The 57,532-nt window shown below is 41.3% G+C and carries 54 protein-coding genes, 3 tRNA genes and 1 pseudogene (1 of these 58 running past the window's edge); 29 read left to right on the forward strand and 29 right to left on the reverse strand.

Going from position 1 to position 57,532, the window contains the following annotated elements; genetic code table 11:
* The first annotated feature begins 172 nt into the window (after window positions 1-172).
* The gene (locus tag AABK37_RS00230) at window positions 173-604 is read left to right on the forward strand and encodes a VOC family protein (protein ID WP_432549615.1); all 432 of its coding nucleotides are present in this window, start codon (window positions 173-175) and stop codon (window positions 602-604) included.
* Here AABK37_RS00230 and AABK37_RS00235 read toward each other — a convergent pair.
* The gene (locus AABK37_RS00235; RefSeq protein WP_432549616.1) at window positions 534-1,202 is read right to left on the reverse strand and encodes an esterase/lipase family protein; all 669 of its coding nucleotides are present in this window, start codon (window positions 1,200-1,202) and stop codon (window positions 534-536) included. The two genes, AABK37_RS00230 and AABK37_RS00235, sit on opposite strands and share 71 nt — an antisense overlap.
* A 433-nt stretch (window positions 1,203-1,635) precedes the next feature.
* Here AABK37_RS00235 and AABK37_RS00240 point away from each other — a divergent pair, with 433 nt between their 5' ends.
* Window positions 1,636-2,268 carry a hypothetical protein gene (locus tag AABK37_RS00240; protein ID WP_432549617.1) on the forward strand — a complete coding sequence of 211 codons (633 nt, stop codon included), beginning with the start codon at window positions 1,636-1,638 and terminating at the stop codon, window positions 2,266-2,268.
* An 18-nt stretch (window positions 2,269-2,286) separates the two neighbouring features.
* Complete coding sequence (locus AABK37_RS00245) at window positions 2,287-2,472, forward strand: hypothetical protein (RefSeq protein ID WP_432549618.1); 186 nt, start codon at window positions 2,287-2,289, stop codon at window positions 2,470-2,472.
* On the opposite strand, the gene AABK37_RS00250 is transcribed toward AABK37_RS00245, so the two are convergent.
* On the reverse strand, window positions 2,446-3,519 hold the full coding sequence (locus tag AABK37_RS00250) for a tetratricopeptide repeat protein (RefSeq protein ID WP_432549619.1): 1,074 nt from the start codon (window positions 3,517-3,519) through the stop codon (window positions 2,446-2,448). The genes AABK37_RS00245 and AABK37_RS00250 overlap by 27 nt on opposite strands.
* Window positions 3,520-4,602: 1,083 nt before the next feature.
* Window positions 4,603-5,313 (reverse strand): 16S rRNA (uracil(1498)-N(3))-methyltransferase, encoded by a 711-nt coding sequence (locus AABK37_RS00255; protein WP_432549620.1) that lies wholly within the window; start codon window positions 5,311-5,313, stop codon window positions 4,603-4,605.
* Between the two features lie 621 nt (window positions 5,314-5,934).
* Here AABK37_RS00255 and AABK37_RS00260 point away from each other — a divergent pair.
* The 6 genes from AABK37_RS00260 to AABK37_RS00285 all read left to right on the forward strand — a co-directional run bounded on the left by AABK37_RS00260 (window position 5,935) and on the right by AABK37_RS00285 (window position 15,857).
* On the forward strand, window positions 5,935-7,788 hold the full coding sequence (locus tag AABK37_RS00260) for a methyl-accepting chemotaxis protein (protein ID WP_432549621.1): 1,854 nt from the start codon (window positions 5,935-5,937) through the stop codon (window positions 7,786-7,788).
* A 108-nt stretch (window positions 7,789-7,896) separates the two neighbouring features.
* Window positions 7,897-11,145 carry an Hpt domain-containing protein gene (locus tag AABK37_RS00265; protein WP_432549622.1) on the forward strand — a complete coding sequence of 1,083 codons (3,249 nt, stop codon included), beginning with the start codon at window positions 7,897-7,899 and terminating at the stop codon, window positions 11,143-11,145.
* A gap of 261 nt (window positions 11,146-11,406) precedes the next feature.
* Window positions 11,407-12,465: a chemotaxis-specific protein-glutamate methyltransferase CheB gene (cheB, locus tag AABK37_RS00270; RefSeq protein WP_432549623.1), complete on the forward strand. Its 1,059-nt coding sequence runs from the start codon at window positions 11,407-11,409 to the stop codon at window positions 12,463-12,465.
* Window positions 12,466-12,479: 14 nt separating this feature from the next.
* A complete protein-coding gene (locus AABK37_RS00275; protein WP_432549624.1) occupies window positions 12,480-13,331 on the forward strand; it encodes a CheR family methyltransferase in 852 nt (283 codons plus the stop codon).
* Between the two features lie 8 nt (window positions 13,332-13,339).
* The gene (locus AABK37_RS00280) at window positions 13,340-14,431 is read left to right on the forward strand and encodes a chemotaxis protein CheW (RefSeq protein WP_432549625.1); all 1,092 of its coding nucleotides are present in this window, start codon (window positions 13,340-13,342) and stop codon (window positions 14,429-14,431) included.
* A gap of 286 nt (window positions 14,432-14,717) precedes the next feature.
* Window positions 14,718-15,857: a response regulator gene (locus AABK37_RS00285; protein ID WP_432549626.1), complete on the forward strand. Its 1,140-nt coding sequence runs from the start codon at window positions 14,718-14,720 to the stop codon at window positions 15,855-15,857.
* A gap of 301 nt (window positions 15,858-16,158) precedes the next feature.
* On the opposite strand, the gene AABK37_RS00290 is transcribed toward AABK37_RS00285, so the two are convergent.
* Window positions 16,159-17,562 (reverse strand): hypothetical protein, encoded by a 1,404-nt coding sequence (locus AABK37_RS00290; protein WP_432549627.1) that lies wholly within the window; start codon window positions 17,560-17,562, stop codon window positions 16,159-16,161.
* Between the two features lie 308 nt (window positions 17,563-17,870).
* Here AABK37_RS00290 and AABK37_RS00295 point away from each other — a divergent pair.
* The 3 genes and pseudogenes from AABK37_RS00295 to AABK37_RS00305 all read left to right on the forward strand — a co-directional run.
* Window positions 17,871-18,066 (forward strand): annotated as a pseudogene (locus AABK37_RS00295) (integrase); the annotation flags it as partial.
* Between the two features lie 519 nt (window positions 18,067-18,585).
* Window positions 18,586-20,172, forward strand: a complete 1,587-nt coding sequence (locus AABK37_RS00300) for an AAA-like domain-containing protein (RefSeq protein ID WP_432549628.1) — start codon at window positions 18,586-18,588, stop codon at window positions 20,170-20,172.
* Window positions 20,173-20,189: 17 nt separating this feature from the next.
* Window positions 20,190-22,892, forward strand: a complete 2,703-nt coding sequence (locus AABK37_RS00305; RefSeq protein WP_432549629.1) for an ABC transporter substrate-binding protein — start codon at window positions 20,190-20,192, stop codon at window positions 22,890-22,892.
* 201 nt (window positions 22,893-23,093) lie between these two features.
* On the opposite strand, the gene sir is transcribed toward AABK37_RS00305, so the two are convergent.
* Together sir and AABK37_RS00315 are read right to left on the reverse strand one after the other, a co-directional pair.
* A complete protein-coding gene (gene sir / locus AABK37_RS00310) occupies window positions 23,094-25,124 on the reverse strand; it encodes a sulfite reductase, ferredoxin dependent (RefSeq protein ID WP_432549630.1) in 2,031 nt (676 codons plus the stop codon).
* A 290-nt stretch (window positions 25,125-25,414) separates the two neighbouring features.
* Entirely contained in the window at window positions 25,415-25,951 is a 537-nt protein-coding gene (locus tag AABK37_RS00315; RefSeq protein WP_432549631.1) for a hypothetical protein, read from the reverse strand.
* A 435-nt stretch (window positions 25,952-26,386) separates the two neighbouring features.
* On the opposite strand from AABK37_RS00315, the gene AABK37_RS00320 reads away from it, so the two are divergent.
* Window positions 26,387-27,352, forward strand: coding sequence for an ADP-ribosylglycohydrolase family protein (locus tag AABK37_RS00320; RefSeq protein ID WP_432549632.1), 966 nt, complete (start codon window positions 26,387-26,389; stop codon window positions 27,350-27,352).
* Between the two features lie 46 nt (window positions 27,353-27,398).
* Here AABK37_RS00320 and cutA read toward each other — a convergent pair whose 3' ends face one another.
* From cutA to AABK37_RS00340, 4 genes are all read right to left on the reverse strand, one after another.
* The gene (gene cutA / locus AABK37_RS00325) at window positions 27,399-27,731 is read right to left on the reverse strand and encodes a divalent-cation tolerance protein CutA (protein WP_432549633.1); all 333 of its coding nucleotides are present in this window, start codon (window positions 27,729-27,731) and stop codon (window positions 27,399-27,401) included.
* A 234-nt stretch (window positions 27,732-27,965) separates the two neighbouring features.
* The gene (locus tag AABK37_RS00330; RefSeq protein ID WP_432549692.1) at window positions 27,966-29,015 is read right to left on the reverse strand and encodes a transposase; all 1,050 of its coding nucleotides are present in this window, start codon (window positions 29,013-29,015) and stop codon (window positions 27,966-27,968) included.
* Window positions 29,016-29,034: 19 nt separating this feature from the next.
* The gene (locus AABK37_RS00335; RefSeq protein WP_432549634.1) at window positions 29,035-29,919 is read right to left on the reverse strand and encodes a hypothetical protein; all 885 of its coding nucleotides are present in this window, start codon (window positions 29,917-29,919) and stop codon (window positions 29,035-29,037) included.
* Between the two features lie 142 nt (window positions 29,920-30,061).
* On the reverse strand, window positions 30,062-30,721 hold the full coding sequence (locus tag AABK37_RS00340; protein ID WP_432549635.1) for an Npun_F0813 family protein: 660 nt from the start codon (window positions 30,719-30,721) through the stop codon (window positions 30,062-30,064).
* Window positions 30,722-31,031: 310 nt separating this feature from the next.
* On the opposite strand from AABK37_RS00340, the gene AABK37_RS00345 reads away from it, so the two are divergent.
* Both AABK37_RS00345 and AABK37_RS00350 read left to right on the forward strand, forming a co-directional pair.
* Window positions 31,032-31,104: transfer RNA gene (locus AABK37_RS00345), tRNA-Arg, on the forward strand.
* A 66-nt stretch (window positions 31,105-31,170) separates the two neighbouring features.
* Window positions 31,171-31,827 carry a group I intron-associated PD-(D/E)XK endonuclease gene (locus AABK37_RS00350; protein WP_432549636.1) on the forward strand — a complete coding sequence of 219 codons (657 nt, stop codon included), beginning with the start codon at window positions 31,171-31,173 and terminating at the stop codon, window positions 31,825-31,827.
* Window positions 31,828-32,115: 288 nt separating this feature from the next.
* Here the strand turns inward: AABK37_RS00350 and AABK37_RS00355 are convergent.
* Window positions 32,116-32,187: transfer RNA gene (locus AABK37_RS00355), tRNA-Thr, on the reverse strand.
* Between the two features lie 90 nt (window positions 32,188-32,277).
* Window positions 32,278-32,358, reverse strand: a tRNA-Tyr gene (locus tag AABK37_RS00360).
* 301 nt (window positions 32,359-32,659) lie between these two features.
* Between AABK37_RS00360 and AABK37_RS00365 the strand changes: the two genes are divergently transcribed.
* A complete protein-coding gene (locus AABK37_RS00365; protein ID WP_432549693.1) occupies window positions 32,660-33,202 on the forward strand; it encodes a Uma2 family endonuclease in 543 nt (180 codons plus the stop codon).
* 98 nt (window positions 33,203-33,300) lie between these two features.
* On the opposite strand, the gene AABK37_RS00370 is transcribed toward AABK37_RS00365, so the two are convergent.
* Entirely contained in the window at window positions 33,301-35,109 is a 1,809-nt protein-coding gene (locus AABK37_RS00370; RefSeq protein WP_432549637.1) for an ABC transporter ATP-binding protein, read from the reverse strand.
* A gap of 201 nt (window positions 35,110-35,310) precedes the next feature.
* On the reverse strand, window positions 35,311-36,189 hold the full coding sequence (locus tag AABK37_RS00375; RefSeq protein ID WP_432549638.1) for a DUF6816 family protein: 879 nt from the start codon (window positions 36,187-36,189) through the stop codon (window positions 35,311-35,313).
* A gap of 562 nt (window positions 36,190-36,751) precedes the next feature.
* On the opposite strand from AABK37_RS00375, the gene AABK37_RS00380 reads away from it, so the two are divergent.
* From AABK37_RS00380 to AABK37_RS00395, 4 genes are all read left to right on the forward strand, one after another.
* Entirely contained in the window at window positions 36,752-37,624 is an 873-nt protein-coding gene (locus AABK37_RS00380; RefSeq protein WP_432549639.1) for a DUF4388 domain-containing protein, read from the forward strand.
* On the forward strand, window positions 37,624-38,169 hold the full coding sequence (locus AABK37_RS00385; RefSeq protein WP_432549640.1) for a GTP-binding protein: 546 nt from the start codon (window positions 37,624-37,626) through the stop codon (window positions 38,167-38,169). The genes AABK37_RS00380 and AABK37_RS00385 overlap by 1 nt, the downstream gene beginning before the upstream one ends.
* A 155-nt stretch (window positions 38,170-38,324) precedes the next feature.
* Complete coding sequence (locus AABK37_RS00390) at window positions 38,325-38,885, forward strand: roadblock/LC7 domain-containing protein (RefSeq protein ID WP_432549641.1); 561 nt, start codon at window positions 38,325-38,327, stop codon at window positions 38,883-38,885.
* A 202-nt stretch (window positions 38,886-39,087) separates the two neighbouring features.
* Window positions 39,088-39,549, forward strand: a complete 462-nt coding sequence (locus tag AABK37_RS00395) for a hydrocarbon-binding protein (protein ID WP_432549642.1) — start codon at window positions 39,088-39,090, stop codon at window positions 39,547-39,549.
* A 93-nt stretch (window positions 39,550-39,642) separates the two neighbouring features.
* Here the strand turns inward: AABK37_RS00395 and AABK37_RS00400 are convergent, their stop codons facing one another.
* The 3 genes from AABK37_RS00400 to AABK37_RS00410 all read right to left on the reverse strand — a co-directional run bounded on the left by AABK37_RS00400 (window position 39,643) and on the right by AABK37_RS00410 (window position 41,483).
* Window positions 39,643-39,765, reverse strand: a complete 123-nt coding sequence (locus AABK37_RS00400) for a hypothetical protein (protein WP_432549643.1) — start codon at window positions 39,763-39,765, stop codon at window positions 39,643-39,645.
* A 135-nt stretch (window positions 39,766-39,900) separates the two neighbouring features.
* Window positions 39,901-40,353 (reverse strand): ChuX/HutX family heme-like substrate-binding protein, encoded by a 453-nt coding sequence (locus AABK37_RS00405; RefSeq protein WP_432549694.1) that lies wholly within the window; start codon window positions 40,351-40,353, stop codon window positions 39,901-39,903.
* A 176-nt stretch (window positions 40,354-40,529) separates the two neighbouring features.
* Entirely contained in the window at window positions 40,530-41,483 is a 954-nt protein-coding gene (locus AABK37_RS00410; RefSeq protein ID WP_432549644.1) for a PhoH family protein, read from the reverse strand.
* A gap of 477 nt (window positions 41,484-41,960) precedes the next feature.
* Between AABK37_RS00410 and AABK37_RS00415 the strand changes: the two genes are divergently transcribed.
* The gene (locus tag AABK37_RS00415) at window positions 41,961-42,086 is read left to right on the forward strand and encodes a hypothetical protein (protein WP_432549645.1); all 126 of its coding nucleotides are present in this window, start codon (window positions 41,961-41,963) and stop codon (window positions 42,084-42,086) included.
* Between the two features lie 92 nt (window positions 42,087-42,178).
* Here AABK37_RS00415 and AABK37_RS00420 read toward each other — a convergent pair whose 3' ends face one another.
* Window positions 42,179-42,622, reverse strand: a complete 444-nt coding sequence (locus AABK37_RS00420; protein WP_432549646.1) for a KH domain-containing protein — start codon at window positions 42,620-42,622, stop codon at window positions 42,179-42,181.
* Window positions 42,585-42,845, reverse strand: coding sequence for a 30S ribosomal protein S16 (gene rpsP, locus AABK37_RS00425; RefSeq protein ID WP_432549647.1), 261 nt, complete (start codon window positions 42,843-42,845; stop codon window positions 42,585-42,587). Before rpsP ends, AABK37_RS00420 begins: the two co-directional genes overlap by 38 nt.
* Window positions 42,846-42,960: 115 nt before the next feature.
* Between rpsP and AABK37_RS00430 the strand changes: the two genes are divergently transcribed.
* Window positions 42,961-43,095, forward strand: a complete 135-nt coding sequence (locus AABK37_RS00430) for a histidine kinase (RefSeq protein ID WP_432549648.1) — start codon at window positions 42,961-42,963, stop codon at window positions 43,093-43,095.
* On the opposite strand, the gene ffh is transcribed toward AABK37_RS00430, so the two are convergent.
* Window positions 43,092-44,549: a signal recognition particle protein gene (gene ffh, locus AABK37_RS00435; RefSeq protein ID WP_432549649.1), complete on the reverse strand. Its 1,458-nt coding sequence runs from the start codon at window positions 44,547-44,549 to the stop codon at window positions 43,092-43,094. The two genes, AABK37_RS00430 and ffh, sit on opposite strands and share 4 nt — an antisense overlap.
* A gap of 204 nt (window positions 44,550-44,753) precedes the next feature.
* On the opposite strand from ffh, the gene AABK37_RS00440 reads away from it, so the two are divergent.
* The 3 genes from AABK37_RS00440 (at window position 44,754) to AABK37_RS00450 (ending at window position 46,815) form a co-directional block, all read left to right on the forward strand.
* The gene (locus AABK37_RS00440) at window positions 44,754-44,876 is read left to right on the forward strand and encodes a hypothetical protein (protein ID WP_432549650.1); all 123 of its coding nucleotides are present in this window, start codon (window positions 44,754-44,756) and stop codon (window positions 44,874-44,876) included.
* Window positions 44,877-45,414: 538 nt separating this feature from the next.
* Window positions 45,415-46,566 (forward strand): pentapeptide repeat-containing protein, encoded by a 1,152-nt coding sequence (locus AABK37_RS00445; RefSeq protein WP_432549651.1) that lies wholly within the window; start codon window positions 45,415-45,417, stop codon window positions 46,564-46,566.
* A gap of 48 nt (window positions 46,567-46,614) precedes the next feature.
* Complete coding sequence (locus AABK37_RS00450) at window positions 46,615-46,815, forward strand: hypothetical protein (RefSeq protein ID WP_432549652.1); 201 nt, start codon at window positions 46,615-46,617, stop codon at window positions 46,813-46,815.
* Between the two features lie 32 nt (window positions 46,816-46,847).
* Here the strand turns inward: AABK37_RS00450 and AABK37_RS00455 are convergent, their stop codons facing one another.
* From AABK37_RS00455 to AABK37_RS00465, 3 genes are all read right to left on the reverse strand, one after another.
* A complete protein-coding gene (locus tag AABK37_RS00455) occupies window positions 46,848-47,027 on the reverse strand; it encodes a hypothetical protein (RefSeq protein ID WP_432549653.1) in 180 nt (59 codons plus the stop codon).
* Window positions 47,028-47,040: 13 nt separating this feature from the next.
* A complete protein-coding gene (locus tag AABK37_RS00460; RefSeq protein WP_432549695.1) occupies window positions 47,041-48,423 on the reverse strand; it encodes an aminopeptidase P family protein in 1,383 nt (460 codons plus the stop codon).
* A 302-nt stretch (window positions 48,424-48,725) separates the two neighbouring features.
* A complete protein-coding gene (locus AABK37_RS00465) occupies window positions 48,726-48,995 on the reverse strand; it encodes a hypothetical protein (protein ID WP_432549654.1) in 270 nt (89 codons plus the stop codon).
* 246 nt (window positions 48,996-49,241) lie between these two features.
* Here AABK37_RS00465 and AABK37_RS00470 point away from each other — a divergent pair, with 246 nt between their 5' ends.
* A complete protein-coding gene (locus tag AABK37_RS00470; RefSeq protein WP_432549655.1) occupies window positions 49,242-49,697 on the forward strand; it encodes a DUF4332 domain-containing protein in 456 nt (151 codons plus the stop codon).
* A gap of 107 nt (window positions 49,698-49,804) precedes the next feature.
* Here AABK37_RS00470 and AABK37_RS00475 read toward each other — a convergent pair whose 3' ends face one another.
* Genes AABK37_RS00475 through AABK37_RS00485 form a run of 3 tightly spaced genes read right to left on the reverse strand, consistent with a single transcriptional unit; the run spans window position 49,805 to window position 50,810 of the window.
* Window positions 49,805-50,419: a TetR/AcrR family transcriptional regulator gene (locus AABK37_RS00475; RefSeq protein ID WP_432549656.1), complete on the reverse strand. Its 615-nt coding sequence runs from the start codon at window positions 50,417-50,419 to the stop codon at window positions 49,805-49,807.
* A gap of 5 nt (window positions 50,420-50,424) precedes the next feature.
* Complete coding sequence (locus tag AABK37_RS00480) at window positions 50,425-50,670, reverse strand: hypothetical protein (RefSeq protein ID WP_432549657.1); 246 nt, start codon at window positions 50,668-50,670, stop codon at window positions 50,425-50,427.
* Window positions 50,646-50,810 carry a hypothetical protein gene (locus AABK37_RS00485; RefSeq protein ID WP_432549658.1) on the reverse strand — a complete coding sequence of 55 codons (165 nt, stop codon included), beginning with the start codon at window positions 50,808-50,810 and terminating at the stop codon, window positions 50,646-50,648. The genes AABK37_RS00480 and AABK37_RS00485 overlap by 25 nt, the downstream gene beginning before the upstream one ends.
* 67 nt (window positions 50,811-50,877) lie before the next feature.
* Between AABK37_RS00485 and AABK37_RS00490 the strand changes: the two genes are divergently transcribed.
* The 3 genes from AABK37_RS00490 to AABK37_RS00500 all read left to right on the forward strand — a co-directional run bounded on the left by AABK37_RS00490 (window position 50,878) and on the right by AABK37_RS00500 (window position 55,439).
* A complete protein-coding gene (locus AABK37_RS00490) occupies window positions 50,878-52,479 on the forward strand; it encodes a M16 family metallopeptidase (protein ID WP_432549659.1) in 1,602 nt (533 codons plus the stop codon).
* 102 nt (window positions 52,480-52,581) lie between these two features.
* Complete coding sequence (locus tag AABK37_RS00495) at window positions 52,582-54,024, forward strand: M16 family metallopeptidase (RefSeq protein ID WP_432549696.1); 1,443 nt, start codon at window positions 52,582-52,584, stop codon at window positions 54,022-54,024.
* A 470-nt stretch (window positions 54,025-54,494) separates the two neighbouring features.
* A complete protein-coding gene (locus AABK37_RS00500; RefSeq protein ID WP_432549660.1) occupies window positions 54,495-55,439 on the forward strand; it encodes a hypothetical protein in 945 nt (314 codons plus the stop codon).
* A 375-nt stretch (window positions 55,440-55,814) separates the two neighbouring features.
* Here the strand turns inward: AABK37_RS00500 and AABK37_RS00505 are convergent, their stop codons facing one another.
* The 3 genes from AABK37_RS00505 to AABK37_RS00515 form a co-directional block, all read right to left on the reverse strand.
* Entirely contained in the window at window positions 55,815-56,102 is a 288-nt protein-coding gene (locus AABK37_RS00505; RefSeq protein WP_432549661.1) for a hypothetical protein, read from the reverse strand.
* Between the two features lie 157 nt (window positions 56,103-56,259).
* Window positions 56,260-56,499 carry a hypothetical protein gene (locus tag AABK37_RS00510; RefSeq protein WP_432549662.1) on the reverse strand — a complete coding sequence of 80 codons (240 nt, stop codon included), beginning with the start codon at window positions 56,497-56,499 and terminating at the stop codon, window positions 56,260-56,262.
* A gap of 401 nt (window positions 56,500-56,900) precedes the next feature.
* Window positions 56,901-57,532, reverse strand: partial view of a peptidylprolyl isomerase gene (locus tag AABK37_RS00515; protein WP_432549663.1) — the 3' portion only. 151 nt of this gene lie beyond the right edge of the window; the window shows 632 of its 783 coding nt (coding positions 152-783); its start codon lies beyond the right edge, outside the window; the stop codon is at window positions 56,901-56,903.

The following is a 57,532-nucleotide window of genomic DNA, read 5'->3' on the forward strand; positions in this document are numbered from 1 at the left end:
GTATTGGGTTAGAAAACTACGCCCGAAGCCGCATATTTAAAAATATTTACAAATAGGACAAGCTTGAGAAACACTGGGGCTTTTAGCAAAGGGCGATCGCATCTACACTCAACAAAACTTTGTTCGATAAATTGTAAATAGTATTAACACCCACTTTTCACACGCGTCATCTATGAGCCAAACTTTATTTCATCTCGCTTTCCCGGTTACTGACATTGCCCAAACCAAGGCATATTATGTCGATGGGCTTGGCTGCGTTGCTGGTCGCGAAAATAAGCACGCGCTGATTCTCAATCTTTACAATCATCAATTGGTAGCGCACATGACCAAAGAACTTCTAACACCCCAACGCGGTATCTATCCCAGGCACTTTGGGCTAATTTTTACCGTTGAGGGTGACTGGGAGGATTTATTAAGGCGATCGCAACAACGACAGCTGCTTTTTTTTGAAGAAGCCAAAGACCGCTTTGTCGGTTCTCCTCTAGAACACCGCACTTTCTTTTTAGAAGATCCTTTTCATAACTTAATGGAGTTTAAATATTATCGTTACCCAGAAGCGATTTTTGGAAGTCCTGAGTATGCCCAAATTGGCGACCGGAATTAATTGGTGCTGTTAATGCCTCTGCTACTGCTGCCAAACAGCGTGAATCGGTTAACATCCAGGGGTGCAGCCTTGATGGTACTATCACCTCTGTTCCTATTGGAAGACGCGAACTATTTGCCGGCACAATCATTAAATCATATGGTGTCCACATTGAGGTAAAATTCAACTGCTTTAACATCGCCACGTCACTATTCAAATCTTGGAGAAAAGCGCTGTTAGGACGCATTTGCACGCAGCCAGGACGTAGGGAAGCATAAGCGATCGCCGTTCCATTATGGGGCGAAGATATGGTAATAAACCGCTGTACGCGATTAATTCCCCCCAGTCGCTGCACGTAGTAACGGCTGATAATTCCCCCCATGCTAAAACCAACTAAATTTAGTGGTTGTTCTGCGGCAAAGCTGTCGGCAATATAATCAGCGACTTGCTGTGCTAATTTCTCCAGACCGAAATCACCGTTATTCGGAATTAAATCTAAAGTATACACAGACCATCCCCGCCTTCTCAGGTAGGTCGCCATTGTCTGGAAAACTTGCCCGGTATCGTTAATACCATGTACCAATACTACGGAATTGCGCTGCTGTGTCTCAGTATTCATATCCCAAATATGTCTAATCTCAATCTAGTTATGTAGAAAATTTAATTGAGGCGATCGCGATCGCGCTCACACACTATGACACTCCCCCTACTGGTTTAAAGGCAACCAATTTCTCCAGTCAGATACTTAAGTTTTACTGCATAACATTAATTTTTGTTAAGTAAACTTTCAGAAACTTGCCCTAAGTTACAGTAAAATTTAATAATTAATTCTCGGCACACACTGTTGCTCCTATTTAGCGAAAAAGAGTTGAAAACGTTTGTCCTATACTGTTATTAGAATGTAGATCGGCACAGACCAATGAGGAGTGTCACACACACAGGTGATGCCAAAAAATCGGTCAGTAAACAAAATTTTGATAAAATGTAACATTTTAACGTAATTCTTCACAATTGCGTTAGGTTTCCAAATATAAACAGCAGGAGTAATTGTAATGTTCGGGTTTATCAAAAACTTCATCGCGGGAATTCTGGGTTTTGTTACTGGACTATTACCAGGTAAGAAAAAAGGCGATAATGAGCTTTCGCCAGCGAAGAAAAAAAGCAACGGCTACTTTTTAGAGTTAGACGAGGCAAAGAGTATCAAGCCCTTAGAGACTGTTAAAGAGGCAGCAAAAGAAGTAGCATCAAACACTCAAAAAGCAGTCGAAACAGTTGCAGCTGAGGCTAAAAAAGCAGTCGAAACAGTTACTACTGAAACTAAAAAAGCAGCAGAAACAGTTACTACTGAAACTAAAAAAGTAGCAGACAAAGTTGTATCTGATTCTAAAAAAGAAGTGGAAACAGTTCCATCAAACGCCGCAGCGTCATCCAATGGAACAAAAGCTGCTGCTTCTAAAGCCGACTCCAAGTCAACCAAAGCTTCTAAAAATGGCAAGGCTCCCAAGGCTGAACCTAAACCAGAGGTAACACCCGCAGCCAGCAAAGTTGCAAAGATACCAGCGGAAACTACTTTCGCTCCCAAATATCTTGCTCCTTCGGCTACAAGCTCTAACGGTCGTCGTCGTCCTGGTGCGAACATGACTTCTTTCTTGGACATGGCACGGAGTGTGAAAACTCCTGGTTAAGGTTTTGGGAATTGGGCATTGGGCAATGGGCAATGGGCAATGGGCATTGGGCATTATTTTTATTCTCTATTCCCCATTCCCCCCTTCGGCGTTCGCCAGAATCGGCACTCCTGGAAACCCTCCCGCAGTGCTGGACTCACCATTCCCCATTCCCCATTCCCCACTCCCCATTCCCCATTACCCATTCCCCTTAACAAATATTAGTCCGCTGTATAAATGAAATGCTGGGTCCCAATTAGTCTTTTCCCTACGAAATAGGTGAATGTGAGACTGAATTTGACCCAGCATTTCTGTTTGATCTAATACTGTCTCTCCAAAAGGCGTAAAATCTGACCAAAGCTTTACTGTAGGTAGTTGCTGCTCGATCCAGTTTACTAAGCTATTCCAATTAATTCGGATGGTACTTTGGCTAATTTGGGGAGTGATTTCTACACCTTGGTCGAATTCATAGCCGTTGTCATAAAGTCGTAAAATACAACTTCTACCAGGTAAATGTAAATCACAAAATTGAGCATAGTCTTGAGTTTGGGTTTTGCGTTCGAGTTTGCGACGTGCATTTAAATCTACAACTTCTTCAAAAATGGGCAAAAGTCCGACTACTGTGGCTTTGACTTCTGACCAATCAAAGGTTAGGGAACCGAGTGTATTAAGTTGATTGCGACAAACAACCGTGGCTTTTGTGGTAGATTCTTGAAAATGCTTGACTTGAAAAACTTGAATTTTTTGAATGTCAGCTATTCTTGCCCAAAAGCAAGGAATTTCAGCTTTGCGTAGTTGCTCACCATAAAATTTTAATTCTCCTATGGCTCCAGTTCGATAAAGCCGCCAGCCACGACTTGGTAGCACCAGTCTCGCGGTGTAAGGGTCTAGCTGCATGATTTTGGCAAATTTTTGAGCGGCTGCGGTTTTCAGTTCGTTGTTTAGGGGTTCTAAAATTAAGATGCCGATATCGGTGTTGTTGGGGTCAGCTGTTGCTTGAAAAATCGCTCTTTGTCTTTCTTCTTGCTCAATTTCTTGTAGTCGCTGCAAACCCTGACGTGCTAGGGTAATTATTTTGGCATTAGTTGTAGTTCGCAGCAGTTGCCGATAAACTTTTTCGGCATCTTGACGCTTTTTGGACACTTCATGCAGTCGTCCTACATAAAATTGCACCCAAGGATTATCGGGAGATTCTTTTAATAGCTGTTTGAGTAATTTGGCAGCGGTGTGATAGTCTTTAGAGTCAAAGGCGATCGCAACTTCATCAATCATGATTTTAGGCGTTAATTTTAAAATCTATCCATTAAATAATTATTGTCCACTTTAAAGAATTGTCATCCTTGCAAGAGATACTACTAATCGCTGAAATCCTTGGATATCAATAATTTTAGCTATTCCGCAGTTAAATTATCTAGAGTATTTTTTATAGCGATTCCCACTCAGGTGAGGTACAAAATTATATGGCGGGTTGTAGGGGCACGGCAGTGCCGTGCCCCTACGGGTGTACCTCATTAAACCGAGAAACGCTATACTCATGCTCTCAATAATGCTGTTTGACGTTCATACAGCTTATGCCCTGAGAACTTTTTTTACAAATGAAGGAAGAAGTAAGGAGGAAGGAGGAAGAAGGAAAAGCGCTCTATTAAACTTTAGTTCTGAGTTTAAAGTAGGGGCACAACGGGCGTTGTGCCCGTACGAGAAAAAGAAGTTTTTTGAGGTGGAGTGCACAAAAAAAAAACAGCGTCCTTGTTTCAATCCCACTTTTTTAAAGGTGGGTACAACTTCGGTCTTTCTTCTTCCTTCTTTCTTCGTGAATTTTCTATTTGTTACAAATAAAGGAGCGATCGCACCCTTCACTTGAGACTTGCGATCGCAATTTCAACAGTGGCAGTGCGATCGCCTAATCTTGTAGGTTGGGTAACATACGTCAACCCAACATTCATTAACTCAAACAAAGTGCGATCGCCGATATTCTAGGTTGAGTTGCGTTTCTTAACCCAATCTACTATTCATGTTCCATCTTCTTAGAGAAAAGTAGAAATTAATTATGTCAAATTTGGTCGGGTGCGATCGCAAAAGCCATTTAGCGAGTCGCCAAAATAGCTTTTGAGACTACAATTGCTATTTCAGCGAACCCAAAAGCTATTTCCGGAGTCGCCAAAATAGCTTTTGAGACTACAATTGCTATTTCGGATACTACAATTGCTATTTCAGCGAACCCAAAAGCTATTTCGGGAGTTGCCAAAATAGCTTTTGAGACAACAATTGCTATTTTGGCGATGCCTGCGGCGGGCTACGCCAACGCAATTGCTATTTTGGCAGTCGCCGAAATATATTTTGAGACAGCGCTTACTACTATACTTCACAAGCTGCGGAAATTAGGGATAATGCGACAATCGGGGCTGTAACTGCTCTAAGAATGCGACGACCAAGGGAAACTGGTTGAAATCCGGCTTTAATAGCGTTGTCAATTTCTTTTTCTGTCCATCCCCCTTCTGGACCGGTGGCAATAACTATTGACATTTCTCCTTGGTTGTGCAGGCAACTTTTTAAATGTGGATAGTTGCCGCGTCCCTCACAAATATATTTCTGGTGTGTTGCAAATGAGGATAAAGCAGCGTCAAAGGAAATAGGTTCTAATATTGTTGGGACAAAAGAACGCTCTGATTGTTCGGCTGCTTCAGATGCAATTCGGCGCCAGCGTTCGAGTTTTTGGGGACTGGGGTTGAGTAAAGTGCGATCGCTCGTTACTGGAGCAATACAAGCTACACCCAATTCCGTACAGCAACGCACGACTTCATCAAATCCATTGCCTTTGGGCAAGGCTACCATCAGGGTAATGGATACAGGTAGTTCGGTTTCTACTGAGAGTAATTCTAAAATCTGCGCTTCTTCACCTTCTAACTGCGCTAACCACCATTTACCCATACCATCCATTGCGATGAAGCGATCGCCTTTTTGCAATCGTAATACACGATTTAAGTAATGTTGCTGTTGGGGTGTCAGCAGAATTTGATTTTGTTGAAGTTGCGAAAGTTTGATCGCGATTCTTTGCAGTTGAGCCATGTAAACGCTTGTTATTCAGATATTCAGGCAGAGGCTATTGTTCAGCATATATCTGTGTGATTGGCATAAAAAGAGCGATGCCTACGGCAACCCCTGCGAAGGTTTTCATCTTCTCAAAAAGTTTTTGCAAGACAACCCGTTGCACTGGTGCTTAATTGCATTCAGATTGATGGTATGATCTGCGAAGTCTACTAAACAGTTTCGGGTGCTGACAGTTACTTAAACACTTGGGCGGGAAAAGTCTGGTGTTTGCTTGCCTCACAAACGCCGCCTTCTACTCAGTGTTCTCAAGGTGGCTAAACGATTTTTAGGGTGCTTTTTGCCTGAGGTATCTAATTAGGTTTTACTAATTAGATAGTTTACCAATGCCTACCAGATATTTATGGTAGGGATTTTGGGTCAAAGACTTGCCTTATGTATATTTACTTTTAACGTATATTTACTTAAAAAGTGAATGTGTACAGCAGGGAAATATTGAATACTTGTGATTTACTCACCTGCGATCCCTTCTTTTAAAGAGGGATAAATTTTCTTGAGGAATTCTCTAGTTATAACTTACCACTGATGCTTAAACAATTTTTCCGAAAATTTCCGAATCAACTCAGACTTCAAAATCAAATCATGCTTTTGCTGCTTTTAAGCACCATAATTCCCGTCTCTATCGTGGGATTGTATAATATTTCTTCTTCCACTACCACCTTATCGGAAGTCGCTAAACAGCAACTAAAGGCTGAGTCAGCCAAAGAAGCCAAAAATATCAATACATTTTTAGATGGTGTTAGTGATGATGTTTTATTCTTGAGCAAAACTCCCCCGATTCAAGGCATTATCAGAGCTAGAGTCAGTGGGGGAGTAGACCCACAAGGTAAATCCTCCTACGATGCCTGGGTTGAGCAGTTGCAGACCACCTTTAGTGCCATGATGGAGCAGAAGCCCCATTATATGCAGTTGCGGTACTTAGACGAACAGGGCAACGAATTGGTGCGAGTTGATTCTGATGGCACTAACATCAAAGTTATCCCCAAAGCCGAGCTGCAAAACAAAGCAGATAGACGATATTTTAGCGATACGATGAAGTTGCCTGTTGGCAGTGTCTATGTTTCACCCGTGGATCTGAACCAGGAACGCGGTCAAATCGAACGACCTTTTAAACCAGTGATTCGATACGCTACACCAATTTTTGACTCAGCGGGTCAAAATAGAGGAATTGCGATCGCCAATGTATTTGCCAACCAATTTATAAAAGCTTTTAAAGAGGATAATCAACAGGCTGACGATAAAAATAAATATCAAGGCAAAGAGAACTTTCTGGTCAATCAACAAGGCTACTACATCTCCCATCCCAACCCGAAAAAGGAGTGGGGGTTTGAGTTCCGCAATAATGAAAAATTAGAAAAAGATTATTCGCAAGAAGTTGCCAAGCAAATCTTGAGTAACGAACAGGGATTTATTGACAACGGAGACTATCTCTTCAGCTACCATAAAGTTGATCCCAGTCCAAAGCAGCCGGAATTCTTGGTAGCTATCTATAAAGTTCCAAAAAGTAGCGTTTTTGCTACCATTAACTCGTTTAAAATCGTCGCCATCCTAATTATTCTTGTTTCTCTGGCTGTGGTGCTACCACTGGGAATTTATCGGGCACGGCAACTGGTAAATCTGATTAAGCAACTGGTTAATGGAATATCCGCCTCTAGCTTGCAAACTTTCTCTACCATAGAACAGCAAGAACGTGTTGCTAATCAGCAAGCAGCTTCGGTGAATGAAACCACCACCACTATGGATGAACTCAAAGCTTCTTGCCGACAGTCATCTGAACAAGCCAAAGCTGCCGCAGTCGCCGCACAGCAAGCTCTAGCGCTGGCGGAGAATGGCACCCAAGCAGTGGGAGAAACCCTCAAAGGGATGTTCACCTTGGAAAATAAAGTGGGAGCGATCGCCGAACAGATTGTGAATCTTTCCGAGCAAGCCAGTCAAATTGGCAGCATTTCCCAGATTGTTTCTGACTTGGCAAACCAAACTAATATGTTGGCACTTAATTCATCAGTTGAAGCTGTCCGCGCTGGAGAATATGGTAAAGGCTTTGCCGTAGTTGCGAATGAGATTCGCAGATTGTCTGACCAAAGTCAAAAATCTGCCGAAAAAATTAATCTCCTGGTTTCTAATATCCAAAAAGCGATTAATTCCACAGTAATGGTGACAGAGGAAGGCACAAAGACAGTAAAAACGGGGGTGCAAATCGCTCAAAATACAGATCAAGCCTTCGCAGGGGTAGCGAAAGCCGTCAACCACATGGTTTTCAACAATCAACAAATATCGCTGAATCTGAAGCAGCAATTAGATGCCATTCAACAAGTCGTCGAAGCGATGAACGCCATCAACAAAGGGGCAAAAGAAACCGCCACTGGCATCAGTCAAACCAGATCGGGCACCGAGCAACTTAACAAAGCTGCTCGGACTCTCAAGCAGATGGTGTAGTATCCTTCGTTATTTCTGCCCTGCCCAAAATTATTTTAATAATTTGATTTAGCAGGAAAATGGATTCTAGAAATATATACTGCCTTATTTCTGTAGCATTACCGAAAAATGATAGAAGACGAAGAACTCCGGAATCTGTATAAAATTTCTGGCGAAGAATGTTTGCAGAAACTGGAAGCAGGTTTGCTGCACTTAACACAGCACCCATTAGACAAAGTTACCTTGGAACGGTTGCGGCGAGAAGCTCACAGCCTCAAAGGAGACTCGAGAATTGTCGGGGTAGAAAATGTAGTTATCCTCACCCATCAAGTTGAAGAGATTCTTTTAAGCATTAAAGCAAGCGAGATTATTTTCACCCCAGATGTGAGCGATCGCCTGACTCAAGCATTAGATGCAATTGGTCTTTTGGTACACGAAGCCGTTACTGGTGAATCGACTGGAGTTGACACGGAACAGATACTTGATAAGTTGATGCAAGTATTTTTAAAGTCAAAACAACACGACACCGGCACGGAAGTTCCTTTTGTTGCAACTGGTCTGGGGAATCTGCCGACGACGCTGCCTTTAGTTGAACTCGCTCCAGAAAATGAACAAGACCCGCAAATACTACTTGAGCAAGGCAATCAATTTACCACAACCGCCCCTATAGCACAAATTAACCGCAATGCTCCCCAACCCGGATTAATCTTTATAGAAGATGAAGAACTGCGGGATATTTATCAAGTTGCTAGCGAAGAACATTTAGACAAACTGGCAGATGGTTTGCAATATCTACAAAAGCATCCACAGGACGAAGCTACCCTGGAAATGTTGCGACGGGAAGTCCACAGCCTTAAAGGAGATTCCCGAAGCGTCGGGGTAGAAAGTGTAGTCACCCTCACCCATCAAGTTGAAAAGATTATCTTAAGCATCAAAGCAAGGGAGATTATTTTCACCTCAAATGTATGCGATCGCCTTTATCGAGGACTAGATGCGATCGGTCTATTGATATATGAAGCTGTAACCGGTGAATCGAGTGGGGTTGATACCGAACAAATACTTGATTTGATGCAACCGGTTTTGGAGTCACAACAGCCACAGCCTTCTTCAGATGCAGTTGAACCAGAACAACAGGTACAAGCCCTCGAAGTATCGGTAGCAGAAATCAACAGCAATGCTAGCCAACTTGCACCAACTTTTATAGAAGATGAAGAACTGCGAGATATTTATCAAATTGCTAGCGAAGAATATTTGCAGAAACTGGCAGATGGTTTGCAATATCTACAAAAGCACCCATCAGACGAAGCTATCTTGGAAGAGCTGTTGCGGGAAGCTCACAGCCTTAAAGGAGACTCCAGAAGTGTTGGGGTAGAAAATGTAATTACCCTCACCCATCAAATTGAAGAGATTCTTTTAAGTCTCAAAGCAAGCGAGATTATTTTCAGCCCAGATGTGAGCGATCGCCTTTATCAAGGACTAGATGCGATCGGTCTTTTAGTATACGAAGCCGTTACTGGTCAACCGAGTGGAATTGATACATCCGAAATACTTGACCAGTTGATGCAAGCAGTTTCAGCACCAACTATTCACAAGTCCCTACCACTTCCTACAGAAATTCCTGTCACAGCAACTCAGGTTGACAAGGCTGAAATTGGTCAACCCTACCACATCGACACGATTCGCGTTCAAACTCGCCATTTTGATGCTTTAATGTCACAGGCTGAAGAACTAACACTTACCAAAACCGCCATAGCCCACACTGCCGCTGAAATTGAGGCAATGGCAAGCATGTGGGAAAAGTGGAAAGCTGTTTCTAGTCAAGAAAAATATCTTGATTCTTCATCCTTAAATACTAATCCCTATGCAGAACGCCTAGAAAAAACAATCAACTCTTTGAGAACTTCAACTCAGGAAAACACCACTAAACTAGACATTATCGTTGAAGAATTAAGGGAAAAAATTTACACCCTACGGCTTCAACCCCTATCCATCCTGTTTCAATTGCTTCCTCGCATAGTCAGGGATTTAGCCAGACAACAATCAAAAGAAGTGGAATTAATTATTGAAGGAGGAGAAACAACCGCTGACAAACGCATCCTTGAAGAAATCAAAGATTCCTTGATGCACATGGTTCGCAACGCGATCGATCATGGCATCGAGACTCCCGCAGAACGAGAAAAACTCGGCAAACCTCCCGTCGCTACTATTTGGCTTCGGGGCTACCGAACCCCCACTAATATCGTAATTGAACTGGCAGACGATGGGCGAGGGCTAGACATCGAAAAGATAAAACAAACCGCTGTCAAGCGTGGACTCTACAGCCCAGAAGAATTGGCAATTATGACTCCAAGCCAGATTTATCCCCTAATTTTGGCTTCTGGCTTCTCAACCCGGACTTTTATTACAGAAATTTCTGGCAGAGGTATCGGGTTGGATGTAGTACGCACCAACGTCGAACGGCTGCAAGGTAATATCCAGATAGAATCAACCCCCGGACAAGGATGCACCTTCCGCATCCAGCTAAACACAACCTTGGGAATCACCAATGTAGTACTGTTAGAAGTTGAAGGTATTGTCCATGCTCTACCAATTGAGTTTGTGCAAAAGACTTTACTTATCTCTCAAGAGCAGATTTATATTACTGAAGATCGAGCAACTATTGACTTGGACGGTCAAGCTATTTCTGTTGCAAATCTAGCTGATTTGCTGGAACTCTCAAATCCTGCTTATCCCTACGTCGCAAAAGAACAACAAAATAGCCATCTGCGTTCTTGTGTCCTGCTGAAGGTGGGAGAAGAACAATTCGGCTTGTTTGTCGATCGCATCAAGCATACTCAAGAGATAGTAATCAAACCTCAGAGTCAGTTATTGAAGCGGGTGCGTAATGTCATGGGAGCAACAATTCTCGGCTCAGGGGAAGTTTGCATGATTCTTAACCCCCCAGATTTACTCAAATCATTGCAACAGCAAAACACATCTGTAGTCTCTATCAAACCAAGGAAAACAATTCTCAGGAAGCGTGTCATTCTATTAGTAGAAGATTCTATCCCCGTTCGCACCCAAGAAAAACGGCTTTTGGAAAAAGCTGGATATGAAGTGGCGATCGCCGTGGATGGATTAGATGGTTATAACAAACTAAAAACCCGTGACTTTGATGCAGTCATATCTGACGTGGAAATGCCCAATTTAGATGGCTTGTCACTCACTACCAAAATTCGTCAGCATGAAGAATATAAAGCATTGCCGATAATTCTAGTAACAACGCTTGCTTCCGATGAGGACATTAGAAAAGGATCTGAAGCGGGAGCTAATGCATATATCATAAAAAGTAATTTTAATCAAGATGTTTTATTAGAAATATTAGGAAGACTTGTTTAATTGTTGTTAGTTGATACTTGATAGTTGATGGTTGATATAGGAATCCGGTTTGATTTATGAAAAAATTTAAGTACTGTAAGGTGTGTTACGGCTTCCGTAACGCACCACCCTTTATGTTTTGGTGCGTTAGCCTACGGCATAACACACCCTACGTGTATTTCACTTTGCTCCTCGTAGAGACGCGAAATTTCGCGTCTCTACAACTCCTAACTCCTAACTCCTAACTCCTAACTCCTAACCACTAACTTTTAACCACTACTAATGCCTATTCGAGTTCTGTTAGTTGAAGATTCACGGATTGCTCTAGTAATTTTGAAAAGAATTCTGGACTCATCACCGGAAATTGAAGTAGTGGGAGAAGCTCGCAATGGCTTAGAAGGTTTGACACTGATTCCCAAAGTTGAGCCAGATGTCATTTGTACAGACCTTCATATGCCTCAGATGGATGGTTTGGAATTTACATTTCAAGTCATGGCACTTTATCCTCGACCGATTTTAGTAATTAGTGTTTCGGTGCAGGAAGACGATGCTAAACATGTTTTTGAGCTTTTAGAAGCAGGAGCGGTGGAGATTTTTCCTAAGCCAACCGCAGGACTGGCAACAAATAATGAGTTGTTTAAGCAGGAGTTGATTAATAAGATTAAAATTTTGTCTGGGGTAAGGGTATTTAGAAAAAAGCGAAAGTCCCGCTCTCAAGTAAATAATTTAGAGGCTGACAATTTTTCTGATTTCCTTTATAAGTCCTACATAAAACCAAAAATAGTAGTTATTGGTGCATCTACAGGTGGTCCCCAAGCTTTGAAAGAACTTTTCACTCAGTTACCAGCAGATTTTCCTGTGCCAGTAATTTGCGTGCAACACATTTGTTTCGGTTTTTTACAGGGATTAATCGATTGGTTAGCAAGTAGTTGCCGATTGACAATTCAAATTGCTCAACTTGGGGATACGCCAAAACCAGGGAAGATTTATTTCCCAGCTGAACAGCTGCATTTAAAATTGGATGCTTGGGGTCGATTTATTTGCTCTGATTCACCACCAGTCGCAGGACATCGCCCTTCTGTAACAGTTTCATTTGAGTCTGTAGCCAAGTTTTATGGCAACGCAACAGTGGGAATATTGTTAACTGGTATGGGTAGAGATGGAGCGGATGGAATGCAGGCGATCGCTCAAGCTGGGGGCTTTACTATCGCGCAAGATGAAGCCACTTCTGTGGTGTTTGGAATGCCTAAAGAAGCAATCAACTTAGGAGCGGCAAAACAGATTTTACCAATTGAGGCGATCGCACCAAGGCTACTCGCTCTGTTGCAACAGACTTCTTGAGATGTGGAGAGGATATGTCAAAGGCAGAATTTTTCAGTGTAGAGTTAACAGAAGCTTTTATTAAGTTAATTGCCCAGCATACCGGATTAGAGATTAGAGAGCGAGACCAAGCAGATTTAAGCGAAAAAATATTTTTCCGGATGAGAGCTCTCAATATATTATTTCCAGAAGACTACTATCAACTTTTAGAATTCAGTTCGATACAAAGCTATCAAGAATGGCAAAGACTTGTTTTACTGCTGACTAATCTGGAAAGTTACTTTTTTCGAGATAAAGAGCAGTTTAATCTTTTACGCGATCGCATTCTTCCAGAATTAATTCAACGTCAACAAAATAATAAAACTCTCCGCATTTGTAGTGCAGGATGCTCAACTGGAGAAGAACCATTATCTCTGGCTATTGTCCTTAAAGAACTTATTCCCTATCCAGAGCAATGGAACTTGATGATTTTGGGTGTAGATATCAATCAAGAAGCATTAAAAAAAGCGAAACAAGGAATTTACACACCTTGGTCGTTGAGGAGTATTGATCCAGAAATAATGCAGCGATATTTTTTGCACCTTAACAATCAATATTACCTTGATATGCAAATTAAGCAAATGGTAAAATTTAAATATTTAAATTTAGTCAAAGATTCTTTCCCTGAACACAATGAAATGAGAGATATTGATTTAATTATTTGCCGTAATGTTTTCATTTACTTTGAAGCATCAGCCATTGCAAAAGTATTAGATAAATTTCACCATATCCTCAAACCATCAGGATATCTGATCGCAGGTCATACAGAACTTTGTGGTCAGGATTTAAGCCATTTTGAGACAAAATTATTTCCCGAATCACTAGTTTATATTAAAAAAAGCGTTTGATAAACAAAATGAAAGAACATTCCTATCTCACCTTTAGCTTAAATAACTATTTTTACGGCATCAGCCTAGTTTACGTCGAAGAACTTTTTTCTCTACCAGAGTTAACACCCATCCCAGAAAACCCATATAAAATCGTTGGGCTTGTTAATCTCCGGGAGAATATTGTGCCAGTCATGGATTTTAATTTCAGCTTAAGCTATCAATCACTAAACTATCGTTTTACAGATAGTCTAGTGGTTTTAAAATGGCAAGAATTCCGACTGGGTATCATTGTTAATCAAATCTATGAAGTCATAAATATATCTCCTGAGCAAATTCCCACCGTGCTTGATTATGAGCAAGAATTTGCGTTAGTTGAACAAAGAAAAATTATTCCTGGTGTTGCCAGTATTTCCGGAAATATTTTCATATTAACCAATCCAGAGAATTGGTTTAACTATGTAGAGATACAACAGATTTCGTCTTGGAAAAACTTATTAGAACCAAAAATTATTTCTAACTATAATGCAGACAAATTTCCAGCCAATAACTCTGAATTATTACTGAACCAACAGCCTGTCTTTTGCTCAAATGCAACTTTGGAAGAAACAACAACTTTTCCAAAACGAGCTGATAATCTAAGACTTCCACCAGAAAGTCAGGATTTAAAGACTTTTATCACCTTAGCAGTATTTACTTTAAATGGTAATGTTTTTGGCATTGATTTAGAAATGGTACGAGAATTTACCGATATCCGCCAAGTAACTCCTATTCCCTGTGTGAAAACGCATATCATCGGTAACATGAATTTGCGAGGTGAGATTCTCACCTTAGTTGATATTTGCGGATTGTTGAATTTACCGTTGATGGGTATAGCTAATAATTCTAAGGCAATGGTTGTGGAGGTTGAGGGTATAGTTGCTGGTTTAATGGTAGAAGAAGTTTGCGATGTGATGTTCTCCCTGAACCCACGCGAGATAAGAACAGTGCCGACTGGTATCCATTCAGTTAATGATGAATACCTTCAAGGGACAGTTCTTTATCATGAAAAAATAATGAGCATTCTGGATTTGCGAAAAATGTTCCTTAACGGTGGTTTAATCGTTGATGAGGTAATTTGATTCGTTGTAATTATAATACCGCTTTTCCTAACTTTAAATAATCGGAGTTAAGTTTTTTGAAATTAACTGTTAAATTTCATTAACTGCGAACTTTTAGACTTTGATTTAGTTAACTATGGTCTAACCTACGGCATAATTATTTGGAGTATATTCACTTAGTTTGGAGCAGTCTATGAGCCAAATAGCTGTTATTTTCTTAAGCTCTAAGTTTGACATGCATAAATACCAAATTAGAGTGAGTATTTTTCTTTATTGATAAAGGCGGTAATTTATTAATTTATTAGAAATGACACTAACAAGGCTGACTAAAGAATTAGACAACCTGAGTAAAGATGATAGTGATGGAGTGCTAATTCTAAGCAACCATACAGTCGTTTGGAATCTTTATCTTACCTGTGGGAAATTGCTCTACGCCACAAGTGAGGTGCATCCTGTAAGGCGTTGGGACAGAGCCTTAAAGCAGCATTGCCCTAACTGGAATTGGGGTGTTAACTCCTCTAAGTTGTCGAAAGACCTGCCTTGGGAATGTCAGATTCTCGCTCAAGGCATCAGTCAAAGGCAACTGAGCGCTATCCAAGCTAAGTTAGTGATTCGTAATATTGTCCAAGAATGTTTTTTTGAGCTAAATAGCTACGCAGACTTGAGGATCGACTGGAAACCCAGCCAAAAACATATATGGCATCTCTCTATGGCGGTCATACCCTTATCTTCCTGGGAAATTCTGTCAGTTGTTAACAAAGCAACGAACATGCAGCAAAGATGGCAAGCTGCTGGTTTAGGTGACTTCAGCCCGACCCTTGCTTTAGTTTTGAAGCCAGGAGTAGACCCTCAAGCGCTGCCAATTTTCCAGAAGTACCTCAACAGTCAGTTCACTTTATGGGATATTGCTTTAGAACAAGAAAAATCGGTGACAGAGGTAACTCTGTCCTTAATTCCTTGGGTTGAGAAGGGTATGCTGGAATTCCAAAACATTCCAGATTTACAAGTACCGACTGTCAAACAGACAGTTGCACCAACACTCCCCCAATTCAAAATCCAGCGTCCCAAATTTGACCAGAAACAAGCTTTAATCGCCTGTATTGATGATAGTCCCGTGTTGGCTCACACTTTAAAAAAAATCTTGATACCAGCCGGGTATAAAATGTTGAGTATTCCAGAGCCGATGCGAGGGTTCTCCCAACTCATCGAACACAAACCTGATTTAATTTTATTAGACCTGCTTCTGCCAAATGCTGATGGCTATAGTATCTGTAAATTTTTGCGAGACACTCCCGTTTTTAAGGACACGCCGATTATTATCCTGACAGGTCAAAATACGCCAATTGATCGCGCCCATGCTAGGCTAGTTGGTGCAACTGAGTTTTTAGGCAAGCCTCCACAGCCGCAAGAATTGCTATATATTGTCCAAAAATATCTTAGGCAATGAAAGTCATCTAAATAGGACTTACGCAAAAAATCGTCGTCACCAATTGAATTTACGTAGGGGCAATTCATGAATTGCCCCTACAATACTTTAGCGCGTGCGCTCATTCCTACTAAAGTTGGTTAACAAAAAGCCGGATAACAAAGGAAAATGTGAAAATTTCTCTGTTATCCGGCTTTTTCAAGTTTTACTTTCTTGGAATTTGATGATTAGTTTCAGATGCTAATCTCAAATTTTTCTGCCTTTTCTGTCTTTGTTTTTCTTGATAAACGCCCTACGAAATAGTCCCCAGATGACTCTTAATTCATTGCAAATTGATTGCGAAATGAGCTATTAAAGTATTCCTTTCGTAGGACAGCAAGTAAATATGCAGGAGATTGGGGTTATCTTTATCAAGGTGGATAGCTGACCCATCAAGTGCTAAGTGGTGATGATCTATCCACTTATCTTTTGAATCTAGCAAAAGACTGAAGTAGGGGCTTTTATCTGGATGATTCTTTTCTAATTCTTCGTAGCTTTGATAAAAAGGAGGTATTCCAATTCCCAAAGGCATATACAAACCCTTGGAATAGTCTGTTACTGCCAACTTTGGAAGTTGCTTTAAATTGACACCGCTGATGAATAATTTATTTGTTTCACCAGTCTTTGTATCGCTGAATAACAACTCAATTTCCTGTAAATTCTGCTCAACACCTACAGGCTTAATGTTCCTCAAAATCGCTTTTTTAAATTTGCCTATTCTCCAGTATTCATTTCCCCAAGGTTTCTTAGAATCGTAAAATCCTGGGGGACGGAAAGTTGCAAATTTTATTTCATTTTCATTGTTGTAAAAATCTCTCCAAGTTGTCAGATTTGTCGCAAGTGTAGTTCTAACTTTTCTTCCTTGCTCTCCTGATACAATTATTCTTTCATCGGGCAGAAACTTAGTAGCAACTTCTTTTTGGTCAATTACTTTTCTGAGCAAATCAGTTCTTACTAGTGTGCCTTTCGGATCTTGCCAATGTTCTAATCTCCACCAATGCTTCCAATAAGACATCTTATTGATATTTTCAAAGACATTTTTGTAGAGTCCCATCGGGAAGGTAAACCAGCTTTGATAGTAAAGGGATTTATTACTATCCTCTTTAGTAAAAAGCAAAATTTCCCAATATCCAGCATTTAAGCAGTTATTAGCTAAAGCAATCTCAGTGATATTTTGCTTTTCAAAACCATCTCCTCCGCTAATTTCTATATGTTTTGAATTAGCAGGAAAACTAATCTGTTGTCTGTTCCACTCTCTGTCTGTTAAGGCGATTACTTCTAAACCTTTATCTTTTTTAACCCATTCAGGTGCTTTCGGTACTAAGAGTGTCAAATCAACATTTTTTACAACTATCTTTGCTGTTTTTTTGTTAGTCGGCTCCAGTACAAAATCAAAGTGAGTATTATCCCTTTTGACAACTGTTAATTTTCTGCTAGAATATCTTTGGAAAGTTTTGGCTAATGGAGCGGGATTTTCGGGATATTCGGTATTAGATAGTTCTTGTAGTTTTACCGACATTTTATTGTCAAAATTATACCTGGAAGTAAACCGGAAAGCCCCCACACTTATCAAGCCAAGAAACACAACAAGAGTACTGAGTAAAATCTGTTTCTTCGTAACTCTTAAATTAGCTTTACCAAGTAGGGTATTGCTCTTGACTCTTTGCACCGCTGATGTATTACTCATTTGGAGAAGTTCACCAAATTAGAATTATTGTCGAATAGCATACCCTATACATTGAGTATTTATATTACTCTTAATAAAAAAAATTAACATGAACCATTTTTATAAACTGACGCACCTATAACTGGCGTTAAGAATATTTGTTTAACTTTTGATTTGGCGCTTTTACTAAATCACAATATCTCGCTCAAGCAGTTGGTAATTAAATATTTATACCGCCTCCATTGATTTGAATAACAGCTAAACATGAATGAAAAATCCTCCAAAGCATAAAGCTGTTGCGGGTACTTATAAATTTTTTATCGTATAGGAATGCGATCGCCCGCTTATTAACTAATCATATTTGCGATGCTTCAACTCTTGATTGGTCGAAGTTACGCTACCAACATACGGCTGCGGTTAGGTCGATATTAATCGAAAAATACAGTAAGAGCGATCGCCAACAAGATTTCATGTGCGTTGCGACGGACGTTGAAGCAAGCATGGTGGTTGGGGTTGATGTCCACGTCCTTTGTATAGACGGGTCTAACTGCATGATTTTGTTGAAGTGCAGAAAGTGCGTTAGCGTTCGCGCAGCGTCTTTGAAGGAGAAGAGAAGCTTACCTGATATCTTGCACCTACACCCTAGAAGGGTGAGGCTATACGAACAAAGCCTGCCTACGCAGGCTAGGAATACCTATTTTTCGGGTTGTTGAGAAAAATATATGTTTATTAAAAACGTAAAAAATCAGTATGAATACTTTGGTGCAAGATGTGAGTTACCGAACGCGCAATGCGTCTCGCAGAGAAAGTATCGCAATTTTTTGCAGTTGAGCTATGTGATTTTACGCACGGTTGAAGGTATGAATGATTTGTGTCCGGAATGAGTTTTGGTGGAGATGAAGTATTTTTATATCTCTTTATAAAAACATTAAAATTAAAGAAAATACTTAAGTAATTTTTTGTAAGTGTGTTAAGGCAAATTTAACAACAATCATACTTAGTCATAAACGATAGTACATAATTAAGCTTGAGGAACGATTCTGGATGAGCAACGATAGCCAGATTAGAATTCTGTTTTTGACTGCTGAACCTACTGATAGTGTTAGGCTTCGTTTAGGGCGTGAGTTGGAAGATATCAAAGAAAGGCTACGACTAGCGAACCCGCAACAAATATTTGTGCTAGAAGAGCGACGTTCTGCACGTCCGAAAGATATAAGCCAAGCCATACATGATTTTCAGCCAAATATTGTGCATTTTTCTGGGCATGGCAGAAGCAATGGAGAACTTCGCTTTGAAGATGAGTTCGGTAACACACAACCAGTCACCCCAGAGGCTTTAGCTGCGTTGTTTAAATTAGTCGCAGATCATGTTAATTGTGTGGTGTTGAATGCTTGTTATTCAGATATTCAGGCAGAGGCTATTGTTCAGCATATACCTTTTGTGATTGGCATGAAAAGAGCGATTGGCGATGAAGCAGCGATCGCTTTTGCAGTTGGTTTCTACAAAGCGCTGGGGGCAAATCGCACAATCGAAGAAGCTTATGAGTTTGGCTGTGTGGAAATTCAACTGCAAGGAATTCCCGAAGAGTCAACTCCAGTTTTGCGGAAAAAACAAGAGCGATGTCTCCGACAAGCTGACGCAACGCCTGCGATGTTTTATCTAGAACGTCCTGCGATTGAAAAGCGTTGTTATGAAGAAATTAAACAGCCCGGTTCTCTGATTCGCATCAAAGCACCTGAGAATATGGGCAAAACGTGGTTGATGAATCGGATAGTAGCTTATGCGAGAGGAAATAGTTATAAAACAGTAACTTTAAGCTTTAAAGGATTAGTTGGTGGGATTTTCAGCGATGAAGAAACATTCTTGCGATCGCTATGTGTGGCTGTAGGTGACGAGTTAGAGTTACCAAATAATTTAAATCAACATTGGGACGATAAACTCTCGTGCATCTTCAACTGCACGATGTACTTTCAAAAATACTTGTTGACATCTAGTCCTGTAGTATTAGCCCTAAATTATCTAGATTTGGTTTTTGAACAGTCAGCAATTGCTAACAACTTTTGTAATATGCTGCGAGATTGGCACGACAAAGCAATACGCGGCGATAAAGTTAGCGAAATTTGGCAAAAACTCCGCTTAATAATCGTCCATTCCACCGAAGTTTATGCTTCTTTAAATATTAATAGCTCACCCCTGGCTAATGTGGGATTAGTAATTGAATTACCAGAATTTAATATTGAGCAAGTGCAGCGTTTGCTCAAGTTGCATCACCTGGATTTAACAGCAAATCAGGTGAAGCAACTCATGGATTTATTAGGAGGACATCCTTTATTGCTGCGAAAGGCTTGCGATTACCTGACACTGAATGAAATTCCCCTTGAAAAGCTGTTGAAAGTTGCTTCTACTATAGAAGGACCATTCACAGGTCATCTGCTCGAACACTTAAGTAAAATTGAAAATAATCCCGACTTAAAAACGGCATTTCGTCAGGTTATTACGGCAAAAAAACCAGTTCAATTACCTCCAACAATTGCTAGGTCGTTGCATCGTTTGGGACTGGTGAAGCTAGAAGGTAACTTTGTCAAGCCACGTTGCAAATTATATCGTCAATTTTTCTGCGATCGCCTTTAACTACCAAAGAAAAAATAATGAGTAAACCACAGCAATACTATCAAGTAGGAGGGACTTTAAAACCTGACGATCCGAGTTATATTGAGCGACAAGCCGACATAAATCTTTATGAAGGGCTAAAAGTCGGGAAGTTTTGCTACGTATTCAACTCCCGGCAAATGGGTAAGTCTAGCTTGCAAGTACGAGTTAGTAAAAAATTAGCAAATGAAGGATTTCGCTGTGTTTTAATTAGCTTGGATAGTTTTGGCGCTAGAGGAGTTACCCAAGAGCAATGGTATTATACTTTTATTCAAGATTTAGCAGATAAATTTGAATTACCAACTCAGCGATTAGAAACTTGGTTGCATGAGAGCAGATATTTAGCACATGTGAAACGCTTTAGTGAGTTTTTGGAAAAGATATTACTACCAGAAGTTTATCAAAATATTATTATTTTTATTGACGAAATCGATACTGTTCTCAGTTTAGATTTTCCGACCAATGATTTTTTTGCTTTCATTAGATATTGTTATAATCAACGAGCTATTAATCCTAACTTTAAACGAATTACCTTTTGTTTATTGGGAGTAGCTACACCTTCCCAATTAATTCAAGATAATCAGCGGACACCTTTTAATATTGGTGAAGCAATTCAACTAAAAGGTTTTTCATTTGCTGAAGCTCGAACTCTAGCTCAAGGTCTAAAAAGTAAAGTAACTGATTATAAAATTGCTGAAGTAATTATTCAAGAGGTACTTAATTGGACTGATGGTCAACCTTTTCTCACTCAAAAAATATGCCAAATAATTGTTAATGATGAACAAATTATTCCTGTTGACAAAAGACTGATACGTAAATGGGTTGAGCAATTAGTTACATCGCGCATAATTAATAATTGGGAAGAGCAAGATAATCCACAGCATTTAAGGACTATTCGCGATAGAATTCTTAACAGTAAAGAGCCAACTATTAAGTTACTTAAACTATACCAAAAAATTAGGCAACAGCAAGAATTACCAGTTGACGACAGTCCCGAACAAAGTGAATTACTTTTGTCTGGATTGGTATTAGAAAATAACCGAAAATTCAAAATTTATAACCGCATTTATGAATTTGTGTTTGATTCACAATGGGTTAGTGAATTATTAGCAGATAAACGACCTTACGAAGAAGAATTACTAGGATGGCTTTCTTCTGATAAAAATAAATCTTGGCTGTTGCAGGGGCAAAAACTACGAACAGCAATGAAGTGGTGTACTGGCAAAAATCTGACAATTGAAGATTATCAATTTATCAATGCCAGCCAAGAATTAGCAATAAAAAACTATCGTTGGCGTTTTCTCTGGGGAATACCTGCAAGTTTGTTAATCTTAGGATCTGGCTTCTTCGTATGGCATAACTGGCAAAAAATTACTGGTCAAATAGTGCAAATAGTGCAAGATGTAACTCCTCCATACTTCTTAGAGCCAGAACTATTTAGCCAAGGAGAGAAGACTTTTGGTCTAGGCGATGGAAATTCTAGTTCACAAGCTGCTATTGTAGCTTTTAAAAATAAGAATTACCCAGAAGCTATTAAGCAATTTGCAAGAGTTAAAAATATTGATCACAATAATCCAGAATTAGAAATTTACTATAATAATGCACTAGCGCATAAACAAGGTAATTATCTGACTTTGGCAGTTGCTTTATCTATAAATGGTCGCAGAGAATCTTCTATAGGTATTTTGAAGGGAGTCGCACAAGCGCAGGCTAATTTTAACAAAAAGGGGGGATTAAAAGGTAGATTATTGAATATTGTAATCGCCAATGACAGTAATAACCAAATCCAAGCGCAAAAAGTCGCCCAAGAATTGGTAAAAGATCCAAATGTTATTGGAGTAATTGGGCACAATGATAGTCCAGTAACTAAAGCTGCACTTTATAAGTATGAAAAAGCTAGTTTGGCAATCATATCCCCTACTAGCACCAGTACTGGTTTAAATCGTACAAAAGATAAAGCAAATAGAGTTTTTTTTAGAACAGTCACTTCCGATCAAGCTAGTGGTGAAAAATTAGCTGATTACGCCATAAAGAAGAACATTAAGCGAGTAGTTATTTACTATAGCTATAAAAATATTTATAGTGAAAGCCTAATGCAAGCCTTTGAAACATCCTTTAAAAACAAAGGTGGAATAGTTGTACGAGCTAAAAATTTGGCAGATCCGAAACTGGATGCATCTCTTGAAGTGTTACGTAGTGCAATTCAGGATAAAGCTGATGCAGCTATCTTTTTTTCAAATACGGAACTAACTTACAAAGTAATTGATATTGCTCGCGCACAACAACTTTCCAACTTGCCTAGAAAGCTACAAATGCTGGGAGGAGATTCTTTGTATGCTTCACAGATTTATGAAGAACCTGAAAAGGCTTTTGAAGGCTTAATTTTGGCAATTCCCTGGTTTAACGAATCATCCAATTCACAACAACCTAGATTTATAAGAGAAGCTAGGGACAGATGGCAATTGAAAAAATTTAGCTGGCGAATGGCTACTAGTTATGATGCAACTTGGGCTTTTATTAAAGCTATGTCTTTGTCCGACAATCCCTCTCGAAAAAGTGTACTTGAAAAACTCCCATCTATTGACCTTTTGCCTGATGAAAGTTCCGGAGATGGACTAAAGTTTATAGAAGGTGAGCGTCCACAAGAACCAGTCCTGGTTAAAGTCGTTAACGGTGATTTTGTAAAAGTGGATGAAAATTAGTTCCCATCTAATTCTTTCTTTTCTTCTTTGCGACTCTGCGTCTTTGCGTGAGGAAAAAATTATTTACAGCAACTTTCATCATTTCTAACAAACACTCTGCGTTACTCTGCGCTTACCTCAGCTACCTGGTGCGTTTAAAAACACAAAAGTAAATAGCCCCCTCTCTGCAAACAAAGAGGGGAAAATAAAGCGCGATCTGGCTTACGCTTGATTCTCAAAGTAAGCTTCTAGCGCTTTGTTCACCAACTCACTCATCGGTTTACCTTGACTGGTAGCAGCTGCTTTCAGCTTGACGTACATATCATCTTGAATGCTGACTCGATGCCGACTTTTACTGCTGGCAATGGTAGTATTAGCGATCGCTACCTCTTTCCCTCCACTTTCTTCTACCACCGCACCAGTTGTAGAATCTGCCATCGTTTCCACCAAACCATCGCTATCATCTGTAATTTCTGGCTCCCCAACAACTTCAGATTCGTAATTAGCGGCAAATTCCCGAAGCGCATCAAACCCAACGCGATCGCAAAAATCACCAAAGCTTTCCCCAGATTTGCGCGACTGCTTGAAGAACACAAAAATCGGCTCTAGCTGCGTTTCTATGTCGTTGTGGTGCAGCCTTTCCATATAAGGTAACGCCAACCGAGTTTGATCTGGTGAACCCCCTAACCATACTTGGTAAGCTTCCGGTGCGCTACCGACAAAACCCAATTCTGCCATATAAGGACGAGCGCAACCGTTCGGGCAGCCTGTCATTCTTACCACAAAATGTTCGTTTTGTAAACCCACTTTATCTAATGACGAGCGAATTCTTTCTAAAATACCTGGTATTGCTCGTTCTGATTCGGTGATTGCCAAGCCGCAAGTCGGCATCGCCGGACAAGCCATCGCATAACGCACCAAAGAATCTATTTTACCAGGGTCTGTGACGACACCATGACGCTCTAGAATCTCTTCAATAACTTGTTTTTTCTCAGGTTCAATATCGAAGAGAATTGCGTTGTGATGCGGTGTCAAGCGGATGGGCAAGTTTAATTGTTGAACAACTTCCCGCAGTCCGGTTTTGAGTTGCAGAGAACCTTCATCTTTGATGCGACCATTTTCGATGGAAATGCCTAAAAACAGCTTACCATCGCCTTGTTCGTGCCAGCCCAGGAAGTCTTGATATTTCCATTCTGGAAGTTCTTTGAAGGGTGTGAGTGACTTACCAAAGTATTCTGCAACCTTTGACTTGAATTTTTCAACCCCCCAATCGTGGATGAGATATTTTAGTCTAGCGTGACGCCGGTCAGTGCGATCGCCATAATCTCTTTGAGTCGCAACAACCGCTTTAACTATCTCGTAAACGTCATCTTTCGTTACATAGCAAATCGGGTCAGCCATGCGTGCGAAGGTTTCTTCTTTGTTGTGCGTCCTTCCTAAACCCCCACCAGCAAAGACGTTAAAGCCTTCTAATTCACCCTTATCATCGGTTATTACCACCAAGGTAAGGTCTTGGCTATACAAATCAATCGAATTATCTCCCGGAACCGTCACGCAAACTTTGAATTTGCGCGGCATGTAGAGATTACCGTAAATTGGTTCTAAGCTATCTTCAACAATCGACTTACTATTATTTTGTCGTGCTGCCTTGACTTCTGGCTTTTCTTCGGCACTAATTATTTTTTCTCCATCCAGCCAAATATCGTAATAAGCGCCGGTTTGCGGTTTGAGCAAGTCAGAGATATTCTTAGCATATTCCCAGGCATACTGATATTCTGGGCGATTTTTGAATGGTGCTGGGCAAGCCATAACGTTACGATTGACATCACCGCAAGCGGATAAAGTCGAACCCATACTTTTGACCATACCAGCGATCGCCGCTTTGAGATTTTTTTTCAAAATCCCGTGTAACTGAAACCCTTGACGGGTAGTTACTCGCATCGTATGGTTGCCATAATCATCGGCGAGCTTGTCTATAGTTAGATATAATTGCGGGGGAATAAAGCCACCCGGACTGGTGGTTCGCAGCATAAACTGGTAATCTTTTTCCTGTCCCTTTACGCGATTGTCGCGGTTATCCTGCTGGTAAGAACCGTGAAACTTGAGGATTTGTACCGCATCTTCGCTAAAGTGAGTAGTGTCCTGAAGTAGTTCGCTGGCAACAGGTTCGCGTAAAAAATTACTATGTTCTTTCAGACCTTCGACTTTGGAAGGCTTACGGTTGGCGGTAGGAGCAGGAGCAGATTTAACCATTAGAGTTGTATAGTGTTCTCAATAAGGCATTATTAAAAGCCGTTGCAGCTAGTTATTAGCACTTATTCGGCTATCGATCCCCGGTAATTCGGTCGGAATAAAGAGGAATATTTTACATTTTAACATGGCAAAAGCTGGGTTTATCAGTGATGCAACACTTAACAAACCCAGCAATATTTTATCTGGTTATGAGTCGCTTCTAGAAATTGGTTGAAGCTATGATTTAAACCAAAGGGTAGCGCTAAAAGTTATAAGAGTCTTGTGTGAGGAGGCTGACGGTAGATTATATTTTACTTGAAGCGAACACCGACACCAGTTTGGATGCTCAGAGCAGAAGCAGGGCTATTTTTGTAGGCATCAATTCCTAAAGTAGCATTACTGTAGAGCAAGAAATTTTTAGTAACTTCAGATTCTAACCCAGCAGTTACAGCTACGCCATCTTTGTTACCGAGGGGACTTGGTTTACCGTTTGCTTCCACAAAAGAGTAACCAACACCTAAAAAGGCGTTGGTGTTTTTAGCAATACCCACATCAGCGGAAACTTGGGGGATAATAGCAGTTGTTTGGTCGCTCCAAAGAACATGACCGCGTGCTGAAAATGGAGTATCTCCTAATTTCAAGCGACCTGTAAGATTACCACCAAAAGTTGCCGCATCACCTGTTTGTCCACCGTTGGTAGTGCCAACTGCCACACCAGCACCAACATAGCTGGCATCAGTACCATTTTTGGTTTCAGCAGAAGCTTGACCGGCAGAAAGAAAAATAGGAGCAACTACTAAAGAAGACAATGCAGAAATTGTCACAAAAGACTTGATAAAGCGCTTCATAATGTCACCGAATTTGTAGGTGTTGCATTTAAGCTCTAGGTCGATAATCAATGAAAAAGGTTCCAGAAAATTTCGATAATTTCTGAATAACTTGTCACTATTAATGCACGTCACTGAGAAGCTAATTAGCTAGAAATATTAATAAGCTGTTATCATTACGGAGATTTGTCTTTACATCCGGCATTTTGTCACATAAATAGACACTTTGTTAACTGGTACAAACTTGAGAAATAAAAGTTTGTCTACTTCAGTCAAAAAAACAGTCTTTATTAACGGTGTAATTTATAAATTTAGAAGTAGTCAATATAAAATGTAGGGTGCGTTACGCTCTCGCTAACGCACCCTAATACAATGGTTTTACGTTTAATTTGGTTGGTCTACTTATCAAGTGCGGATATAAAGTTGATTGTTGAAAATTATCCCAGTGAGTAAATAATGCTAACTACGACAAAAACGTTGTCTGGTTTGATGGGTTTGTGCATCGGTGATGCTTTAGGTGTCCCAGTAGAATTTACTAGCCGTGCTGAACGAATTAAATCGCCAGTAACATCGATGCAGGGTTATGGAACTTGGGATGTACCACCAGGCACATGGTCTGATGATAGTTCGCTGACGTTTTGTTTGGCAGAATGTCTTTGTAACGATTTTTCGCTCGATCGCATCGCTAATTCATTCTCGCGTTGGTATCATGAAGCGTACTGGACTGCTCGTGGTGAAGTATTTGACGTTGGTAACACCACATTTTTAGCGATCGCTAACTATAAACAAGGAATTCCACCTTTGGAAGCCGGAGGAAAGACGGAAAATAGTAATGGTAATGGTTCTTTAATGAGAATCTTACCTATGGCTTATTGTCACAAAAGCTTAACTTTTGCAGAATTGATTTCGCGGGTACACCAAGTTTCTTGTATTACTCATGCTCATATGCGATCGCAAATAGCCTGCGGTATATATATCAGTATCGCAGTTTGTCTTTTGCAAGGAGTTGATCCGCAAACAGCTTATTTACAAGGTTTAGAAAACATTCGCCAAATTTACTATATTAAGGGTGGGGTAACCCCACCCCTCCCATACGCTTTAGAAATGCCCCATTTTTCCAGAGTCTTCAGCGGCGAAATTGACAACTTACCCCTCGAAGAAATTCGTTCTAGCGGCTATGTAATTGATACTTTAGAAGCGTCGCTTTGGTGTTTGTTAAATACTTCTAACTACGCGGAAGCGGTATTAACAGCGGTAAATTTAGGTGGAGATACTGATACTACTGCCGCTGTAACTGGTGGGTTAGCGGGAATTTACTATGGGGTGGAAAATATTCCCTCAGAATGGATTTCGCAAATTGCCAGAAAAGAGGACATTATTAATTTAGCAGAACGTTTGGCAGCGGCTGTTTACGCAAAGTAGAGACGAAGCATGTGGAACGTCTCTTGTGAGGGTTACGGTGTTTTTATCAGTCCTTAATTTTGACTTGTTCGGCAATCCATTCGAGATAGGGTTGAGAACCGGCGACAATGGGTAGGGCGATGATTTCCGAGACTTCGTAGGAATGCAGTTCGCGAATTTTGGCTTCTAAGGTGGGAAATAGCGCCAAATCGGTTTTAATCAACAATTGCCATTCTTGCTCTTTGTGTAGTTTTCCTTGCCAAATATAAATTGAGTGAATTGGCAGTAAACTTACACAAGCGGCGAGTTGAGCTTCTACAAGAGCATTAGCGATCGCTTCTGCTTCTTCTATTGAAGCAGTTGTCACCAATACCACACCATAGCCGACTGAGCTATCCATATCAACCTAATTAATAATTATTAATTCATAATTCATAATTAAAAAGGGTTTGTACCCGGTGCAATCTTGATCGCAGTTTTGTTTCAGGTGGGGTTTAAATCCCCATTTTAAACATAATTATAAATTATAAATTATGTCCGCATGAATTTTTAACAACTCATAAATTGAATAATAGTTATGAGTTATAAGTTATGAGTTTGTAATTGCTAATAACTTATAACTCATGACTAATGATTAAACAGGAGACAAAGAATATACCTGACCATCAATTAACAATCGCGTGATCCCCTTAGCTTGCAGATGAGTTCGCGCTTTGTGGAGCATTTTACTATCTGGAACTTTAATTACGCGATCGCGCTTGGTAGAAAAGCGCTTTGCTACTCGGTGGTTATCAAATATCGGCAAAGTTCTTTGCTGAGTTTCGATGGTGGGAATTTGCCCCAAATCGCCAAAATCTTTCAGCGGTCGAGTGATTAATTCTGAGGAGCGATCGATTACTAAATAGCAAGTTTTGGGCAAATGAGCTGCCGACAACGGCAAAACTTGCACCGCTATATCACCTAAAGCTCGTCTTGTGACTAAAGGTCTTGTCTCCTCAAAGTCGTCATCATCCTCATCAAAATCATCATCATCTAAATCGTCGTCTAAATCGTCCAAATCCTCTGACTCGTCTAGCAAGTCTTCGCCGAGCATTTGCGCTATCACGGTCGGGTTTGGACGTTCACCCTCTAACATTGGGCTAGGAATACTAGCTATTTCCTGGGGTTTTTGTTCTAAAAGTTCTAATTGCTCCGCTACTGTAGGTCTTGGTATCGGTGTCGGTGCTGAGGAACGCCGGCGCACCCGTATGTTAGCGGCTGCTTCTGAGTCGGTTTCATCTTCTTGGTAAGGTTGTGCCTCTACCACTGGTTGTGGAGGCTCAACAATTTTGACTTTTGTCGGTGCGTTGCGCGGACTTGGCAAAGAAGTTTTCGGCTTTGGTGGAAAGCTTTCTTCCTTGGGAGTTGCTTTCACCTCGACTTCTTTGACTTCTTTTTCTTTTTGTGGTATAATCCTCGATTGGACTTGATCGTAGTTTACCTGCGCTCTGCCTTCAGGAGTTCGGGCAGCCCGCTTTAAAGAAACGAGGTATTCGTACTCGTCTTCTGGTAAAGTACTTTTGAGCAAGCGACTAATTGTCGAATTACTAACTTCATAGCGTTCTGCCAAAGTTGAAGTTGTTTCGGCAGTCTCTCGATATAACTTAAGAATTTCTTGTTTATCAGAATCTGTTAGTTTTCTCACGGTAGACACCAAATTTTTGTTAAGCTCGTTTTCGTCCGCCGGTACGCCGCGATCGCACTTTAGATGCGTCATATTCTAAGGTAGCGCCCATGCCAAATAACACTCCACTCATTACCCAAAATACCTCTAGTATCTCTCCACTTTGATAATTGGGAATCCAATTAGTGGCATATTGAAACCACATATCTGCTATGTAGAGCGAAAACGCTGCGGCTGCAATCATTCGCCAAGATAGAGAAACTCGTCCGCCCCAAAAAGCTAGCAGTAGCGTGGTGGCGATAATTAACAATAACACGTCGCTGACAATGTAAACAGTACTTAAAATCAAAGCGATATTTTCTACCCCTGATGGCACTTGTTCGCTGATATCTACTCCTTGTGGTTGCTGAGAAATCAGCCACGCCAAAGCGCTGCCAAATGCTGCAATTGCCGACACAATCATCCAGTGCCATTTTTCCAGATTGAGTCGCGAAGATGCAACTGCTAAAATCATGCCTACACCAAGGAACAAATAAGTTACCACAAAAAATACATCACCTAGGGAAACGATTGGCTCTTCTTTTAATACTATTTCCGTATAGCCGAAAAATATTCCGCCGAGAAAATAAGAAAGCATCCCGATGCCAATTGCCAGCCAAACATTGCGATCGCTGACAATTTGCGGACTGCGCCAATTCCTTAAGCATAATATCCCAGCACTTAAATAAGCCAATGCTTCAAAAATATTTGTACCAATTACGTACCAGGCAGCACGACTTTGTGTGCCGTCTGCTCCTGGAATTTTGGCACTAAACAACAAAAAGTACAATAGTGCCAGCACACCCCAGGCAATACTAGCCAAAACGATGTTTCTCGTTTTGAACAGGGATTTAGTCGGATATGAATTGTTGTAAGATGCTCTCATATAACTTAACTGTATAAATACATTCACAGCAGTATTTTGGCAATTGGGTGCAGTCAACGGTTGATGTGACTAAAGGGTTTATTTAACTTCAAAGCGTAGTCGAAAATTCTTTCACCAAAAGAAACTGCCGATGATATGTTGGTTATTGCCATAGTTTACTCAGTGGAGATTGATTTAGCCAACTGATAAAGTGCGATCGCTCTCCCGATGGCATATCTTGTAACGTTCCAGCCACAAGTTTTGCAAAGTTGGCATTGCCAAAATATCCTTTCCCCAATCGATGCAATTCTTGCAAAAGCAGAATTACATGATTTTCTTGCCAAGCGGGAAGTTTGGCTAACTGCAATGGGTTGGTTGTCAGCAAGTTACGAGCTGTCTCTGATGAAGATACCTGGGGAAATTGCTTTTGTTGCAAAACTTCCGCAATATCTTTCTCAAATAATGACGCTTGTCGAGTCCCTAAAAGCTCTTCAATGTCAATATAAACCGCTTGCAGTAGCAATAAACTCGCTTGGATCAAAATTCCTGTCTTGCTATGACTACCAGTGTCACTATCTAGTTGCTCTAAACGGATTTTACCCCAAACGCTGTAGCGCTCCGGTTCCTCCAGCAAGACACAGGCTTTACCTCGGTTATCAGTTAATTCCCTCCACAACGCTCTAGCTTCTTCCTCTTGATTAGCCTTGAAGACGCTAATCAAACGAAACGTTAGCCCCTGATAATAAAGGATCGGCACTTGCTGATCCCGTTTTGGGTGCTGAATCGACGATATTTCAACATCCTGCCGTTTGAGAATAAACATGACACACCGAAATTAACTTTTGACAGGGGCATTCTTGATATGCTATCTATAATGGCACCGCAAGCTTATTGGCTCATAGTGCTTTCTTCTGGGCTTTTGGTTTGAGCGCATCCACCCTCACCAACTTATTCACAAGACAATATACAAGCGTGCAATACTCCCTAATTGAACGTTTTTCGTCTAAATTGGTAAGAACGCAACTTCTTCAAGCCACTCGAAGTGAAAATGCATAATCTATAATAGATTGCATTTTGCCCTTAAGCACATATATAATAGACGCTGACTCTTTCGAGGGACAATAATTTAATTTGGGTGTGTAACTCAGGGGATAGAGTAGCTGCCTTCTAAGCAGTCAGTCGCAGGTTCGATTCCTGCCACACCCGTTTGAACTAAATACGAACCCTCAAGCATAGTAGGATGATACGATTAAGTCAGATTGAGGGTTCATTTTGCTGCATCATACTAAAAACAAAGGTGATATTGCTGCAACCAAAGCGATCGCAGACCTAACACTGAAAGGATACTTAATTCTTACACCCGTCGTTTGCGAACATTTACCTTTTGATTTTGTTGCGTACAAAGATGACAAATTTTACAGAATACAAGCTAAATATTCTGGAGACAATAGAGTAGTAAATAAGACTATTTGGGTGGATAAAAACGGTATCCACCGCAGAAAGTATAATACAAAAGACTTTGACTTTTATGCTGTTTATCTGCCTGATATAGATAAAGTTGTTTATCCATCAATTAACTTTGGTGGTTGCTGCATCAATACCCAAATACCTAATTCAGCTACACCGTTTTACTGGTGGGACGATTTTACAGACTTTACTAAGGAAGCGCTGAAGCGCACTTATAAAGAATTTGGTGTAGACTTAACAACCAGAAAGGTTAACCCAGACTCTAGAATTCACACTAGAAAAGTAGAAAGACCATCAAAAGAAGAACTAGAAAAACTAGTGTGGTCAAAGCCTACAGCGCAAATAGCAAAAGACTTTGGTGTTTCTGATAAAGCTGTAGAAAAATGGTGTAAGACTTATGGTATAGAGAAACCCCCTAGAGGATATTGGGTTAAAAAGGCTTATGGGAAAATAGAAGAATAGTTAAGCGATATCTTTTTTAAAGAGGTTTCATCTGCTCAAGTACCTTGTTGTCAAGATACTTTTGTTCAATCATATCAACAGAGTTATCACACCATTTAGCCACTACAGCAGTGGGAACTCTCAATTTTGGCTATGAATATCATGTATTTTACAAAATCGTAGCCAAATCATAGCCAAAAAAACAAGTAGGATATCCAATAATAGACAAAAAAAGCAAGATAGGATGCTCAAAAAGCAGAATTTTGAACATCCTATCGTCTGAAACCTTGATTTTTCATACTACAAAAAAGCCCGTGACGAGGATTGAACTCGTGACCTCACCCTTACCAAGGGTGTGCTCTACCACTGAGCCACACGGGCAAAATAGCCTTAAGATAGGGATTTGTTAATTTCTCAACTATGCTAACGCATAATTCAATCTAAAATCAACACTGATGATTTGTAGTGAGATGGGCCGAGCTGGATTTGAACCAGCGTAGCTTTCGCAACGGATTTACAGTCCGTCTCCATTAACCACTCGGACATCGACCCATTTATCTCACGATTATTAATAGTACCATAAGGTTTTAGAAATGCCAATAGTTTTTGCAAATAAATTTGCGGAAAGTTGAGCCAGTCGCATGGGCGGGTCTCCCGCGCCAGGTGCTACAACGGGGGGAACCCCCGCAACGCACTGGCTTGACTTGGGCGACCTGGCGCCCGTCGGAGGTTTCCTCCGTTCGCCCTTGGCGTTGCCGCAGGCATCAAAGCTTTACAAGACAGAGTAATGGCATTGCCGGAACAAAACGTACAATAAAGCTAGGTTTAGAAAGGTAATGTGAGCGATTCGGCAATGAAGACGCTAGCTAAATGGTCTGTGGATGACTATCATCGCATGGTTCAAGCGGGAATTCTGAGCGATCGCCGTGTAGAATTGCTCTTTGGCGAAATTGTTGAAATGAGTCCAGAAACCCCGATTCATTACAGTACGGCAAAACGAGGCGCGAAATACCTAGAGGAGTTACTCTTAGGTAAAGCCGATGTTCGTTTTAATGGACCGATTACATTATCTAACTCTGAACCTGAACCAGATATTGCGATCGCTCGATTACCAGAGTCAGCTTACAACAATCGCCATCCTGCACCTGAAGATATATTTTGGCTGGTAGAGGTTGCCAAAACAAGCTTGAAGAAAGATTTAGAACTTAAAGCTTGTATTTACGCTGCTGCTTTGATTCAAGAATATTGGGTTTTGGATTTATCTGCAAAGCAAATAATTGTATTTCGAGAACCATTAGACGGTAATTATACTACAGAACAAATTATTGTAAAGGGAACGATTACACCGTTGGCATTTTTAGAGATTCAGGTATCGGTTGAGAAACTGTTGGGTTGAGCAATAACGTTGTTGAATAAACTAAAAATTTCCGTACAATCATCCTTTTGAGGATATTATACGGAAAAAATTCTGATGTTATTCAAAAAACAAGGGGGTTAACTCAACAATTCTCCAGTCTCTTGCAGGGAGTGCAAGCGGCGGTAAATTCCTTCATGACGCAACAATTGATCGTGACTACCCACTTCAACAATTTTACCTTGATCGAGAACCACAATTTTATCTGCTTCGCGGACTGTACTCAAACGGTGAGCAATAATTATTGTAGTACGAGTTCCTTGAATCGATCGCATGGCTAATTGAATCAATCTTTCAGACTCGTAATCTAAGCTAGATGTCGCTTCGTCAAAAACTAGCACGTCAGGTTCAACTAATAATGCCCTAGCAATTCCTAAACGCTGTCTTTGTCCTCCAGATAACCTGACACCACGTTCACCGACAACTGTGTAATAACCTTCGGGTAAAGTGCGAATTACGTCGTCTAATTTGGCAATTCTACACGCTTCTTCAACTTGCGGAAAACTCGCTTGTCGATTGCCATATCTTAAATTTTCCAGCAAAGTACCGTTAAAAACGTCTACTTCTTGGTGAACGATCGCTAATCGTCGGCGATAATTACCAACATTTAATGTGATAATATCTTGCCCATCAATTAATATCCTCCCATGATTCGGATCAAAATAGCGAAATAGCAACTTCACTAAAGTAGATTTCCCGGAACCGGATCGCCCAACCAGCGCTACTGTCTGATATGGTTCTATTAACAAGTTGATGTCTTCCAGAACCGGACGGTTAGTATCGTACCCAAAAGTTACGTTAGAAAACTCAATTTTGCCGGTGAAACTATAAGCCGATTCAGTTTCTACCAAACTAGCTGCATCTACTCCAATCGGCTGCTTCATTAATTCGTGATACCCCAACATTGAAGCATAACGACGAGCAAAAATCTCTGCTAAGTTGCTGATAGGTTCCAACTCGGCATAAGCCATGCTGGAAACTGTTAAAGTCGTGAGAAAGTGTCCTAAGGAAATTTGACCTTTTACCGTAGCTGCTAAAGTTAAACCTAGTATTGCAAACACGCAAAACTGAACGAATGCCGTTCTAAAAGTACCCAGCTTGATGTAACCAAGATGGATGCGGTAATCTACTACTTTAAACTCGCGGTCAAGTCGTTCTTTTTGGCGTTTAAATTCTAGTGGTTCTGTAGCAAATGCTTTAACTGTTTTGATGTTAGTGATAATTTCTGAGTTGCGGCTTTGGGTATTTTCCATGTATTTATCTAGCCGTCGTTCTTGTTCCATCAGCTTGTTTAAATCTTTCAGGGTGAAGCTGAGGATTACCACGAACGAAATCAGAAATAGTATAGCAATCCGCCACTCAATCAACAAGATAACTACAAAAATTCCCAATACTCTAAATAGTTTGGGAATCATTTGTCCGGCAACTTCCGGGTAAGTCCAAGTATGATTTTCTAAACCTCTAGCTATTTTCCCAGCGACGCGTCCGGGATTGTTTTCATCGTAAAACTCTAGCGGCAAAGTGAGTATTTTCGCTACCGTTTCTTTAAAGTGATCTCGCCTGGTACGCAAAGCAATATCCCAATGAAACCACCAAGTTGACCAGATTTGAATTGGCGCTCTGGCAACGGTAACTAAGAAGATTACAGTCATTAGCACTGCCAAAGATGATAACCGATTTTGTGGTAATTTAATCAGGTTAACTATTGCTGCGATCGCATTCTGTATTACATTATCTAGCGGTTGTCCGGAAAGTACGTTTAAAATCTGCCCTGTGGCATATGGTACAACCAAATCGATAATTTCAAAGATGCTCGCTGCGGCAATACTAAATATAACCGCTACTCGATAGCGATCGTAATATTTGATAATGTCTCTAAATTTTGCCATAATGCACCCTATTTAATGAGGTAGAGACGTTCCAACGGAACGTCTGTACAAAACCGCTGGAACGTCTGTACAAAAGTGATAAGTTGTGTTTTCACTTTTCACTTTTCACCCTTAACTCTTCACTACTTGACATTGCAGTTGAGCCACGGACTTTTAATAATACATTTGTAGTATTTTGTAGTCAAGGAGTACTAGAGTAAATCATCCTTTGGGAGTAGCTAACACTTGGGAGGGAAAAAATTCTAAGCGATAGCGATAAAGTGCGACTGGATGAGAGCCGGCTTTGAAGTAATCTGGATCTTGCGGTGAAAGGTAGACAGCAGTCACTTGATCTGCTTCTATCACGGGATTAGATGTAGAAAGTTTGCGGTAAGCGGTTGTTGATTCTACGGAGTTGAAATAAGGATTAGAACCACCTTTAAATAGCTGCTGAAAGACTTCTGTAGTGATGAACTTATTATCCGGTGTAGTTTCTGTAGCGCGTGCGGTGACAATAGAAACTAACTGAAGATTGCCTTTTAATAAGGTAATTTGACGATTGGGCGATTTTGGATCTACTTTGACTGATAACACGCGATCGCCTAAATAAGTCCGTGCTAAATTCAAGCTATTAAATGCCCTATCTGCAATTACAACGGGCAATTTGTTATCTATCCGAGGTATGAGTTTTAAACCGGAAATAGGCAATTGCTGTTTTATAAATCGTACTGGAAAACTCACAGGTTGATTTAGCTGTCCGCGATTACCTTCAAAACCAGGTGTGATTATATCTGGTGCTAAAGGTGCAGCCAAATCTATTAAAGTACTTTTAAGCTGCCAATTACCCGCCATCCAATCAGGATAAATCAAATCACCTTCAGGCGATCGCACCGTAGTTATTTTTTCCCACCGAGGAAAATTCGCCAACCTTTGACCCTTCGGGTCAGCAAGTTTCCCATCTCCTGTCGGAGACGCTACGCGAACGACGCAAAGCGCCAAGACGGGAACTTGCTGACTTAATTCTCCCGCTGCTGCTTCTTGACCAGACAGCAGAAATAAAACAATTAAGCAAACACTTAAAATCGCTTTCATAGCAAGCATTAGAGATATATATTGCAAAGTATTAATTTTTATTTGATTAAAAACTCATTTAATTAGAAATTTTATTAAACTTTCTTTATTAAAATTAACATATACAGCAATAAACTAAACAAATACATAACTTCCCAATCTAATTTATTGGCGTTACACAGAAGCAAGCAGAGCTAGAATAAGAGCGAATTTGTCCTCTGTGATACCTACTCACTGCTGTTTTTGAAGTTTTAGGTAAGTAAGTCCTGATGATTCTCCTTAATTAAGGTATTATTGAATTAAATAGTGTCATTTAATGTGTATAATACGTAAAAAATTAAGTATTTATACTTAATAACCTGATTTTAATTATTTAGTGATTGTAGAATTACTTATTTTTAAAGCTTGACCGTATATTATGCTTCTATGGGGTGCTATAGATAAAAGGCAAGTAGCTTTGAACTAAAATCAGGTATAAAACTTGCTCTTGAGCCGGCTGGTGCTTTAACGGAGGTTTCCTCTGCAACGCACTGCCTGAAAAGATTTTTAGGGTGCTATTTCAAATAAATTCCTATTTATAGTTCTTGAACGAATGAGCCTATCTAGTTCTTTTACGGATTTTTCCTTAGCGGAATTATTCCAACTGATTGACCAAGGGCGAAAATCAGGTTGCTTGAGTGTGTGTACTTTACCAAACCTTCATGCTGCTGGATCTAAATCCCTACATTACTATATTTGGTTTCGCCAGGGGCGTATTGTCGCTGCGGCTAATCGCTTAAATGGTCAGGAATTAGTATCTAAGATAATCAAAAGAAAGTGGTGTAACCCAGTCAGAGAAAATATTACTAGAAGTGCTACAGGAACACCTTTGGGTTTAGAGTTGAAAACCGAAGGATTGCTGAGTGCTGAACAGCTCAATCTATTATTTGCCAGTCAACTGCAACAAGTTCGAGAACTGTTTGAAATTCAAACCGGTGTATTTAAACTTGATAGCAAGGCTACTTTGCCTTGGACAGAGATGACAGGATTAAGCCTAAGAGCAACTGAAGTAGCGCTGATGGCTTTGAGAGCATTGAAAAACTGGGAAGTATTAGCTGATGTACTTCCAGATGTCAGTTCTGGCATTAAAAGTATTACACAAAACAAACCACAATTTCGCTTGAATCCTTTCGAGTGGCAAGTGTGGGAATTTGCGAATGGAAGTGTTGATTTAAGTGCGATCGCAACTCAACTCAATCAACCTACATTAATAGTTCAACAAGCTGCTTTCCGGCTAATGCTTGCAGGTTTGGTAGAAGAAGTTTCTTTGCAGCAATGTACACCCGAACTAAATAATTACCCGATGGATGAAAGTCAAGGAATTGCGTCTAGCTGGGGACAAAAAAAAGTTCCAGAACCAAACATGCTGAAGGTAAGTACAGCATTTTTACAAAATTTAGTCGGCTTTTTAAGGAGTAAAGCTTAATGGAAATCCTACGCATAGTAATTACGGGTGGCGTAGGTGCAGGCAAAAGTAGCTTGATTCGCACAATTAGTGAAATTGATGTTGTTGACACGGAGAAGGAAGTTACTGATGAACTAGCAGAAATTAAAGCTAAAACTACCGTAGCTATGGACTTTGGGCGGATTGTCATAGCAGCCAATCAATCACTGCACCTTTATGGGACACCAGGACAAGCGCGATTTGACTTTATGTGGGACATCTTGATTCGTAAAGCTCAAGCTTACATCCTGTTAGTAGCTGCACACCGCCCCGATCATTTCCGTTTTGGTCGCAAAATTGTCAAGTTTATGAATCAAAGGGTGCAAATTCCTTATTTAATTGGGGTGACTCATACTGACTGTGCGGATGCTTGGGAACTCGAAGATGTGGCGTTAGCTTTGGGATTTGTCGATGAAACTACTCGACCGCCTTTGTTAGCTGTAAATGCTACCGAAACAGCTTCAGTAAAAGAAGCATTAATGGCGATCGTTTTAGAATTAGCCAAATCTTGCCAGCATCAACCTTAACAAACAAAGCGAATGCAAAAAAAAAGAATGCCAAAAGTAAAAAAGGATTCTTGCTTTTGTTAGCGTTTTCCTTTTAACTTTAATTTGTCTTAGTAGTAAATTATCAAAAAGCATCTGATGGAAATAACTTTATTGGAATAAGCAGTTTACCGCCTATGCCTTTAGGCAAAATCCTGAAGCTACTCGCAGAGGCATTTCAGAAAACGCCTACTGAGTCTGTAAATGCATCAAAATTGCCAACAACGGAGAATACGACCTTACCGACAACTACCGAAAATCTCGAAACGTTACCAATAAGTACGGAAAACAGGGAAATAGATTTACCAATAATTTTGGAGAAAAAAGTCATGATTAACACTTCGATACTACAAGACGAACTGCAAAACTTTGTTAGCGGCACCTCTGATGTTCAAGGCGCAGCTTTAGTCAGTCCTGATGGCTTGGCTTTAGCTTCGGTGCTACCTGGAGGTATGGACGACGAACGTACCGCTGCAATGTCTGCATCTATGCTTTCTTTGGGCGAACGCATCGGACGCGAACTGTCTCGCGGTAATGTTGAGCGGATTGTCGTCGAAGGTGAGAAAGGCTACGGAGTTTTGGTTGGCTGTAGTAATGACGCTGTTTTATTAGTTCTCGCTAATGCATCGGTAAAACAAGGCTTGTTGTTTCTAGAAGTTAAACGAGCCGTTGCCAGAATAGCACCTTTGCTTGGTTAGCTAATAACACGAAGCAACCCCTATTCAGATTTGTGGATTGCGGATTTTCTCTCTTAAGTTGCCATTATTAATTTACAACTAATTTGTAACTTTAATTTTGGCAAAATAAAAGAAAAAATTTGGAAAAGATGTAATGTCCATATTCCTTAAGTTTTCAACCTGAGACTGCACAAATAAAAAATGAATTTTAGGAGAATCGTTTATGTCACGTCCAATACTGGGAGATTTCAGCAGTATAGTTTGTTTCAAGTCGGCAATTGTCGGCATGGAAGATGCTTTGGGTGAAAAGGCAACAGCGATCGCTTTAATTTCAGCCGGTCGCAGACGTGGTAAACTTTTGGCACAAGAATTAGGTTTAGCAGGTGCAAACTTGTCTTTAGATGATATTGCCTCCAAACTTGGGTTTGCTTTTGGTAAAGATGGTACTCGGTTGTGTATCATTAATCGTATCAAAGCCGAAGGAGATGTTATCAAAGTTTACACTAGCGAAACTTTATGTTCTACGGGGGAACCTCAAGGTTCAGACCGTAAATGTACTTACACCCTCGGTGCTATTTGGGGGGCACTACAGCAAACCTTTGGCAAGCGCTTTCAAGGAAAACACACAGAATCGGTACTTCGCGGTGGTGAGTACGATGTATTTGAGTTTACTGAAATGAATTGAGAATTGGTAATTGGAGATTGGGCATAGGGCATAGGGCATTGGGCATAGTAGTAAAATGTAGGGTGCGTTAGGGAACCGTAACGCACCCTACCTTCAAAGAAGATAACGCTTTTCTCCCAACTCAGTTAAAATCGCTTCAAACCGTTGCCAAGTGACCGGCTGGAGGGTTACTTTTTGACCAGGTTCTAATTGCAAGCGGATGGAAGTTGTTAACATGGCAATTTTCTTTCCGTTGCTTGTAAATATTTATTATTGCACTCAAGCTCTAAAGATCGCGCGATCGCGCACACCCAAGGTAAGAAGTGCCGATACCAGACAGTGACAACTTGTGAACCAATTACCCATTCCCGATTACCCATTAATCTCTGTCAACGGTGCAGGTTGCCAAACTTCTCCATACTGTTCTCGTAAAGCGTGCCAAGCTTCGACTTGACCGGGTTCATATTCTCCCGGTTTACCCCATTGTAAAAATAAACTTAAAGCGGCTTCTTGTTTCTCATCTAAAAAGCGGATGGCATAAGTGGTAAAATTGCCTCGCTTCGCTTCACCCGTTTCAAATTTCACCTGAGTAATTTTATCCATATTCAAGTGAAATTCAAAACCTTCGGTGTGCATATTAGCATATTTACCTTTGGGTAACTCTGCATAAAACAGCTTTTCTATTTTGCCACGCGCTTCTAATACAGCAGCGCTGCTAGTAACAATTAAACGTAGAGTTCCTAGAGTTTCGCAAGCTTCTAAAAATTCTTTTAAAGTCATAGTTGGGTGTTGGTTGTTAGTTGTTAGTTGTTGGTTGTTGGGCATGGGGCATGGGGGAGGCAGTGCGGTCTTGGGGTCTCCCCAAGTGGAGCACCTGCCGTCATGGGGCATGGGGCATGGGGCAAGCGTCCAAGTGGGCTGAGATCGAAATTTGGCTTTATTCCCATTGCCCATTGCCCATTGCCCATTGCCCATTGCCCCATGCCCCACTATCCACGCTTTTATTTTTCGTGTTGTTCGTAAGCAGCGACAATTCGCTGAACTAAAGCATGGCGCACGACATCTTTTTGAGAAAATTCACAAAAGGAAATGCCTTGAACATTCTTTAAAATATGTAACGCCACCGATAATCCAGATTCTTGGTGAGGTAACAAATCGGTTTGTGTTATGTCACCTGTAATCACCATGCGAGAATGAAAGCCCAAACGAGTCAAAACCATTTTCATTTGAGCGGGTGTGGTATTTTGAGCTTCGTCTACAATCACAAAAGCGTTGTTGAGAGTGCGTCCCCGCATGTAGGCGAGGGGTGCAACTTCTATTACACCGCGTTCCATCAAATTCGGTACTTTTTCGGGGTCGATAAATTCATTGATGGCATCGTAGAGCGGACGGAGATAGGGATTTACTTTTTGTTGTAAGTCTCCAGGCAAAAAGCCGAGTTTTTCACCGGCTTCGACGGCAGGACGAGTTAAAATAAGCTTTTCAAATTCGTTGGCAAGAAGTGCTTGCACGGCAACGACAACAGCGAGGAAAGTTTTACCAGTACCAGCAGGACCGATGCAGAATGTCAAGTCTCGCTGACGTAGAGCGTTAATGTACTGTCGCTGGCGAAAGGTTTTGGCACGGATTTCTTCTCCCTTCCGAGTTCTGGCAAGAACATCTCGCTGCAACTCGTGTAACTCTTCAGTGCGATCGCTATCCAAAGCCTGACGAGCTGTTAAAATATCGGCGCTAGTGATGGTATTACCACTAGTCCACAAATCTTCAAGCGATCGCACTAATCGAGTAGCTAAATCAATTTGTTTATCTGTACCAGCAATGTGTAATTCCTGTCCCCGCAGCACCAGGTTAGCTCCTGTTTGCCGGGATATGGTTTTGAGATTTTCTTCATGTTGTCCCGCTAGCGCGATCGCGCTTTCGATATTCGGCAGTTGAATTGGCAAGGCAGCTGCCATAGTATTTCTTATGTGTGAGGAATTGTTCTTTATAAAGGTTAAGATTTTTTTGGACGTTGGCGTAACCTGCACCCAGAGCGCGATCGCACTTGGCGCGATTTAGAGGAAAAACTGATACGGTAAACTTAAGTACAACTAAATATTTTAATAGTTAGACCTGTTTACTAAAACAAGAGACGCGATCGAGAACGCATCTCTTACTTGCTGGTTTTTGTTGATGGGTGTTTCCCATCTGTTCAATCAAAAAAAGCATTTTGTGTATGCAGATAGCTTACCAAAAACCGCTTAATTTAGGGTCGCGTGGCTTGCCACACGACCTTAAATATAATTTTGGGGATAAATGTCAAAATAATTATTAACTCATAATTCATAATTCATAATTAAAGAATCGGTAAAGCGCGAACACGCTCTTTTTTAATGAGCGCGGTCAACAATCCCGTCGAGAGTTCAAGCTCTCACTGATTGAAATTATGAATTATGAATTATCAATTACGAATTACGTTGACTTTGCCACAAGTAATTCTGAGGAAAGGAAAACTCAAAATAATTGTTACGGCTTATCCCCATGTTGTACCGATGCCAAATCTGAAAATTCTTCAATAAACCCGCATAAAGGCGTTTACCGTAGGATAGCGGGCTTATTGAAGACGATGGGTGTGGACTTTACTGCGTAACCGCATAAAGTAATTTACTTTTTAGTTGAAACTAGAGCGGACGCGGGGTTTAACAATAGGTCGTGAGTCGTTTCCTTCTCTTGGTCTCGATTTCGGTGCTGGTAATCGCTCTTCCGAGTCTTCATCAAAAGACATACCTTCTCGACCTTGGGCATTACTGCCGTAGATATCTAGGTATACTGATTGTCCAGCTGTTTCGGCGGCTGCGGCAATAACCGTGCGAATCGCCTGGATATTGCGTCCTCCCCGACCAAACACTTTTCCTTTATCTGCGCTGTCGAAGGCTATGCGAATCCAAACTCGTTTGAGGATGTGAGAAATTTCACAATCGACGCTCAAAGACTGCGGAGATTCCAAAAACGGCTGCACTAAAAACTTTACCAGCCTAACGTAGTCAGGACTGGCTGTCCTCAATTTTGTTTCGTCGTTATGATGCGGCTTTTGCACTGAGCTGTTCAAAAACATTAGCTTTTTGTAAGATGCTACGCACGGTGTCAGTTGGTTGAGCGCCTTGTTGCAGTCGCTTCACGATACCGTCAACATCGAGTCGCACTTCATCGGTTCTGGGGTTGTAGAATCCAAGTTCTTCTAGGGGACGACCATCGCGGCGATCAAGGCTGTTAATAGCGACAATACGATAACTTACTTCCCGTTTTTTTCCGTATCGCTTCAAGCGCAGTTTAATCATGATTGAGAAAATATTCTCCTATGCGTGACCTATCAGTTTGTAGCTTGTTGATGCTGGAATGCTAATTTTAGCACTAGCCTAGCATTAACTGCTAGGAGTCAATGGGGAATGGGTAATGGGTAATGGGCAATGGGTAATGGGGAGTGGGGAGACAAGGGGACAAGGAGACAAGGAGACAAAGAGGAATTACCTATGCCCAATGCCCAATGCCCAATGCCCTATGCCCCATGCCCAATGCCCCATGCCCTAAAGATTACCAAAGCCTTTTTTCTTTTTATCTTTCTTTTTCTTTTTGGTAGTTGCAGCGCCAGTATAACCTCGCCATCCTGGGGCGGGGGGACGATTGCCTGCTGGGTAGGGATTGCCCATACCACCGCCGAACATACCGGGCATACCGGGCATACCACCACCTTGACCCATTTGCTGCATGAGCGATCGCATTTTTTGGAAATCAGCTACCAACTTACTCACATCGGCTTCTCTATAACCAGAACCACCCGCAATTCGTCGGCGTCGGCTGGGAGAACTTGCCAACAAATCAGGATCGTGGCGTTCCTGTTTAGTCATCGAGTTAATCATCGCCTCACAGCGTTTTAGCTGGGTTTCTCCCTGCTTGAGCTGATCGTCTGATAGCTTGTTCATCCCTGGAATCATCTTGATGATACCACCCAGCGATCCCATGTTTTTCAGCAGGCGCAACTGTTTGAGAAAGTCAGTAAAATCGAACTTTGCGGAAAGGATTTTCTCCTGCATTTTCTCGGCATCTGCCAAGTCGATTTCTTCTTGGGCTTTTTCTACCAGCGTTAAAACATCGCCCATTCCCAGAATTCGCGATGCCATCCGGTCAGGGTAAAATGGTTGCAGAGCCTCGACTTTTTCACCCACGCCGACAAACTTAATCGGCGCTCCGGAAATTTGCCGCACTGATAAAGCCGCACCACCACGGCTATCGCCATCGAGTTTGGTGAGAATCGCTCCAGTAATGCCGATTTGCTCGTGGAAGGTGCGGGTAAGATTTGCCGCTTCTTGACCGGTCATTGAGTCCACTACCAAGAGCGTTTCGTGCGGTTGGACTGTTTCTTTGATGCGGGCTAACTCTCCCATCATCTCTTCATCAATTTGCAAGCGACCCGCAGTATCGATAATTACTGTATCAACACCTTCTGCTCGACCGCGTTCGATACCTTGACGGGCTATTTCTACTGGGTCAGCATTGCTTCCCAGTTCAAATACTGGCACGTCAATTTGCTTACCCAGTGTTATTAGCTGGTCAATAGCTGCCGGACGATACACGTCTGTTGCCACCATTAAGCAGCTGCGTTCTAATTTACGTAAATGTAAAGCTAACTTAGCTGTGGCTGTAGTTTTACCGGTTCCCTGCAACCCAGCCATCAGCACAACGGTGGGTGATTTTTCAGCTTGTGCTAAGGGAACATTCACATCCCCCATTACCTGCACCAATTCATCGTAAACAATTTTAATGAACTGTTGGTCAGGTCGCACGCCTGCAATCACATCGGCTCCCTGAGCCTTTTCCTCGACATCGGTAATAAAATCTTTGACTACCTGAAGATTGACATCTGCTTCCAACAAAGCGCGACGCACTTCACGCAAAGCGTCTTGAATGTTGGATTGGGAAATTTTGTCCTGTCCTCGCAGTTTCTTCCAGGCAGCTTCTAAACGGTCAGATAAAGCATCAAACATAATTTGGTTACAGGTAGTTAGCCGACAAGGAAGCTAGCAATAGCGTTTGGGTGCTACTGTTTAACTTCCGATATTTTCAGGTGCTATTTACCAGCTTAGTAGTTTTCATTCCGTCTGTAGCTACCGAATACCTAGTAGTTTAAAGGGGAATGGTGAATAGGGAATGGGAGTGGGGAGTGGGTAATGGGGAGTGGGTAATGGGGAGTGGAAAGTGGGGAATGGGGAATCAAAATAATTACCAATTCCCAATGCCCCATGCCCATTGCCCAATGCCCAATTCCCTATGCCCAAAAAAATGTAACATTTATATATCACAATATATATTGAGTTATGATTCATACATTGTCTTGATTTCCTGACAAGAGAGATGGACAGTAGTAAAGCGATCGCTCTTTCCCACCTCTTTCATTTATCCCTAATCAGATGACCCAGCCAAAGCTTCACATAGTTCAGACATCTTTTAGAAAGAATGACTCTTACATTGCCTTCATACCGCTTTATCAAAGACGGAATTAGGCAGTTATCAAGAAGTGTCACAGATTAATACACGCAAATAAAAGATTTTTTGGTGAAAACTGATACATAATTTTCCCAATTAGGAATTTATCTATCAATTTAGGATGCGATCGCCTTATATATTCTTATCAAAATTACCTAATTAATCGGGCACTACATTATCGATAAAAACTTCTCTAGTATTTCATACCTGTCTGTAACAAAATGCCTTAGTTATGCCACGTTATGTCAGCAAGAGTGCATCATATCGTGTAATTTACTATTTTGTCTTAGGACTCGCGGGTTGAATCACGGGTAGATTCTGGGTTGATTGAACTAATTGTAAAAACAACAAGGAAAGTATTTAAGCATGACTCTAACCAATCGGAAAAATAGTACTTTTTCTCAAGAAGGGAAAGCAGAACTGATTTCATTGTTCAAGCAGATTATTATTCTGGCTGCTATAGGTCTTATAGTGATGCTGCTGACGAACGGTAAACCACCAGCAGTTGTGGTTGGTTTGAGCTTTTGCTTAATTGCTTTTTTTGTAGCCAGAAGCGAACATAAGCGGCTTTTGCAAAAGTCTCAAGTGACATCTCAAACTAACAATTTATCAGCAGCTACCCTCAACGATGCTGACTTGAGCGATGCGGAAATTAACCAGCTATCAGTTCATCAAGATTTGCTGCAAAAATTAGTTTATCAAGTATCTGAAGAGCAATTAAGCAAAGCTCACTTTCTCCTTGCCAACCTCAGCAATGCTAACCTCAATAATATCAACCTTGATGATGTTTACTTCAGTGGTACTAATCTTAGTAATGCCCAGTTAGTAAATGCCAGCTTTTTAAATGGCAACTTCTGCGGTGCTAACCTCAGCAATGTAAATCTCAGCAATGCAAATCTCAGCAATGCAAATCTCACCAGTGCAAATCTCAGCAATGCCAACCTCAGCAATACTCAGTTAGTGGATGCAAACCTCAGCAGTGCCAACCTCAACAATGCTCATTTAGTGGGTGCAAACCTGAGTCATGCCAACCTCAGCGATGCCAACCTCAACAATGCCAACCTCAACAATGCCAACCTTAGTGGTGTCTATTTATGGAATGGCAATTTCAACGATGCTCAATTAATCGGTACTAACTTCAGCAGTGCCTACATGAACAGTGCCAAGTTGAAAAATGCCAATCTCAGCAGTGCCGATCTCAAAAATGCTAAACTGAGCGATGCCAAACTTAAGGATGCTAACCTCAGCAATGCCGACCTGAGAGGGGCAGACCTCAGCAGTGCTAATTTGAAGAATACTAACTTTAGCGATGCTAACTTCAAAGATGCGAATTTATGTGGCGCTAATTTAGAGGATGCGAATTTGAATAATGCTGACTTGAGAAATGCTGATTTGAGCAATGCTAACTTGAATAATGTGAAAGTTGAGAAAACTCGCTTTGGATGGAATCAAGGCATTTCTGAGGAGATGAAGGTAGAGTTAAAGCTTATAGGAGCAATTTTTGAGGGTAATGGGTAATGGGTAAGTAGTTCGCAAAATCGCTTTGAAGTATATGCAGATATTGGTGTGCCGGAAATTTGGCGATATGACGGCAAGTCTTTTGGTATTAATGTACTTCAAAATCAAGAATATGTAGCTGTAGAACAAAGTTTAGCATTTCCTAATTTACCTATTGCAGAAATATCTAATTTTTTGCAACAGGTTGGGCAGAAAGATTATTTAGAGTTAGTTAGGGAATTTCGTGATTGGATTAAAAGTCAAATTTAGCAAAATCTTTGTTAGTGGTTAGTTGTTAATTGTTAGTTGTTAGTTGTTGGGCAATGGGCAATGGGCAATGGGCAATGGGAATAAAGCCAAATTTCGATCGATGCCCACTTGGACGCTTGCCCCATGACGCCAGTTGCCTCAAGGTCGGGCGCCTCCGCACGGCACTGCCTCCCCCATGCCCCATGCTCCATGCCCCATGCCCCATGCCCCACTATCCACTATCCACTATCCACCAACCAAATCCTCTACAGCACTGGCTTGATTTGGCAATGCAGCTGTTAAAACTTCGCTGCCTTCTGTTGTAACTAAAACATCATCTTCAATGCGGATTCCGCGTACATCGGCAAATTGAGATAAACGCTGCCAGTTGAGGAGATTATGATACTTTGAGCGCAGGTTAGCATCATTTAAAATCGCTGGAACTTGATAAAATCCAGGTTCGATTGTAACTAACATTCCAGGACGCAGGGGACGATTTAAACGTAGGTAGCCTAAACCAAAGCGATCGCTTCTTTCTCTTTTCTCTTCATACCCTGCCAAATCCCCCAAGTCTTCCATATCATGCACATCCAAACCCAGCAAATGACCGATTCCGTGGGGGAAAAACAGCGCGTGAGCATCCATTTCTACTAAGTCTTCCGGATTTCCTTTCAAAATGCCTAAATTTACTAAACCTTCAGCAATGACGGTGCAAGCTAGTAAATGAATATCCTCATACTCTACACCAGGACGGATTTTGGCAATGCACGCATCATGAGCCGCCAATACTACATCATAAATATCTCTCTGGGTAGATGAAAACTTTCCAGATACAGCCCAAGTACGAGTGACATCAGCCGCCCAACCAATTTCAGTTTCCGCACCGACATCAGCAAGTAGTAAATCACCAGGTTGCAAAGAATGGTGATACTGCTCATTATGCAGAACTTCGCCATGAACGGTGACAATACTGTTGTAGGAAGTAGTCATGTTATGGGCGATGATAACTGCTTCCATCGCAGCCCGCACTTCTGCTTCTATTTTGGCGCTACTTGTAGCAGCCATCCCCGCTTTATGCGCTTCGACGGTAACAGCAGCGGCTTTTCTTAACTCAATTAATGCGGCTTCGTCGTGGGTGAGACGCACTGTAACAATTGCTTTGGCTAACTCTAAGTCAATTCCGGCTGGCTGAATTTGCGGTAATACTAATCTATCCAACAGTTGCGACTGCTGAGTCCAAGTAGCAGCATCTTGCACGGCAATTGTTGCCGCACCTTCTACTGATAATTCTAATTCCACCATTGGTTTAGCAACATCCGCGCCTATTTTCTGGGCGATTTCTTCACGCAAAGGCATTTCTCCATGCCATAAAGCGCTACTCGGTTTAGGATCGTCCATGAATAGTTCTAACTTGCCGGCTTCTAAGCGAATTACCGCGTTTGGCAAGGGAAGTCCGGCAAAATAGAGGAAATGACTGCTAGCGCGAAAGGGAAAGACATTTGCTGGAAAGTTACGCGGACTGTTGTTTCCTGACCAAAGAATTACCGGAAAATCAATCAGGCTGGCTAGTTTTTGTCTTCGCTGCCGTAGAATATCGACGAGGGAGTTAGAAGTGTTTTGTATCAGCATGGGGCATTGGGAATTGGGAATTGGGAATTGGGAATTGGGAATTGGGAATTGGTGAGCCAGTGCGTTGGGGAGGCAGTGCGGTCTTGGGGTTTCCCCAAGTGGAGCATCTGCCGTCGGCTCTGCCGACTTGAAGCACAGCCGCGAACCCCGAAGGGGTAATTGGTAATTGGTAATAGGTAATTGGTAATTGGGCAATGGGCAATGGGAATTAAACAAGTTTAAGAAAGTAATGCGCGTTGTAATCGGATTCTTTCCATGCCCGATGCCCGATGCCCCATGCCCCATTACCCATTACCCATTTTCTAGTTTTTATCGTCGTCTTTGTCGTCGTCTTTGTCGTCGTCTTTGTCGTCGTCTTTATCGTCTTTTTGGTCGTTGTTAGAACGGACAGGCTGTTGGTTAGTCTGATTGTTGTACTGAGTATTTTGTTGATTTTGTTGCTGGGTTTCAATCTGTGGCTTTGGTTCGTCCTCACCGCAGCTGACTAAACCCCCGGAGATTAGGGCTAAGTTGACAGCAGTGAAAATGCTGGCGATCGCCTTTATCCTCAAGCTTCCGTTTTTATTTAACATTGGCTCAAACTCTTGGAGTTAGAATTACTAATCCTACAGTACTGCGATCGCCCGTTTCACCGCCGAGGGGTTTTCTGAAGGAAAACCCCTCCCCCGTTCCTCTGGAACGGGGCAAAAGCCCTTTGGGCTTTTGGGCGGTAGGGCGCGCTTCGCGATCGCCACTTGTTTTTATCAAACTATTGACAAAGATATCAACTTGTGAATTTGTCACAATAGTTAAACAAGCCTATTTCTCAGGTTAAAAAAATGTCTGCTAAAAATCAAGTAAAGTTGAGCAATACGCTAATCGGCGATTGGTCGATTGAGCAATTGCCGGGATTAAGTCAGGAAGAACTAGCCCAACTGCAAAACTGCGGTATTTTTACCACAAAAGCGCTATTTCAACAAGGAAATACTCTCCAATCTAAGGTAGCGCTGGCAAATAAATTACAAGTTCATCTTCAGTATGTAAATAAATGGGTAGCTTTGGCGGATTTGGCTCGGATTCCGAGTGTGGGGACGCAATATTGCGGATTATTGCTTCATGCGGGTATTGGTTCAGTAGCGCAGTTGGCTGAAACTCCCACCCACAGATTGCATCAACAAATTATGCGCTTGCAAGTAGCAACCATACAGCGACGAGATTTATGTCCGGCGATTGAGTTAGTGCAACAGTGGTGTCAACAAGCAAAAACAGTTATGAGTTATGAGTTACGAATTTAATTTAACTCCTAATTCCTCACTTAGGTACAAACGTTCCTCACCGAACGTCTGTACCTAATTCCTCACTTAGGTACAGACGTTCCGGTGGAACGTCTCTACTTAACTCATCACTCTTTTGCAAGTACACCATTAAGAAATATATCAGCGAGTCCTTCTGCCATTTCTTTCATTTCTTGAGGAGAGGCATCAGGTTCCATTAAAGTATTATTGGAAAAACCTGCAACGGCAAACATTCCTAAAAAAACTTTGGCAACCAGTTTAGCATTCGTTTGGCGATAAATGCCTCTATCCATCGCGGTTTGAAAGAAAGCTTCGGCAACTGAGCTCATTTTATCAATTACTTCTAATTGAATGCGATCGCGCAAATCTGGGTGAAACTGCGCTTCCATAAAACAAACTCGCATCAAATCGACATTTTTGTGCATATTCCACATCCGCCGGCGCATCACTTGCGCGACAGCCTTATAACTGCCCATTTCACTCAATTCTGTGAGCAAATCTGTGAGAATCTCCACCCAGCCATTAGTTGCTACCTCAATCAAAATCGCCTTTTTATTAGGAAAATGACGAAACAAAGTACCTTCAGCTACACCCGCTGCCTGCGCTAAGTCGCGGGTAGTGGTACCGTCAAATCCCTGTGAAGCAAACAACCGCAGTGCCGCGCTTAAAATGCGGCTACGGGTTTGTGCTTCAGCTGGCGGGGAAGAATTAAAAACTCGCATAATAGTTACGGTGATATCTCCGGAACAGGATTTGTAGCATTATTGTCTAACGTGAAGTATAAAAACCACAAAAAGCTTAATACAAGATTAACGCTCTGTTTAATTGGGCATTGGGGAATGGAAAATTGGGCATTGGGGAGGCAGTGCCGTGCGGAGGTTTCCGAGGCAGCGCGTTGCGCGGGTTCCCCGCGTTGTAGCGACTGCCGTTCCGTTGAGGCACCTGCCGTCATTGGGCAATGGGCATGGGGCATTGGGGAGGCAGTGCCGTGCGGAGGTTTCCGAGGCAGCGCGTTGCGCGGGTTCCCCGCGTTGTAGCGACTGCCGTTCCGTTGAGGCACCTGCCGTCATTGGTAATAATTCTTTTTAAGCGTCCCCATTTTCCATTCCCCATTTTCCATTCCCCATGCCCTATGCCCATTGCCCCATTCTTAATTCCCTAGTCCCTTTCATTTTTCCTTATGAAGCAGCTTAGTTACTTCCCACGAATTGTAGATTTTAGCTTTTTGCGCTTTTTTTCTGGTGGCTTGAAAATATTGACTTTTGTCACACTGTTTTTGCCAATATTCCTCTGTTGGGGGTTTTCGCCAGAAATTGCTTTCGCCAAAACGCAAACCCCACCAGCACAAAGTTCAATTCAACCTTATTTAGATCGAGTAATTAAGGAGTTGACGGAGTTTCGTCTTGATAATGGCATGAAGTTCATTGTCTTAGAACGCCATCAAGCGCCTGTAGTTTCTTTTCTTACTTACGCTGATGTCGGTGGCGTGGATGAGCCAAATGGAAAAACAGGCGTGGCACACTTTTTAGAGCATTTGGCATTCAAGGGGACAACGCTTGTTGGTACAACAGACTACAAAGTTGAAAAACCTTTACTTGACCGTTTGGATCAATTAGCTAGCCAAATTAAAACAGCGAAAGCTGCTGGTAAACAAGATGAGATTGCTAAGTTATCGGCTGAGTTTAAAAATGTAGAGGCACAAGCAGCGAAATTAGTCAAGCAAAACGAGTTAGGGCGAATTGTCGAACAGTCGGGAGGTGTTGGTTTAAATGCGAATACTTCCACAGAAGCGACTCGTTATTTTTACAGCTTTCCTTCTAACAAGTTGGAATTGTGGATGTCTTTAGAATCTGATAGATTTCTCGATCCTGTATTTCGCGAGTTTTATAAAGAAAAAGATGTAATCTTAGAGGAGCGACGCCTGCGGGTGGAAAACTCGCCTACCGGCTTGATGATGGAGAAGTTTAGCGATGCTGCTTTTAAGGTACATCCTTACAGGCGTCCGGTGATTGGTTATGACGAAGATATCCGCAACCTAACACGGGAAGATGTGCGGAAGTTTTTCGATGCGTACTATGTACCGAGCAATTTAACGATCGCCGTTGTCGGAGATGTCAAGCCAAATCAGGTCAAACAACTAGCGCAAACTTACTTTGGACGCTTTCAAGCTAAATCCAAAGCACAAACGCAAGTCCCGGCAGAACCTCCTCAAAAGCAAACGCGAGAAGTTACTTTAGAACTACGTTCGCAACCTTGGTATTTTGAAGGTTATCACCGTCCGGCAATTACTCATCCAGATAATGCAGTTTATGACATTATTGACAGTTTGTTGAGTAGTGGGCGCACGTCGCGCTTATATAAGTCTTTGGTAGAACAACAACGTTTGGCGTTAGGTGCTCAAGGTTTCAGCGGATATCCGGGAGATAAGTATCCGAATTTGATGTTGTTCTATGTTCTCACGGCTCCGGGTCACAATGTTGATGAGGTGGCGATCGCTTTAAGAAAGGAAATTGATTCTTTGAAAACTCAGCCTGTTTCCCCGATGGAGTTGGATCGAGTGAAGACACAAGCGCGAGCGGGTTTGTTGCGATCGCTTGATTCTAATATGGGTATGGCGCAGCAATTGTTGGAATATGAGGTGAAAACTGGTTCTTGGCGCAATTTGTTTAAGCAGTTGGATCAAATTGCGGCTGTGACTCCTGCGGATATTCAACGGGTGGCAAGGGTAAGTTTTACACCGGAGAATCGCACTGTTGGTAAGTTGTTGTCGAAGAAGGGATGAGAAACGAACCGCGAAGACGCGAAGGACGCGAAGGAAGAGATTATGCGTAAGGTAAGGGGTAAGAGGAAGAGGGTAATGGGGAAAAGGCTTTTGTATTCGTTGATGCTTTGTTTTACCCTGTTGCTTTTGGGAATGTTTGATTTTGCTGTGGCTGCGCCGGGAGCGAAGCCGTATACTGAGTTGCGGTTTGCACCTTTACCGCAAGTTAAGTTGCCGAAGTACGATCGCTTTGTGCTGCAAAATGGGATGGTTGTATATTTGATGGAGGATCGCGAACTGCCGTTGGTGAGTGGTAGTGCTTTGGTGCGTACTGGCGATCGCTTTGAGTCGGCTGATAAGGTCGGTTTGGCTGACTTTACTGGTGAGGTGATGCGAACTGGAGGAACTCGCAAGCATACTCCGGATCAGCTAAATCAAATGTTGGAACAACGAGCGGCTTCGGTGGAAACTAGTATTGGTGAGACTTCGGCTGGTGCTGGTTTTGAGTCGCTTAGTGAAGATTTAGAAACGGTTTTTGGGCTGTTTGCAGAAGTGCTGCGAGAGCCGGTGTTTGCTGCTGATAAGCTGGAGTTGGCGAAGACGCAGGAGAAAGGTAGTATTTCTCGACGCAATGACGATCCTGATGATATTGCCAGTAGGGAATTTGGTAAGTTGATTTATGGCAAGGATAGCCCTTATGCCAGAACGACGGAGTATGCAACGATAGATAAGATTTCGCGTGAGGATTTGAGTCAGTTTTATCAGCAATATTTTTACCCGAATAATATGATTTTGGGGATTATCGGGGATTTTGACTCGAAAAAAATGCGCGAACTTGTTCAAGCTAAGTTTGGTGATTGGAAGGCTAATCCCAATTTGCCTAAACTTCAGTTACCTGCGGTGAAGCAAGCGAAAACAGGTGGTGTGTATTTTGTCAATCAGCCACAACTGACTCAGAGTAGCATTCTCATCGGGCATTTGGGGGGACAGTTCAACAGTTCCGATTATCCGGCGTTGGATGTGTTGAATAATGTGTTAAATGGATTTGGTGGACGCTTGTTTAATGAAGTGCGATCGCGTCAAGGTTTAGCTTATTCTGTATCCGGTTATTGGAGTCCCCGCTTTGATTATCCTGGGGTGTTCATTGCTGGGGGACAAACGCGATCCGATGCTACGGTACAGTTTGTCAAAGCTATGCAAACTCAAATCAAGCGCACCCAAGCTGAAAAAGTCACTCCCAAAGAATTAGCTTTTGCTAAAGAGTCTACACTCAACTCGTTTGTTTTCAATTTTCAAGACCCGAAACAAACTTTATCACGTTTGATGCGCTACGAATATTACGGCTATCCGGCTGATTTTCTCTTCCGCTATCAAAAAGCCGTAGCCGCAACTACAGTAGATGATGTGCAACGAGTAGCGCAGAAATATCTTAAGCCAGAAAATATGGTGACACTGGTAGTGGGGAATCAAACTGCTATTAACCCTCCACTGACGCAGTTAGCAGCACAAGTGACAGCGATAGATGTAACAATTCCCGGTTCACCGCAACCACAAGCGCAGAATTAATTAATATATCTTCGTTTGTGCAAGGTAGGGGCGATTAATCGCCCCTACTTTTTTAGTTTATAGCGGTTCTCAATTGAGTGAAATACAGCTTAGTAGGGGCAATTCATGAATTGCCCCTACCCGAACAAGAGCGTGTATTGGATGCAACCCTTGACCGCTATAGTTGTTTTGGGATTCTTCTAGGGAATTATTTTCAAAATCTTCCGGAAAATTACATAGATTACTGAATAAGTAATCTATGTAATTCAGTATGCTTTTGTACTAGTAATATTTCAGTGTCTTTACAGGAAACTATTGTTAACTTGATGGTAAAATTAAATGATTTTACGTCAAAATTACACAATTATATTGATTGTTTTTTTAGCATATTTACGTAAGCAGATTTTTCTAACTGCATTACCCTTTTTTGGGTGCAAAGACGGTTAAATCATTTATCAACAACAAATCTACCTTGAAGGGTGCGTTGAAAGGTGATTAATGGGCTTGAGAATTTTTCCAGCTCAATAATACTGGTTGCCAAAATTGGCGATCGCCTAACCACTAATAGATTACGTAAACCTCAAAAATATACACATAGCACTTACATGAAAAAATACAGAAAATTTGTCAAGCGCCTATTGCTATTAGCTACGCCGATGGTAGCAAGTTCTGTTTTAGCAAGCACACCAAGTCAAGCTGCTAGTTTGGCTTTATCTAAGAGTGAAGTAAAATTTACAGATTTCAATCAAAGCCTTTCTGCCGAGCCTATAGTTATAAGTAATACTGACACTTTTACTAATGCCAACAAGGGCACAGTAGATGCAAAGGCAAATGCAGAAGCAACTTTTTACAATACACCAAAACCATCTGCAAGCAATTTTGCTTTCAGCCAAGGTTCGGGTAAAGGGGAAAAATACTTTGGTATAGCAAAAAGTTTCGCCCAAGTTATTGCTGACTTTGCTATAGAAGCCAATCAATCTTTTTCTTTCAACTTTACAAGTGACCTGAATCTGCTAACAGCAATAGATAACCCACAGTTAGAAAATGCTATAGCCACTGGCACAACATCTTTTGCTTTATTCGACATCGATAATCACAGTGTTGTAGACTATTTTAGCGTTGTCGGTAATCTCAACACCGCAGCCAATGGCGATAGTCTAGAATTACAAAACACTGACAATATCAGTTTCAGTCGTCAAAGCCAAGAAAAGATTTTTGGAGGAAACGAAGAACTTGCTAATGCTTATTTTGAGGGTTATTATCAACGCACTTTTACTGACAAAATAAATCTGCGTTTGATAGAATTTAAAGCGAATCAGGCTAGCGTTGCTACAGTACCTGAAGCATCTAATGTAGCTTCTTTTTTAGTAGCTGGCTTAATTGGTGTTGCTTTGAAGCGTAAAAATATTGCTTTTGGGCGCGTTAGGCGCAAGTGATTTATTAGTTGTCTAACTTATCTTTGTGGAATAGACTTCAAGACTCATTCCTAATTTTAACGTGAATTCGATGAACCTAACCCCAACCCCTTCCCTTGTAGGGAAGGGGCTAAAAATGAAGGTTTTTAAGCCTCTCCCCCACAGGGGGAGAGGTTTGGAGAGGGGTTCTTTTTGTCGAACTCACGTTAATTTTAGTCTCTAAATAAATGCAGAAAAGCTATTGAGTAGCCATGTTAAGGCAGTACTCAATAGCTTTTTGAATTGAACAGGACTTACGCAATCCGACGTCGTAAGTAGCGGTAATTCATGAATTACCGCTACTGTATAATGTGCCTTTCAATTATTTTTGCGCTCATTCCTATTCAAATTAAGCTACTAGGCGCTAGCGCTGGAATAAGATGAGACATACTGAGTGCCATCACTAACAGCACCAGTTACTGCACCAGCTACTGCTCCGCTAACGTAAGCCCCGATTACATAGCCATAACTACCAGTTTCTTTGTCAAAGAAGTAGTCTGTATAGTAGCCCTGAGAATGAGCGGAACTAGCACTAACTGACCACGCTCCTGTAGGGGAGTTAACAGTAATTCCGCCTTGGATTTGACTACTACCAGAAATTTCACTTTCACAAAAGCTGAGGTCAAGAATTGTTATTCTGCTCATAAGTCACCTTCTTGAGATAGCTATATCGCTGAAAGCTGTTAAAAGCTTTCAGCGATTTTATTTTTCAAGTGATTATTTACAAAGTTCTCAACTATTCATCACGAAGCGAAGGAACTTTAGAAATAACCTCTTAATATGGCGGTTGCCATATTAATGCCTAAGCTGCCGCTGAACTAGAGGTAGAGCCAGAGGAGGCGCTGTTGTAGCCGTAGCCGTAGTAGTAGTCGTAGTAGTAGTAGCTATCTTTGTAAGCACTTGTAGAAGTGCTGGTGTAGGTAGAAGCATAGTTTGGACCATATGCAGATGCACCAGCATATGCATCAGCAAATGCATATCCGCCTTGAATGTTGTTGTCTTCGGTTGCAACTTCGATGTGAGAGATATCTGAAATAATCATGGTTGTTTCCTTGAAATTGTTGTTTTTTCTGGTTTACATGCCACCAAGTTGTTTCCTTTTGGTGACACTATTAATTTAACAATATCTAATTAGAAATACAAGCTTTTTCATAGGATTATTTGCAATTTTATAAAAGCTTTTTTTCTTTTTTATAAGCTTAATTTTACATGTTTCTAAACAGCAAAATACTCCTAAACAAGGTTCAATAAAACTTTTTAAACGCACAAAAAGTTTTATCTCTCTTCACTTAGGGAGTACAAATAATATTATTTAAAATAACTTTTATTCCCAATAATCAGGGAATATCATCAAGTTGAGACATATTTTGAACCACAAAAAGATAGTTGATGAGATATCAAATACAAGCTGGTATTAAATTTTTGGCAAACCCAAGGACGCAATTAAGCTGGTTGTGTAAGTGGCTGTACTGGCTGAGAATTTCTATCCCCTTCCAAATCAATCAAAATTTCTTGTTTCTCAATCTGTTGCTTTAACCAATCAGAAAACAATTCTTGCAAAATATTGCTACGCGATCGCTCATCTAATTCGGGTTGAATTATTTCTTCTACCAAAATTAAATACACACCTTTTGGCGTGGTCATTGGCTTGAGAATCTCTGGGGGAGTGGCAGCAAATACAGCAGCGGCTATTTCTGGGCGAAATTCTCCGCGTCTTTTGATTCCTTGATATCCACCAGCGCGGCGGATTTCTGGATTTATGATGTACTCGCGGGCGATTTCTTGAAAACTAACTTCGCCTTCTTGCAGTGCATAAAACAATTCCAACGCTACGTCTCTATCATCAAAGATGATTTCATAAGTAACTGCGCCAAAATAATTGAGTTTGTTTTGATAAAAGAACGGTTCGACTTTATCTGCAAATAGATGAAAAGCTAATTTCTTTGCGAGTATGTCTTTATGAACTAACTCTTCAAAATCATCGACAGAAAGATGATGTCTTTTTAACCATGCTAAAGTGTCTGCTGCTTTGACAAGTTTTTTTGCAAACCGCAGCCTATCTCCTTCTTGCTGTA

This window comes from Tolypothrix sp. VBCCA 56010, from assembly GCF_050875635.1.
Classification (GTDB): domain Bacteria; phylum Cyanobacteriota; class Cyanobacteriia; order Cyanobacteriales; family Nostocaceae; genus Hassallia.

Coding starts and splice junctions, on each gene's coding strand:
- AABK37_RS00230 (WP_432549615.1), top strand. CDS start 173: ATGAGCCAAACTTTATTTCATCTCGCTTTCCCGGTTACTGACATTGCC.
- AABK37_RS00235 (WP_432549616.1), bottom strand. CDS start 1,202: ATGAATACTGAGACACAGCAGCGCAATTCCGTAGTATTGGTACATGGT.
- AABK37_RS00240 (WP_432549617.1), top strand. CDS start 1,636: ATGTTCGGGTTTATCAAAAACTTCATCGCGGGAATTCTGGGTTTTGTT.
- AABK37_RS00250 (WP_432549619.1), bottom strand. CDS start 3,519: ATGATTGATGAAGTTGCGATCGCCTTTGACTCTAAAGACTATCACACC.
- AABK37_RS00255 (WP_432549620.1), bottom strand. CDS start 5,313: ATGGCTCAACTGCAAAGAATCGCGATCAAACTTTCGCAACTTCAACAA.
- AABK37_RS00260 (WP_432549621.1), top strand. CDS start 5,935: ATGCTTTTGCTGCTTTTAAGCACCATAATTCCCGTCTCTATCGTGGGA.
- AABK37_RS00265 (WP_432549622.1), top strand. CDS start 7,897: ATGATAGAAGACGAAGAACTCCGGAATCTGTATAAAATTTCTGGCGAA.
- cheB (WP_432549623.1), top strand. CDS start 11,407: ATGCCTATTCGAGTTCTGTTAGTTGAAGATTCACGGATTGCTCTAGTA.
- AABK37_RS00275 (WP_432549624.1), top strand. CDS start 12,480: ATGTCAAAGGCAGAATTTTTCAGTGTAGAGTTAACAGAAGCTTTTATT.
- AABK37_RS00280 (WP_432549625.1), top strand. CDS start 13,340: ATGAAAGAACATTCCTATCTCACCTTTAGCTTAAATAACTATTTTTAC.
- AABK37_RS00285 (WP_432549626.1), top strand. CDS start 14,718: ATGACACTAACAAGGCTGACTAAAGAATTAGACAACCTGAGTAAAGAT.
- AABK37_RS00290 (WP_432549627.1), bottom strand. CDS start 17,562: ATGAGTAATACATCAGCGGTGCAAAGAGTCAAGAGCAATACCCTACTT.
- AABK37_RS00300 (WP_432549628.1), top strand. CDS start 18,586: ATGAGCAACGATAGCCAGATTAGAATTCTGTTTTTGACTGCTGAACCT.
- AABK37_RS00305 (WP_432549629.1), top strand. CDS start 20,190: ATGAGTAAACCACAGCAATACTATCAAGTAGGAGGGACTTTAAAACCT.
- sir (WP_432549630.1), bottom strand. CDS start 25,124: ATGGTTAAATCTGCTCCTGCTCCTACCGCCAACCGTAAGCCTTCCAAA.
- AABK37_RS00315 (WP_432549631.1), bottom strand. CDS start 25,951: ATGAAGCGCTTTATCAAGTCTTTTGTGACAATTTCTGCATTGTCTTCT.
- AABK37_RS00320 (WP_432549632.1), top strand. CDS start 26,387: ATGCTAACTACGACAAAAACGTTGTCTGGTTTGATGGGTTTGTGCATC.
- cutA (WP_432549633.1), bottom strand. CDS start 27,731: ATGGATAGCTCAGTCGGCTATGGTGTGGTATTGGTGACAACTGCTTCA.
- AABK37_RS00335 (WP_432549634.1), bottom strand. CDS start 29,919: ATGAGAGCATCTTACAACAATTCATATCCGACTAAATCCCTGTTCAAA.
- AABK37_RS00340 (WP_432549635.1), bottom strand. CDS start 30,721: ATGTTTATTCTCAAACGGCAGGATGTTGAAATATCGTCGATTCAGCAC.
- AABK37_RS00365 (WP_432549693.1), top strand. CDS start 32,660: ATGAAGACGCTAGCTAAATGGTCTGTGGATGACTATCATCGCATGGTT.
- AABK37_RS00370 (WP_432549637.1), bottom strand. CDS start 35,109: ATGGCAAAATTTAGAGACATTATCAAATATTACGATCGCTATCGAGTA.
- AABK37_RS00375 (WP_432549638.1), bottom strand. CDS start 36,189: ATGCTTGCTATGAAAGCGATTTTAAGTGTTTGCTTAATTGTTTTATTT.
- AABK37_RS00380 (WP_432549639.1), top strand. CDS start 36,752: ATGAGCCTATCTAGTTCTTTTACGGATTTTTCCTTAGCGGAATTATTC.
- AABK37_RS00385 (WP_432549640.1), top strand. CDS start 37,624: ATGGAAATCCTACGCATAGTAATTACGGGTGGCGTAGGTGCAGGCAAA.
- AABK37_RS00390 (WP_432549641.1), top strand. CDS start 38,325: ATGCCTTTAGGCAAAATCCTGAAGCTACTCGCAGAGGCATTTCAGAAA.
- AABK37_RS00395 (WP_432549642.1), top strand. CDS start 39,088: ATGTCACGTCCAATACTGGGAGATTTCAGCAGTATAGTTTGTTTCAAG.
- AABK37_RS00400 (WP_432549643.1), bottom strand. CDS start 39,765: ATGTTAACAACTTCCATCCGCTTGCAATTAGAACCTGGTCAAAAAGTA.
- AABK37_RS00405 (WP_432549694.1), bottom strand. CDS start 40,353: ATGCCCAACAACCAACAACTAACAACTAACAACCAACACCCAACTATG.
- AABK37_RS00410 (WP_432549644.1), bottom strand. CDS start 41,483: ATGGCAGCTGCCTTGCCAATTCAACTGCCGAATATCGAAAGCGCGATC.
- AABK37_RS00415 (WP_432549645.1), top strand. CDS start 41,961: ATGAATTATCAATTACGAATTACGTTGACTTTGCCACAAGTAATTCTG.
- AABK37_RS00420 (WP_432549646.1), bottom strand. CDS start 42,622: ATGTTTTTGAACAGCTCAGTGCAAAAGCCGCATCATAACGACGAAACA.
- rpsP (WP_432549647.1), bottom strand. CDS start 42,845: ATGATTAAACTGCGCTTGAAGCGATACGGAAAAAAACGGGAAGTAAGT.
- AABK37_RS00430 (WP_432549648.1), top strand. CDS start 42,961: ATGGGTAATGGGCAATGGGTAATGGGGAGTGGGGAGACAAGGGGACAA.
- ffh (WP_432549649.1), bottom strand. CDS start 44,549: ATGTTTGATGCTTTATCTGACCGTTTAGAAGCTGCCTGGAAGAAACTG.
- AABK37_RS00445 (WP_432549651.1), top strand. CDS start 45,415: ATGACTCTAACCAATCGGAAAAATAGTACTTTTTCTCAAGAAGGGAAA.
- AABK37_RS00460 (WP_432549695.1), bottom strand. CDS start 48,423: ATGCTGATACAAAACACTTCTAACTCCCTCGTCGATATTCTACGGCAG.
- AABK37_RS00465 (WP_432549654.1), bottom strand. CDS start 48,995: ATGTTAAATAAAAACGGAAGCTTGAGGATAAAGGCGATCGCCAGCATT.
- AABK37_RS00470 (WP_432549655.1), top strand. CDS start 49,242: ATGTCTGCTAAAAATCAAGTAAAGTTGAGCAATACGCTAATCGGCGAT.
- AABK37_RS00475 (WP_432549656.1), bottom strand. CDS start 50,419: ATGCGAGTTTTTAATTCTTCCCCGCCAGCTGAAGCACAAACCCGTAGC.
- AABK37_RS00480 (WP_432549657.1), bottom strand. CDS start 50,670: ATGCCCCATGCCCATTGCCCAATGACGGCAGGTGCCTCAACGGAACGG.
- AABK37_RS00485 (WP_432549658.1), bottom strand. CDS start 50,810: ATGGGGAATGGAAAATGGGGACGCTTAAAAAGAATTATTACCAATGAC.
- AABK37_RS00490 (WP_432549659.1), top strand. CDS start 50,878: ATGAAGCAGCTTAGTTACTTCCCACGAATTGTAGATTTTAGCTTTTTG.
- AABK37_RS00495 (WP_432549696.1), top strand. CDS start 52,582: ATGCTTTGTTTTACCCTGTTGCTTTTGGGAATGTTTGATTTTGCTGTG.
- AABK37_RS00505 (WP_432549661.1), bottom strand. CDS start 56,102: ATGAGCAGAATAACAATTCTTGACCTCAGCTTTTGTGAAAGTGAAATT.
- AABK37_RS00510 (WP_432549662.1), bottom strand. CDS start 56,499: ATGATTATTTCAGATATCTCTCACATCGAAGTTGCAACCGAAGACAAC.